We start from the raw sequence: 56,444 nt of genomic DNA, 5'->3' as shown, positions 1-56,444 counted from the left end.
ACGCCGGCGCCACCACCACCGAGACCGTCACCGTCACGGTGAAGCCGACCAGTCCGCTCGGCACCGCCGACCAGATCGCGCTGGAACAGAAGGCCCAGGAGATCGTCAACACCCCGCAGGTGCAGGCCGCCATCGAGGCACTCAAGCAGGCCTGGCTGGCGCATGCGCAGCAGCGGTTCGGCCTCGTCGGCGGCGTCGATGCCGAGAACCTCGCATTGCTGGACGCAGCCGCCCGGGAACATGCACTCAATGCCGCGATGACGGTCGTCAACAACGACCCCGACAACCCACTGGTGATGGCCGTCGATATGCGGGCACACAGCTGGTACGGCACCGACACCCCCGGCGGCCGGTTCATCTACGACAACCCCGACACCATCTACCGCACCATCCCGGTGCGCAGCGGTTCGACGTACGTCATCAGCGGCAAGTACCTCGGCGGTGTCCCTGTCGACGGCAACTTCGGCGTCTACGCCGACATCAGCGACGCTCTGCCGATCGGCAACCTGGCGGCGAAGGACCTCGTCGTCAACGCCGACGGCACGTTCACCATCACAGCGGACGGCAATCCCACCCAGCCGGGACAGACCAACCACATCTATCTACCGCCGGAGGCCCAGCAGATCTTCGTCCGGTACACGATGGCGGACTGGACCACCGAATCAGCACCGAGCCTCACGGTCACCCGCACGGGCGGTCCGGCGGGCGCCCCCGCGGAGAGCTTCGACGAGATGGTCGCCCACACCGTCAGCATCGTCCAGAATTTCCAGACGAGCGCGCACAATACGGCGCTCGACATCGTCACCCTCAACCTGCAGACCGGCCAGCTCAAGCCGCCCAACACCCTGACGCAGCCGTTCAACTTCCCCGGCACGCTGGTGTCACAGAAGCAGAGCCTCGGCTACTTCCAACTGGCCGACAACCAGGCTCTCGTCATCACGATCAACCCCGGCAACGCCGGATACTTCGTGGTGCCGGTGACCAACGACTGGGAACTGTCACCCGGTGACGGCACCGCGCAGACGAGCCTCAACAACGCGCAGTCCATCGCCAACCCGGACGGCACTTACACCCTCGTCATCTCCCCCGACGACCCCGGTGTGGCCAACTGGGTCTCCACCGGCGGCCTCAACCAGGGCACCCTCTACATCCGGTTCCAGGCACTCGACGCCACCTCGTCGGCCGTGCCGATGATCGTCTCGCAGCAGGTCGTCACCCTCGATCAGCTCGGCACCGTGCTGCCGGCCGGCACCAAGTACGTGACCGACGCCGAACGACAGGCCCAGCTCGCCGCCCGCCAGGACGGCTACAACGACCGCTTCGGCCCCTTCCCGCAGATCACCACAGGAGCACAGTCCGCATGACCGCCACCGCCGTCACCTTCACCCCCGGTTCCGCTGCCACCTGGCGCAGCCCCTGGGCCATGTATGCCGCACTGCGCGAACATGATCCGGTTCACCACGTGGTCCCCGCGCACGCCCCCGACAAGGACTACTGGGTGCTGTCGCGTTACGCCGACATCTCCGCGGCGGCCAAGGACCACGAGACCTTCTCGTCGGCCGAGGGTCTCACCTTCAACTACGACGACATGGAAGCCGTTGGCATCAAAGACAATCCGCCCATGGTGATGCAGGACCCGCCGGTCCACACCACCTTCCGGCGGCTGGTGGCCAAGGGATTCACCCCGCGGCAGGTCACCGCGATCGAACCCAAGGTGCGCGAATTCGTGGTGGACCGCATCGAGAAGTTGCGCGCCAAGGGCGGCGGCGACATCATCACCGAGTTTCTCAAACCCATGCCCACCATGGTGGTCGCGCATTATCTCGGTGTCCCGGAAAAGGATTGGGATCGGTTCGACGCTTGGACCGATGCCATCGTCGCCGCAAACTCCACCGGGCACCAGCCCGCGGCCGCCCCCGCCATCGCCGAATTGTTCACCTACTTCAACGAATTGATCGCCTACCGCCAGGAGCATCCCGAGGACGACACCGTCTCGCACCTGGTGGCAGCCGGCTTCGGCGCCGACGGCGACATGTCCGGAATCCTGTCCATCCTGGGCTTCGCGTTCACGATGATCACCGGTGGCAACGACACCACGACCGGAATGCTCGGTGGCGCAGTGCAACTGCTCACCGCCCGCCGCGATCAGCGACAGCTCCTGATCGACGACCCGGCACTCATCCCGGATGCCGTGGAGGAACTGCTGCGGCTCACCTCGCCGGTGCAGGGCCTGGCCCGGATGACGACCCGTGACGTCGAGATCGAGGGCACCACGATTCCGGCCGGCCGCAAGACCTTCCTGCTGTACGGCTCGGGCAACCGCGACCACCGGCAATGGGGACCCGATGCCGAGGAGCTGAACGTGCTGCGCCGCCCCGCTCAAATCCTCACGTTCAGCCACGGCAACCACCACTGTCTCGGCGCAGCGGCGGCCCGCATGCAGGCTCGCGTCGCGCTCGAGGAGCTCCTGACCCGGTGCCCGGATTTCGACGTGGACGCCGACGCGGTCGAGTACGCCGAAGGCAGCTATGTGCGCCGCCCCACGCACCTTCCGTTCACGGCGGGGTCATGAGCCGGGTGGAGGTCGACCCCGAGATCTGCATCGGCATGGGCATGTGCGAGGGCATCAGCGCAGCGTTCCGGGTCGGCGACGGCGGCACGGTCGACATCGGTGACACCGCCGATGTCGACCCGGTGGTGTTGCGCCGGGCCGTGGCGGCGTGTCCGACGGGTGCGTTGCGCATGGCCGACGACGTGTAACGCGGCACCACAACCGGCCCGCCGACGGCAACCAACCGGCATGACGCACGTCACCCGGGCATGGTTCGATCTAAGACGCCATGACTATCGCGAGCCCTTTCCCCGAGGTCCAGATCCCGACCACGGCTGTCTCCGAGTACATCTTCGGTGATCTGGCCGAGTCGGACGCCGATCGCATCGCCATCACCGAGGTCGCGACCGGTGCCGAGTACACCTACCGCGAACTGGCGGGCCGGATCGAGGCGTTCGCCGGCGCGCTGGCCGCCCGTGGCCTGGGCGTCGGCGACGTGGTCGGCCTGCTGGCGCCGAACAGTGCCGCGTTCGCCGTCGCCTTCCACGGCATCCTCCGGTCCGGTGCCACGGCCACGACCATCAACGCGCTGTTCACGGCGAAGGACGTCGCGAAGCAACTGACCGACTCCGGGGCCGCCATGCTGATCACCGTCACGGCGCTGGCGCCGCAGGCGCTGCAGGCCGCCGCCGAGGTCGGGCTGGCCGCCGATCGTGTCGTCGTGCTCGACGGCCCGGGCACGGCGGCCGACGGTCATCCCAATGCCGCCGAGCTGCTCGACGCCGCGCTGCCCGCACCCGAGGTCAGCTTCGACCCGGCGACGCATCTGGCGGCCCTGCCCTACAGCTCGGGCACCACGGGAAACCCCAAGGGCGTCATGCTCACCCACACGAATCTCGCGGCGAATGTGGCGCAGATTCGTCCGATCCAGGGCCTGGTTCCCGAGGACCGGGTACTCGCGGTGCTGCCGTTCTTCCACATCTACGGCATGACGGTGCTGCTCAACTCCGTCCTGCATGCCCGGGCCCGCCTGGTGATCATGCCCAGCTTCGATCTCGCGCTCTTCCTCAAGACCATCCAGGACCACAAGTGCACGTTCGCGTTCATCGCGCCGCCCGTCGCGGTGGCGCTGGCGAAGCACCCGATGGTCGACTCGTACCGGCTCGATTCCCTGAAAGGGCTCATGTCGGGCGCCGCGCCGCTCGATGACGACCTCGGCATGGCGGTCTCCGACCGGCTCGGCTGCCCCATCGTGCAGGGCTACGGCATGAGTGAGCTGAGCCCGGTGAGCCACTGCATGCCGTTCGACGGCGGCCGCGAACTCGTCGGCGCCGTGGCACCGTTGAGCTCGTGCGGCTGGACGGTGCCGAACGCCGTCAGCAAGATCGTCGACCCCGATACGGGCGCCGAGATCGGCCGGCCCGAGCACGGTCTCAGCGAGGTCGGCGAACTGTGCTTCCGCGGACCCAACGTCATGGCCGGTTACCTCAACAACGACGCCGCCACCCGCGAGACCATCGACGACGACGGCTTCCTGCACACCGGTGACCTGGCCCGCGTCGACGCCAGCGGCTGCATCTACATCGTCGACCGGCTCAAGGAGCTCATCAAGTACAAGGGCTACCAGGTGCCGCCGGCCGAACTCGAGGCCGTGCTGCTGACGCACCCCGGTATCGCCGATACGGCAGTGGTCGGGGTCCGTGATCCGGAGTCGGGCGAGGAAGTGCCCAAGGCATTCGTGGTGCTGCAACCGGAGTCGGCGTTGACGGGCGACGAGATCATGGATTTCGTCGCCGGCCAGGTCGCGCCGTACAAGAAGGTGCGGCAGGTCGCGTTCATCGATGCGATCCCGAAGTCCGCAGCCGGCAAGATTCTGCGCCGCGAACTGCGCGACATCCGCGAGGTCTAGTGCGGGATCGGCTGGCCGACGTCGCGTGCGGCCCGGGCCTGGCGATATCCGACCACGAGCCCGATGAGCGGCATCAACACCAGGCCGGCCAGTCCGAACAGATCGCCGCGCACCCCGATCGGCTCGGCGGCGGCCCACACCGGGACACCGGTGTGATCGGCCGACAGCAGATCCGCTTCGCCCTCCACAGGTGGCGCGGCCGGCGCCTGAACTTCGACGGCCGGTGGGGCCGTCGGGGCCGCCCACCACGAACTCCCGGCCGTCGTGCCGGTGTGCTGTTCGGCGACGACGACCGGCACCGCCGGGTTCGGGGGTGTGAACACCGGCACCGCAGCGGGGTTGTCGGAGCCGCTGCCCGACTGGGCGCCGGGCGCGGTGTTGTTGCCCTTGCCGTTCGCCTTCGAGGATTTGCCGGTGTTGGTCTGACCGGCCACCGACGAATTGGCGCCGGAATTGCCGCGTGAACCCGAGCCACCGTTGCCGGAGTTGCCGCCGCCGTTGGCGCGCGGCGAGCCGCTCTTGCCGGAACCAGTCTTGCCGGAGCTGCTGTTGCCACCGTTGCCGTTGGACCCGCCGGGATCGGCGGCGGCGACGGCCATCGAGGGGCCGGCCATCACCAGAAACGCCGACACCGAAAGACCGGCAACCGTCAGCAGCGCATCGTCACGGCGCATGTCTGCCCCCGATCAGTTCCGCTGAGTGGCAACCCCCTGCGCACTCCGGTTCCTCATCATGGCATGCCACCGGGCCGGGGTTGACGATTTCCGCAGTCGTCGCGGGTCAGGGTTCAGGCGGCGTCCGGGTCCTGTGCGATGCCGTCCGCGGCCTTGCGCAGCAGCGTCAACGCGGTGCGCGCCCACGTCTGCGTCGCGCCGGCGAGCCCGCAGGCGGGCGTCAGGCCGACGCGCTCGCGCAACACCGTCCGCGGGAATCCGAGCCGGTCGGTGACGCTCGCCGCGGCGGCGGCCACCGTTTCGACCGGCACCGGCCGCTCCGGGGCGACGCCCGGCAGGACGCCCAGCATGATGGTCCGGCCTGCCTCGACCCACTCCCCGATACCGTCGAGGTCTGCCGCGGTCAGCTTGGTCACGTCGATGGAGATGGCGCTGAATGCGGTGCGCGCCAGGGTTTTCCACGGCACGTCCGCAGCGCACACGTGAATGCTCGCCTGTCCCCCGACGGTCGCGATGCACTCATCGAGCAGACTCGCGGCCAACAGGGCGTCGACCGGCGCCACCGGCGACATCCGGGTCACGCCGGCCAGCCGCCCGGCCAGTGCGGCGGGCAGTGACGGCTCGTCGAACTGCACGACGACGTCGGCCTCGCAGCGCCGCGCGACCTCGGCGCGGTGATGTGCGACGCCCTCGGCGAGGGAGCCGGCCAGGTCCCGCAGTGCGCCGGCATCGGTGATGGCCCGGTGGCCTCCGGGCAGTTCGAGTTCGGCGGCCAGCGTCAGCGGACCGGGGACCTGCACCTTGATGGTCCGTCCGGTCCCGCGCAGTCCGGCTTTCTCCCACGCCTCTTCGAGCGCGTCGACGTCCTCGTCGAGAAGGCCTGTGGCGCGCCGCACGACGGCGCTGCGGCCGGGCGCGATGCGGTAACCGCGGGGCACGGTGTCGATGCCGATGTCGACGAGCAGCGCACCCGCCCGTCCGATGATGTCGGCGCCCACGCCACGTGCGGGCAGTTCCACCAGATGCGGCAGCGCGGGCAGTTCACCGACCACGACTGCCGCCGCTTCCCGTGCGACCGTCCCCGGCCACGAGCCGATACCGGTTGCCTGGGCGAAAACAGTCACGCAGCCAACACTATTCGATGGGGTCTGCGGCCGGATCTTCCACGTAGCTCCGCAGCCGGTCCAGGGCCCGGTCCCAGCGCTTCGACAACGCGGTCAGGTACTCACTGGCCTCGGCGAGCGGATCCGGCTGTATCCGCCAGATGCGCTCACGCCCGTGCCGGCTGCTGGTCACCAGCCCCACCGCCTCCAACAGCAGCAGATGTTTGGTGGCCGCCTGCCGGGTCACCGGAATCACCTGTGTCACTTGCAAAGTCGAGCACGGGCCGGCCTCGCAGAGGCGCACGACGATACGCAGCCGATTAGGGTCGCCGAGCGCGTCGAACAACGGCGCCCGGTCTTCGACAGCCGTACTCACACGAGTTCGTCCAGGTACTTGCGTACCAGTTTCGTCTGGGCTTCCCAGCCGCCACTGTTGGCTTCGAACGCCGCAGCCCGGCGCTCGGCCGGGATGTTGTCGAACCCGGACTCGACGATCTGCAACAACACACCGTCGGCAGTCTCGGTGAGTGTGAACTCGACCAGCGTGGTCGGCTCGTCGTCGTAGTCGGCGTCCGGTTCGACGGCGTACGGATGCCAGCGGAAAGCCAGACGACGCGGCGGTTCGACCGCGACGATCTGCCACACCGAGGATTTACCGGCGTGCGGCTCCTGCGCGGCAGCGACCTCGTCGTCGACCTCGGTCGGGGTGATCACCCCGGTTACGGACTCGCCCGCGACGAACGGTCCGTCGAACCGGATGCCGAACCAGCGACCGAACTCGTCGGAGTTGGCGATGGCGCGCCACACCCGGTCGAGCGGGGCGCGCAGAGTGACTTCTTTTTCGATGCGATCGGAATTCATAAGCAACCTCCTGGTTGCCTATCACGTTACGACCGCACTCCAGGAAACGCAACCATTTGGTTGCCTTGGGATGGCGTCAGCGCGTGATCGTGGCGCTGGCGATGACCTCGTCGCCGTCCGGGTCGCGGCGGTAGAGCACCATGGTCTGACCAGGGGCGACGCCGCGCAGCGGCGTGCGCAGCTGCACGTCGAGCGCGCCGTCGGCGAACTCGGCGACCGCGTCGGCCAGCCCGCCGTGCGCGCGCACCTGGACCAGGCATTCCACCGGCCCATCGAACGGCACACCCGAGGTGAACACCGGACGCTCGCCGGTCAATGCGTGGATCTCGAGATCCTCGACACCGCCGACATGCACCGTCCCGGTCTCGGCGTCGATGCCCGTGACGTAGCGCGGCAGGCCGTCCGGCCCCGGGCCGGCGATGCCCAAGCCCTTGCGCTGGCCGATGGTGAACCCGTGCACGCCGTCATGTTCGGCGAGCTTCGTGCCGCCCGCGTCGACGACCGCCCCCGGCCGGATGCCGATACGCGCACCGAGGAAGGCGCGGGTGTCACCGGACGGGATGAAGCAGATGTCGTGGCTGTCCGGCTTGTCCGCCACGGCCAGCCCGCGGTCGGCGGCCTCCTGCCGGATCTGCGGCTTGGGGGTGTCACCGATCGGGAACAGCGCGTGGCTGAGTTGTTCGGCCGTCAGCACCCCGAGGACGTAGGACTGGTCCTTGTCCGCGTCGACGGCACGGCGCAACCGGCCGTCCTCCAGTCGCGCGTAGTGGCCGGTCGCCACGGCGTCGAATCCCAGCGCCAGCGCGCGCGCCGACAGTGCCGAGAACTTGATCTTCTCGTTGCAGCGCACGCAGGGGTTCGGCGTCTCGCCGCGGGCGTACGACTCGACGAAGTCGTCGATGACGTCTTCCCTGAAGCGGTCCGCGAAATCCCAGACGTAGAACGGGATTTCGAGGATGTCGGCGACGCGGCGGGCGTCGCCGGCGTCCTCCTTCGAGCAGCAGCCGCGCGACCCGGTGCGCAGGGTGCCGGGCGCGGTGGACAGCGCCAGGTGCACGCCCACCACGTCATGGCCGGCGTCGACCATGCGCGCCGCGGCCACCGAGGAGTCCACTCCCCCGCTCATCGCTACCAGAACCCGCATGACTACCTTCCCAACCCGGCACTGGCCAGTGCGGCCTGACGCGCCCGCTCGACCGCGGCCGGCAGCACGGCCAGCGCGGCATCGATGTCGGCGTCAGAACTGGTGTGCCCCAACGAAAATCGGAGTGATCCACGGGCACTCGCCGGATCGGCGCCCATCGCGATCAAGACGTGTGACGGCTGTGCGACGCCGGCCGTGCAGGCCGAGCCCGTCGAGCATTCGATGCCCTTGGCGTCCAGCAGCATCAGCAGGGCATCGCCTTCGCAGCCACGAAAAGTGAAGTGCGCGTTGCCCGGAAGCCGGTTCTCACCGGTGCCGCCGTTGAGCACGACGTCGTCGATACCCGACAGCACACCGTCGACCAGCCGGTCGCGCAAGGCGCCGATCCGGGTGCGGTACCCGTCCAGGCCCTCCACCGCGACGCGTGCGGCGGCCGTCATGGCCACCACGCCCGCGACATCCGGTGTGCCCGAACGCACGTCACGCTCCTGGCCGCCGCCGTGCAGCAGCGGCACGCACGCGACATCACGGCGCAGCAGCAGGGCGCCGACGCCGGTGGGGCCACCGAACTTGTGTGCCGCCACGCTCATGGCGGACAGCCCGCTCGCGGCGAAATCGACGGCCACCGCACCGATCGCCTGGATGGCATCGCTGTGGATCGGCACGCCGAATTCGGCGGCGACAGCGGCCAATTCGGCGACCGGCTGGATGGTGCCGACCTCGTTGTTGGCCCACATCACGCTGACGAGCGCGACATCGTCGTGGGATTCGAGAATCTCGCGCAGGGCCTGGGCGGACGTGGCGCCGGTGGCGTCCACGGGCAGCCAGGTCACCTCCGCACCCTCGTGTTCGACGAGCCACTCGACGGCGTCGAGCACGGCATGGTGCTCGATGGGCGACGTCACGATCCGGCGGCGTCCCGGACAGCTGTCGCGGCGGGCCCAGAAGATGCCCTTGACCGCCAGGTTGTCACTCTCGGTACCGCCGGCCGTGAAGATCACCTCGGAGGGCCGGGCGCCCAGCTGTTGGGCCAGGGACTCGCGGGCCTCCTCCATCCGGCGCCGCGCGGCCCGCCCCGACGTGTGCAGCGACGACGCGTTGCCGCCGGCCGCCAGGACCGCCGTCATCGCCTCGATGGCAGCGGGCTGCATCGGGGTCGTGGCGGCGTGGTCCAGATATGCGGGGCTCATGGCCTGTCCAGGATACCGGCCGGGCCAAACCGGTCAGGCTGCCAGCGCGCGCCCGTGAACAGCGGCGACGGGCAGCGGACCCACCTGGTGCACCGCGGCCTGGCAGCGGCCGGCCAGATCACGCCGGTCGGTACCGGGCAATTGCAGCGACTGCACCTGCATGTGGCACACCGTCAGCTTGGCGGTGATGACGCGTTTGATCGACGTCAGCAGCGAATCGTCGCCGATGAACGCCGGGATGGTGGACTGCGCGCCGTTGCGGTGCCGGTAGGTCAGCTGCAGCGGCTGGACGGGACGTCCGGTGTCGATGGCGGCCTGGAACATCGCCGGCGCGAAGGTGCCGTGCCCCAGGCCGCACCACGTGGTGCCCTCCGGGAACGCCACGACGGTTTGACCTGCGGAGAGCCGGTCCCCGACGGTGCGGACGACGTCGGGCAGGCCGCGCAGGCTGTGCCGGTCGATCGGGATGACCTTGAGCAGCCGGGCCACGAACCCGAGTGCGGGCCACTCGATGAGATCGGCACGCGCCACGAAAGAGCCGGGCATCACGGCGCCGATCGCGAAGATGTCGACCCAGGACACGTGCCCGGCGACCACCAGCACGCCGCTCAGGTTGCGGATGGGGCCACCGGAAACCGTGATCCGCACGCCCAGGCACCGCAACATCAGGCGGCAGTACAGGCGCTGGATGCGGGACTTGCCGGGCAGTGGCACCGCGAGCAGCGGCAGCGCCGGCAGCAGCAGCATCGTCATGATCAGCCGGACGGTCGTGCGCAGCACGACGACGAACGGGCGGCTGATGTGCACGGAGTCGACCCGGATGCAGCTGGCGTCGCACGACGCCTTCGGCAGCCAGGCGTGCTCCGCCGCCGTCACCGGCGTGGTCACTGCGCGGCCTTGTCGGTCGCGGCAGCCGCCGAACGCAGCCGGGTCAGGTACCGGACGTCGGCTTCGCGCTTGTCCAGCAGGGCCGGGAAGTCGCCGACACCGAAGTCGGGGTCGTAGGCCGGGTCGCCGCACACCTTGGCGCCGAGACGCAGGTAGCCGCGCATCAGCGGCGGCACCGTCACGCGGGCCGGCGGCTCGATGTCGTCGAGCAGCTTGCCGTCGATGATCACCGGGCGGTACGGGCGCACCTTGTACTCCGAGGCGTGCCGCTTGTTGACGAAGTCGCGGACGCCGCGAATCTGACTGGCCGGGGCTTCGTCGGGGCTGCCTTGGATGGGTACCGACACGCAGCCGGTGACGTAGTCGTAGCCGCTGTGGTCCAGGTAGGCCAGGATGCCGCCCCACATGAGCAGCACGACGGCGCCGTTGCGGTGGTCTGCGCGCACCACGGCGCGCCCCATCTCCACCAGCGACGGGCGCAGGCTGTCGAGCGCGCTGACGTCGAATTCCGTTGCGGTGTACAGCCCGCCCGCGGCGATGGCGCCGGGCGGAGGCAGCATGCGGTAGCAGCCGACGTACTCGCCGGTGTTGTCGTCCCGGACCAACAGGTGGTCGCAGAACTCGTCGAATCGGTCGGCGTCCCGGCCACTTTCGAAACCGGGGCTGTCGTCGGTGAGGGTGTAGCCCGGCTCCGAGGTGAACACGTGGTGACGAAGCCGTTGCGCGGCCTCGATGTGTTCCCGGTCGGCCGACAGCAGCAGCGTGTAGCGCGGGGTGCCGGTCGATGAACTGGTGTCGTCAGGGGCGATGAGTACAGAACTAGTGCTCATGTTCTGCACGGTGACGGAGCCGTTCGGCGCGGCGGCATCAATCACGTAACGCGTCGATGACCGGTTGCGAAACATCACGGTCCATTGCATTCGGCGCATGATGCCGCGATGAGGAGCCGCTTCTGACAAGGGTTTCAGGCACTGTCCCGGTGTGCCAGCGCAACGCGCAGCTGCCGCCGGCCGCGGGAGACCCGCGACATCACCGTGCCCATGGGCACTCCCATGAGCCCGGCGGTCTCGGCGTAGGTGTAGCCCTGAACCTCCACATAGAACAGCGCGGTCCGCGCGCCTTCGGACAGCTCCCCGAACGCGGCCTCGACATCTCCGTCGGCCATGAGGTCGAGCAGCTCGACCTCTGCCGAACGGCGGGCAGTCGACTGTTCGTGGCCGGCCGCGGTGATCGCCTCCAGCGGCACCTCCGGTGGGCGCGACGCCCGATGGCGATGTCTGCTGACCCACCGATTGTGCAAGATGCGGAAAAGCCAAGCGTTGAGATTGGTGCCCTGCTGAAACGACCCGAACCCCTGATACGCGTGTAACAAGGTGTCCTGCAAGAGATCTTCGGCGTCGGCTTCGCAGCGTGTCAGCCGGCGGGCGCCGCGGCCGAGGGCGTCGAGCAACGGCACGGCATCCGCGACAAACCGGGCCGCAAGGTCAGCGTCCGGCACCGGCGCTGCCGTCACGATCGAAACTCCCCTCGCCTGTGACCGCGCAGGGTGCGCCGCCGAACTCAGACTCGCCGGAAAGCGCCTGTGGCGAACCATTGAAAGTTCGTGGTCGGTACCGGAATCCGTGGTGCGCCCTGCGATGGATGACTTCGCGCGCCGGCCCGCGTTCAACCCCGCACAGGGTCAAATCCATGACGCTGCCGAATGTGTGCCAGAAGGAGACAACGTGAGCTTGGACAACATTTCCCACCTCGGTCAGACGGGGCTCGACGAGTTGGTTCCGTCGCGTTACGCGGTGCCGGTCGGCGATATCGAGGTACTGGTCATCAGCGACGGCGTACTGCCGATCACGGCGTCGACGCTGGGCACCAATGTCCCGCCCGCCGAACTGACGGGGTGGCTGGACGACAACTTCCTGCCGCCCGAGATCGTCGACTGGCCGCTGAACATCGTGGTGGTCCGCAGCGGCGACCAGACGATCCTGGTCGACGCCGGACTCGGGCTGGAGTTCCCGGACTTCCCGCGCGCCGGACAGACGGTCCAGCGGCTGGAGGCAGCTGGTGTCGATCTCGCCTCGGTGACCGACGTCGTGCTGACCCACATGCACATGGACCACGTCGGCGGACTGATCACCGAGGGCGTGAAGGAACGGTTCCGGCCGGACCTGCGCGTGCATGCGGCCACCGCCGAGGCCGAGTTCTGGGCGGCACCCGACTTCTCCCGGACGGTCATGCCGCAGCCGATCCCCGACGTGCTGCGGCGCTCGGCCACGCAGTTCCTGACCGACTACAGCGGCCAATTGCGGACGTTCGAGACGGACTACGAGGTCGCGCCGGGCGTGCTCGTCTCGCGTACGGGTGGTCACACGCCCGGGCACAGCGTGGTCCGCCTCGAATCGCGCGGCGAGAAGCTGACCTTCGCCGGCGACGCCGTGTTCGCCCCCGGCTTCGATAATCCGGAGTGGCAGAACGGCTTCGAGCACGACCCCGAGGAGGCGGCCCGCGTCCGCATCCGCCTGCTGCGCGAGATCGCGGCCACCGGCGAGGCCCTCGTCGCCACGCACCTGCCGTTCCCGTCGGTGTGCCACGTGGCGGCCGTCGGCGACGCTTTCCGGTGCGTGCCCGCGACCTGGGACTACTGACCGCTGAGCACGAGAACGGCCCCCGGACCTGTTGTCCGGGGGCCGTTTTCGGTGAGGCGGGCGGTCAGGCAGCCGCGCCGCCGCCATCGGCATGCAGCGTCGACCCGGTGACGAAGCTCGACCGTGGCGACGCCAGGAACAGCACCGCCTGCGCGATCTCGGCCGGCTGTGCCGTCCGGCCCAGCGGCAGCATGCGCCCCAGTTCGTCGTTGGTGTCGCCCCATTCGGCAGCCACCCCCGGCGTCGCCGTCGGCCCGGGAGCCACGCTGTTGACACGCACACCGTGCGGCCCGAATTCTGTTGCCCACGTGCGGGTCAACGATTCCAGCGCAGCCTTGGACGCGCTGTAACTGGATGCCCCCGGCACGCCCTTGAACGCGACCATGGACGTGACATTGACGATGCTCCCCCGGCCCCGGCGCAGCATGCCAGGGACCAGAGCCGCCACCAGGAAATAAGCGCCGCGCACGTTGGTGTCGAAGGTGGACTCGAAGGTCGCCACGTCCTGCTCCACGGTCAGTGCACCCGGGAAGCTGGCGGCGTTGTTGACCACGATGTCGACATCACCGCATTGGCGGGCAAGGCTTTTCACTGATTCCAGGTCGGCCAGGTCCGCGGGGATGAACCGCACCCCGAGTTCGGCGGCCGCCGCGGCGCCACGGTCGGCGGAGCGTCCGGTGATGATCACCGTCGCACCTTCGGCCGCCAGCAGGCGCGCGGTCTCGAACCCGATGCCGGCCGTCCCGCCCGTCACGAGCGCGGTCAGCCCGGTCAGCTCTGTCACCGGGCCGCCAGCCAGTCCGCCAGGTGCAGGTCCGAGATGATGGCATCGCCGCTGGTGACCAAACCGGTGTCGCCGACCTTGGTGCCGAAGTAGGTGGCTGCCGGGTCGACGACGATCGGCAGGCTCTCACCGCGGTGGGCCAGCGCCAGTTTGGCCAGGCCCGCGAACGTCAGTTTGTCCGGCCCGCCGATGTTCACGATCCCGTTGGCGGGTGCGTCCTGGGCGACGCGGGCCACTTCGGCGGCGACGTCGGCGCCGGCGATCGGCTGGATGAGGCCCTCGGGCACCCGCACTTCGCCGTCGACGGTCAGCGATGCGGTGATCGCGTCGGCGAACTCATGGAACTGGGTGGCCCGCACGATCGTGTAGGGCAGCCCCGACTCGGTGATGATGCGCTCCTGGGCGACCTTGGCCCGCATGTAGCCGCTGTCGGGCAGACCGTCGCAGCCGACGATGGACAGTGCCACGTAGTGGCCGACGCCGGTCTCCTTCGCGGCGGCCACCAAGTTGGTCGCCGACCGGGTGAAGAAGTCCAGTACCGGGCCGTCGGAGAAGTCCGGCGAGTTGACGACGTCGACCAGCACGTCGGAGCCGGCGAGGGCCTCGGTCAGGCCCGCGCCGGTGAGGACATCGGCACCTGAGTCCCGAGAAGCCGCCACGGTCTGGTGACCGGCCTCGTTAAGCAGGGCCACGACCTTCGAACCGATCTGGCCGCTGGCACCCATCACAGTGATCTTCATCAGACACACCCTTTCGAATTGTTTCGGTTGTGCGGCTTCCACACTCGCAGTCGCCGCAGGCCCGCGAACCCCGGAAAGTCCGTAGTCCGCCGGCGGTCAGTCCAGGAACACCACGTTGTCGCCGATCGGATTGCGCGGCGTGTCAAGGTGGTTCGCCGGAAACGCCGGGTCGGCGTAGCCGATCGAGATGCCGCACAGGATCGTGAGTTCCTCGGGAATGCCGAGCTGCGCACGCAGCACCTCGGGATACAAGCTGATCGACACCTGGACACAGCTGCCGAGGCCCCGCTCGGTCAATGCCAGCATCAGCGTCTGCAGGAACATCCCGACACCCATCGCGTCGACCGAGCCGAAATCGCGGTGCATGCACACCACCCCGGCGACGGGCGCCCGGAAGAATTCCCAATTGCGCCGCTGCGCCGCCCAGCGGCCCGCCGCGTCGCCGCGTTCGATGCCCATCGCGCCGTACACCAGGGCACCGCTCTCGCGGCGCAGATGCGCGAACCGGGGCGGCAGACCGGCCGAGCCCACCTCAGGCGGCGTCGTATCGACGGCCGCGAGCAGCGCCTCGACCAATCGTGCGCGCCGTTCCCCGGTGACGAGGTAGACGTGCCACGGCTGGGTGTTGGAGTTCGACGGTGCCCGGATCGCCAGCTCCAACGCCTCGTCGAGCAGCTCCCGCGGAACCGGCTTGTCCGGCAGGAACATCCGTGCGGACCGGCGCGACCGGACGATGTCGCCGAACCCGGTCGTCATCGGACTCGCCGGTCCTTGCGGGTTTCGAGTTCGTCGTCATCGACGACGACGAGCATCGGCACGCCGGGCGTGCAGATCATCGTCACGAGAAAGCGCAGCCGGACGTCGGTGCGGTTGTTGGCGTCCGAGTAGTGGATGACGTCGCCACCCGGCTCCCAGAATGCCTCCCCCGCTTTGATCACCCGCGGCGCTTCACCCTCCAACTCGAAGAGCATCTCGCCTTCCAAGACATAACCGAACGACGGTCCACCGGGATGACGATGCGGCGGAGCGCCCGCGCTCCCCGCCGGCCACTCGATGATCGACGTCATCACGTGGGCGTCGGCCGGGATGAACGGCGGCGTCACGGTCTGGATGGTGGTGATCGCCTTCATCAGGTCGGCACTATCGAACATTGTTGCTCCTCAGTTGAATCCAGGCCTGACCGATCGGAATGCCGACAGGCAGGACGCTCGGTATTCAGCTTCGTCGCGATGCGGCCTGGTGGGACCCTTGGAACTCCGTAGTCGAAACCGGGTGGAGCCACCGGGCGATATTGGCGACGTAGTCCTTGAAGACCGCCAGCCGCGACGGGTCGTCCTTGATCTGTGTGCCGGGAAGATCGGACACGAACGACGGTGCCCCCGCGGCGAGGTCCCAGTTGTAATCGGCGAAGTGGTGGAAGGTGGACTCGGCGACCACGCGGCCCATCGGCCGCCCGGCCGGACATCGTTCACCGTCGACCACGACGGCGAGGTTGAAGTGCCGGCCGGTCGCGGTACTGCGGCCCCTCGCGATTGCCTGGGCGTACGGACCTTTCGCAGTCACCATGCCCTCATGCGGATGCGCGGGGAACCATTCGATGTGCCCGCTGGCGGTGTGGTTCGTTCTCAGCAGTTCGTGTGGCTCGCCGTCGACCAACACCGGCTGGTAGTCGCCGTTGGCACCGGAGTGGTAGTTGGGCCACGAGATGTGCGGATTGTCCTGGTCGTCGCACAGCTCGCGAGGGTCGACGGTCTCGTCGTGGAATTCGTTGACCACGCCCAGGATTCCGAGGCGGTTCAGGCAGCACCCCAGGTCCTGGTGATCGCGCGCGGTGAGCACCCCGCCGCCGCGCTCGCGGAACCGGCGGATGCCGTCGGCGTCGGCGGCCGTCAGACCGTCGCCGACGTCGACCGCCAGCAGCCACAGCTGGTCGAAATCGAGCTCGTCCAGACGGGCCAGTACCGGGTCGTCGGTGAGACATGACCGATTGCGTGCGGTCACGTGGTGACCGCACGCTCTCAGTTCGTCCGCGACCATCGAGAACCGGCTGACGTCCCAATCGTCGGCGCACTCGGTGATCGTCGTCTGCAACAGGATGCGGGACACAGAACTCTTTCATGTCAAGGGTTTTCGCGGAACGCGATCAGCATGGCCGATGGCGGACCGCGCCGGACCCTTGACAGTTCGTGGTCTGTGGCGCGAGTCAGCCGGCGGGGAACAGCGTGCGCAACTGCCGCCGCGACGTGATGCCGAGCTTGACGAAGACCTTGCGCAGGTGCCATTCGACGGTGTGCGTGCTGATGAACAGCTGGGCACCGATCTCCTGGTTGGTCAGACCGGCGGCGGCAAGTTCGGCGATCTGGGCCTCTTGCGTCGTCAGCTCGTCACCCGAACTGACCGGCTCTTTGCGGACCTTCTTCCCGGCGGCGATCAGCTCGCGTCGCGTGCGCTCCGCGAACGCCTCGGCTCCCATCCGGTTGAACATCTCGAATGCCGCGCCGAGGTGCTCCCGCGCCGCCACGCGCCGGTTCATGCGGCGCAGCCATTCCCCGTAACACAGATGGGCCCGGGCCAGCAGGAACACGACGCCGGTACGCCCGAGTCGTTCGATGGCCTCGGCGTACCGGACGTCGGCGTCTTCGTCGTCGGCCACCAGGGCGCGCGCGTACGCGAACGCCCCCAGCCCCCAGTCGGTGCCGCTGGTACCCGCACGTCCGGCCAGCTGCTGCGCAGCCCACTGCCCGGTTTCCTCGTCGCCGATGCGCGTCGCCGCTTCGACGAGCTCGATCAGACCCCAGCAGTAGAAGCCCAGATCGTCGAACTGGCAACAGTTCCTGGCCGCCGCGAACGCTTCGGCGTAGCGCCCGAGTCCGTTGTAGACGACAGCCGAAAGAAACCCCGTGACCCCGAGTACCCGGCCTTCGCCGCGGGCCGCCGCGTCGGCCGCGGCGGACTCGATGAGGCCCACGGCGTCGACCGCGACCCCGCGAAACGCCGCCAACGACAGCGAGTGGTACCGCAACGGGGCGTAGTCGGTCGCCGCCGAGATGACGGCGGCCTCGGCGATAAGTGCTGCCGCCGTGTCGAATTCGCCTGCGAGCAGATGAACGCCGGCCCCGAACGCGAGTGCGGGCGGAAGTACGGCCAAGGCGCCGGCGTCGCGCGCCTGGCGTATCGCGGCGGTGGCCAGCAGCCGGTGGATGCCGTCATCCCAAATCTCGCCGACGGCCGACTCCTGAATGATGGCCAGGCCCAACGGCATCCACCGCAGGAACTGACCGTCGGCGTCCTGTGCGTGCCGGCACATGAGCTCCAGCGCGGCGCGCATCTGTTCGGCACCACCGCCGGTGACGATCCGGCTCGCCACCCCGCTCAGCAGCAGGTCCACCGGCCGATGCAACGCGGCCGCATCTCCGAGCGCCGCGCCCGCGGCCTCGGCCACCTGCACCACCATGTCCGTCCCACCGAGCCGGCCCGCATACATCGCCGCGGCGAGCGCCTCGAGGTATGTCTCGTGGGCCAGCCCGGCGTCGAGCCTCTCGAGGTCGCGTGCCGCGGCGAGCAGCTTCTGCACGGCGTCGCTGAGCGGCGGCACGCCGGGCCCGCCGCCGCGACTGCGGGCGAACTGCATCTCCGCCCGCAACCGATCCACTTGCGCCCGTTGCAGATCCGTCAGTGGCCCGAGTTCGGCGATCGCCAGGAGCTCATACGCCGCAGCCGGTGCCGCCGCGTCGCGCTTGGCCTGTGCCGCCGCGAGCGCGCGTGCCGCACGCAAGGCCGGGTCCGCGGTGAGCACCGTCGCACGTTCCAGGAAGGCCGCGGCCGCGGCGACGCCGCCCTTGCTCTGCGCCCGTCCGGCGGATCGCTCCAGATCCGCGGCCACTGCGTCGTCGGGCCCCGCCGCCGCGTGCGCGAAATGCCACGCGCGGCGGTCCGGATCCTGCCGCGGGTCGGTGGCCTCGGCCAGCGCCCGATGTACCGATCGGCGCGCGTTCACATCGGCCGCACGGTAGACAGCCGACCGCATCAACGGATGGCCGAAACGCACACGCGCGCCGAACTCGATGAGTCCGGCCGCCTCGGCCGGCGCCAGCGCGCTGACGGACAGTCCCAAAATCGTTGCGGCCCGCTGGAACAGCGCCGCATCCCCAACCGAGTCGGCGGCGGCGAGAAACAACAGTTGCTGGGCCGCCGGTGGCAGCGCCTCGACGCGACGCCGGTAGCCGTCCTCGACCTGCCGCGTCACACTGCGCCCGGTGCCCATGTTCCAGAAGCCACCGGCGAGCTCGGCGGCAGAAACACTGCGGGGAACCTCGAGGAGCGCCAACGGGATTCCCCGCGTCTCGGCGACCACACGGTCGCGCACCCGTTCGTCGACCCGACCCAACAGCACCGAGTCGAGCAGGTCGCGGGCGTCGGCATCGGACAGCCCGGTGACCGTCAGCTCCGGCAGCGGCCCCAGCGCCTCTGCTCCGGCGTCACGGGCCGCGAACAACAGCACAACGGGCTCGGCGAGGAAGCGGCGCGCCACGAAGGCAAGGGTCTGCAGCGATACCTGATCGAGCCACTGCGCGTCGTCGACCACACACAACAGCGGCTGGTCCGCCGTCGCGGCGGCCAACAGGCTCAGCACCGCGAGGCCCACCAGGAAACGGTCCGGCGCCGCCCCGGCGCCGCGGCCGAAGGCCACGTCCAATGCCCCGCGCTGCGGCGTCGGCAATTCGTCGAGGTGCTGCATCAGCGGCGCGCACAGCTGCTGCAGGCCCGCGTACGCCAGCTCCATATCGGACTCGACGCCCGTCACCTGAATACAGCGGAATCCGTCGGCAGCGTCCACCGTATGCCGCAGCAGCGCAGTCTTCCCGACCCCCGCCTCGCCGCGCAGGACGAGGACCTGACTGCTGCCCGAGCGCGCGGCCGACAACAGGCCGCGCAGCGTCGTGATCTCTCTGTCGCGGCCACGCAAGACCGGCGCGCGATCCTGGCTCGCCATCGGCACCACCGTTTCTGGTTGCTGTCAGCAGTCCTGCCCAGACACAAAGGTGCCCCAAAACCGAAGTTTTGGGGCACCTTCGCTTCTGCTCACGCAGAGAAAAATCAGCCCTTGCGAGCCTTGATGGCGTCGGTCAGCTGCGGGGCGACCTGGAACAGGTCACCCACGATGCCGAGGTCGGCGATCTCGAAGATCGGGGCCTCTTCGTCCTTGTTGACCGCGACGATGGTCTTGGACGTCTGCATGCCGGCGCGGTGCTGGATGGCGCCCGAGATACCGAGGGCGATGTACAGCTGCGGGGCAACGGTCTTACCGGTCTGGCCGACCTGGAACTGACCGCCGTAGTAGCCCGAGTCGACCGCGGCACGCGAAGCACCGACAGCACCGCCGAGCGAGTCGGCCAGGGCCTCGACGACCGCGAAGTTGTCGGCGCTGCCGACACCACGGCCACCGGCGACCACGACGCTGGCCTCGGTGAGCTCCGGACGGTCACCGGCGACGGCCGGCTCGCGCGAGGTGATCTTGGTGGCGTTCTCGGCCTGGGCCGGAACCTCGACGTTGACGACCTCACCGGCGCCGTCGGCCGGGGCGGCCTCGACGGAACCCGGACGGACAGCGATCACCGGGAGCACGTCGTTGGCCTGCGCCTCGACGGTGTAAGCGCCACCGAAGATGCTGTGGACGGCGATGCCGCCGGCCTTGACGTCGACGACGTCGACCAGCAGGCCGGCACCCAGGCGGGCGGCCAGACGACCGGCGACCTCTTTGCCCTCGGTGCTGGCGACAGTCAGCACGGCGGCCGGGCCGGCGGACTCGACGAGAGCCTCCAGCACGTCGACGGTCGGGGTGACCAGGTAGTTCGCCGCGTCAGCCGACTCTGCGACGTAGATCTTGGCCGCACCGGCGGCCTTGAGGGCGTCGGTCAGCGGCGCGGCGGTGCCGGGGGCACCCACCACAACTGCCGACGGCTCACCGAGCACACGGGCAGCGGTGATCAGTTCGGTGCTCACCTTCTTGAGGGCACCATCGGCGTGCTCGACGAGCACAAGTACTTCAGCCATGCGTATTTGCCTCTGTGTCTTTCTGGAAGTTTCGGTGTGGTGGGGGCTAGATCAGCTTCTGACCAACGAGGTACTCGGCGATCTTGTTGCCGCCCTCGCCCTCGTCGGCGATCTTCTCGCCCGCGGCCTTGGCCGGCTTCGGCGTCGACGACAGCACCTTGCTGCTGGCGTTGGCGACACCGACCTCGTCGGCCTCGACACCGATCTCAGCCAGCGTCAGCACGGTGACCGGCTTCTTCTTGGCGGCCATGATGCCCTTGAACGACGGGAAGCGGGCTTCACCGATGCGCTCGTTGACGCTCACGACGGCGGGCAGGGTGGCCTCGAGGCCGAAGACGCCCTCGTCGGTCTCACGCTCGCCGGTGACCTTGCCGTTCTCGACGGAGATGCTGCGCAGCGAGGTCAGCTGCGGCAGGCCCAGCAGCTCGGCGATGACGGCCGGAACCGCGCCACCGACACCGTCGGTGGACTCGTTGCCACCGATGACCAGCTCGGCGCCCTCGATGGTGCCCAGCGCGCGGGCCAGGGTCCAACCGGTCTGGACGATGTCCGAACCCTTGAGCTGGTCGTCCTTCACGTGCACCGCGTTGTCGGCGCCCATGGACAGAGCCTTGCGGATGGCCTCGGTGGCCCGCTCCGGTCCGACGGTCAGCACGGTGACGGTGCCGGCGCCGCCGGCGGCCTCTTCCTTCTCCTTGATCTGCAGCGCAGCCTCGACGGCGCGCTCGTTGATCTCGTCGAGCACCGCGTCCGCGGACTCGCGGTCGAGGGTGAAGTCGCCGTCGTTGAGCTTGCGCTCCGACTCATAGTCAGGGACCTGTTTGATCAGGACCACGATGTTCGTCATGGGTGTGGTTCGTCCTCCTCGATGAGGCCGGCGGTCGGCCTGGCATTCACGATTAACGCAACGACCAACATGTTACTACTCGGTAACTTATGTGGCATGGCGCAGGAACACCATAGCTGGTCGAACGCGGCCCGAGGATGCCGCCTTTTGTTTTCTTGACCACACTCGAGGCGGTTGGGCAACATGGCAGAACCAGCAGGTGGGACGGCCCAACCGATCGGGCATGGGATCAGCGGTACCACTCTGGGCTAGCCTGCCTATCTAATGAGCACTTTTCCCGAAACCCAGCCGGACAGCCACGCGGCAAAGTCAGTGCCAGTGATGCCACTGACCGGTGAGCGCACCGTCCCGGACCTGGCCGAGGAGAACTACTGGTTCCGGCGCCACGAGGTGGTGTACCGGCGACTGGTCGAGCGCTGCCGCGACCGCGACGTCCTGGAGGCCGGTGCCGGCGAGGGCTACGGCGCCGACCTCATCGCCGACGTCGCGCGCCGGGTGATCGGGCTCGACTACGACGAGTCCTCGGTGGCGCACATCCGCGCCCGCTACCCGAGAGTCGAGATGCTGCACGGCAACCTGGCCGCGCTGCCACTCCCCGATGCCTCCGTCGACGTCGTGGTCAACTTCCAGGTGATCGAACACCTTTGGGACCAAGGACAATTCGTCGCCGAGTGCCTGCGCGTGCTGCGCCCGGGCGGCGTCCTCCTGATGTCGACGCCGAACCGGATCACCTTCACCCCCGGCAGCGACACCCCGCTGAACCCGTTCCACACCCGGGAACTCAACGCCGCCGAGATGACCGAGCTGCTGACCGAACAGGGCTTCGTCATGGAGGCCATGCTGGGCGTCTATCACGGCGCCGGACTGCGTGAGCTCGACGCTCGGCACGGCGGCTCCATCATCCAGGCCCAGATCGACCGCGCCGTGGCCGATGCACCCTGGCCCGCGGACCTGCTGGCCGACGTGGCCGCGGTGACCATCGACGACTTCGATCTGCTCGCAGCTGATGCCGCAAACAGCCCGAACATCGACGACAGCCTCGACCTGGTGGCAATCGCGGTGCGGCCGTGAGTGATTCATCGAGCACACCAGTACCGGGGATGTTCACCCTGGTGCTGCATACGCACCTGCCGTGGCTGGCCCATCATGGCCGCTGGCCGGTCGGTGAGGAGTGGCTGTACCAGTCGTGGGCGACGGCCTATCTGCCCCTGACGCGCGTGCTGCGCGAGCTGGCGGAGGAAGGCCGCGGTCACCTGCTGACGCTGGGCATGACGCCCGTCGTCACCGCTCAGCTCGACGATCCGTACTGCCTGGCGGGTATGCAGCAGTGGCTGTCCAACTGGCAGCTGCGCGCGCTGGAGGCGACGACCGTCCGTGACGGCGGCGGCGCCCCGGAGACCTTCAACTCGCCGGAAGCGTTGCGCGCCTTCGGTGTTCACGAGCACCAGCAGGCCGGTGCGGCACTGGCCGAGTTCGCCGATCACTGGCAGCACGGCGGCAGCCCGGTGCTGCGGCAGCTCATCGGCGCGGGCACCATCGAACTGCTCGGCGGCCCGCTGTCGCATCCGTTCCAGCCGCTGCTCAACCCCCGGCTGCGCGAGTTCGCGCTGCGCGAGGGCCTGGCCGACGCCGGCGCCCGCTTCGCGCACACCCCCGGCGGCATCTGGGCGCCCGAATGCGCCTACGCCCCCGGCATGGAGGCCGGCTACGCCGCCGCCGGCGTCACCCACTTCATGGTCGACGGCCCGTCGCTGCACGGCGACACCGCGCTCGGCCGTCCCGTGGGCGAGTCGGACGTCGTCGCCTTCGGTCGCGACCTGCAGGTCAGTTACCGCGTGTGGTCGCCCAAGTCCGGCTACCCGGGGCACCCGGCCTACCGCGACTTCCACACCTACGACCACCTGACCGGCCTCAAGCCGGCCCGCGTCACCGGACGCACCATCCCGTCGGAGTCCAAGGCGCCGTACGAACCGGAACGGGCCACCGCCGCCATCGACGCGCACGTCGCGGATTTCGTGAACACCGTGCGGCGCCGACTGCTCTCGGAGTCCGAGCGCACCGGCCGCCCGGCCCACGTCGTCGCCGCTTTCGACACCGAGCTGTTCGGGCACTGGTGGCACGAGGGACCGGAGTGGCTGGGCCGGGTATTGCGCGCGCTGCCGGCCGCCGGTGTCCGGGTCGGCACCCTGTCGGACGCGATCGCGGGCGGCTTCGTCGGCTCCCCCGTCGAACTGCCGCCCAGTTCCTGGGGTTCGGGCAAGGACTGGCAGGTCTGGTCCGGCGAGCAGGTCGCCGACTTCGTGACGCTCAACGCCGAGGTCGTGGATACCGCGCTGACCACGGTGGACAAGGTGCTCGCACAGGATTCGGCGTACCCGGCACGTGACCGCGTGGCCGACCAGATCCTGCGGGAAGCCCTGCTGACCGTCTCGAGCGACTGGCCGTTCATGGTGAGCAAAGACACCGCGGCGGAATATGCTCGCTATCGCGCGCACCTGCACGCGCACGCCACCCGGGAGATCGCCGGTGCCCTCGCGTCTGGACGACGCGATCAGGCCCAGAAACTCGCGGAAGGTTGGAACCGCGCCGACGGACTGTTCGGCGCCCTGGACGCGCGGAGGTTGCCGCGATGAGCACTTGCGCGAAGAGCCGAGTGCACCGATGAGCGCTTGCGCGAAGAGCAGAAGGCAACGATGAAAATCCTCATGGTCTCGTGGGAGTACCCACCCGTGGTGATCGGCGGCCTCGGACGCCACGTCCACCATCTGGCCGTCGAGCTCGCGGCCGTCGGCCACGAGGTCGTGGTGCTGTGTCGTCGCCCCGCGGGCACCGACCCCAGCACGCACCCCACCACCAACGAGGTGCACGAGGGTGTGTGGGTGATCTCGGCGGCCCTCGATCCGAACGAGTTCACCTTCGGCACCGACATGATGGCCTGGACCCTGGCCATGGGCCACGCCATGATCCGCGCCGGACTGAGCCTGCGCGACTGGACCCCGGACGTCGTACACGCGCACGACTGGCTGGTCGCCCACCCCGCCGTCACGCTGGCCGAGTTCTTCGACGTGCCACTCGTCTCCACCATCCACGCCACCGAGGCCGGCCGGCACTCCGGCTGGCTCTCCGGCCCGGTGAGCCGCCAGGTGCACTCGCTGGAATCGTGGCTCGTGCACGAGTCCGACTCGCTGATCACCTGCTCGGTGTCCATGGGCGAGGAGATCACCGAGCTGTTCGGACCCGAGCTGCCCGACGTGAGCGTCATCTGCAACGGCATCGACACCGCCGGCTGGCCGTTCGCCATGCGCCGCAAGCACGACGGCCCGGCCGAGCTGCTGTTCGTCGGCCGGCTGGAGTACGAGAAGGGCGTTCATGACGTCATCGCCGCGCTGCCGCGCATCCGGCGGACCCACCCCGGCACCACGCTGACCGTCGCCGGTGACGGCACGCAGTACGAGTGGCTGGTCGAGGAAGCCCGCAAGGCCAAGGTCACGAAGGCCGTGAATTTCGTTGGCCGCGTGGATCATTCAGGGCTACTGGAGCTGCTGCACCGGGCCGACGCCGCAGTCCTGCCGAGCCACTACGAGCCGTTCGGCATCGTGGCGCTGGAAGCCGCCGCGGCCGGGACGCCGTTGGTGACATCGAACGTCGGCGGGCTCGGCGAAGCGGTGATCAACGGCAAGACCGGCGTCTCCTGCCCGCCGCGCAACGTCGGCGCACTGGCGTCCGCGGTCCGCAAGGTGCTCGACGACCCCGCGGGTGCGCAGCAGCGCGCCCTCGCCGCACGTGACCGGTTGAACCACGACTTCTCGTGGCAGACCGTGGCCGCCGAGACCGCGGATGTCTACCTGGCCGCCAAGCGCGGCGAGCGACTGCCGCACGCGCGTCGTCCCATCGTGGAGCGCCCGCTGCCCGACCGCGGCTGAGAGCTCCTCACCGCAAATCCATAGAACTGTCCCTTTTCCCTGGAAGAGGGACAGTTTTGTGCTGACTTGCGGACTTTCGACCCTTGACGCATATACCCCCCGGGGGTACAAACGGCAGGGTGTTCACTCGCCGTAGTTTCCTGATCGCCTCCGCCGTCACGGGCGCATCCGCGCTCGCCGGCGTCGCCGCGTGTAGCAAGATGCCCGCCGCGGCCGGCGGTATCGACCAGAAGGCCATCGCCGCTGCCGAGGCCGCCCGCCCGCACACCGGGCGCACCGTCTCGGTGGCGCTGCGCCCGCAGCCGGCCACCGTCGACCTCGGCGGTGTCACGGTGCAGACCCTCGCGTACGGCGATCAGGCACCGGGCCCGCTGATCCGCGCGTCGGTGGGCGACGAGCTGTCGGTCCGCGTGTCCAACGGGCTCGACCATGACACGTCGGTGCACTGGCACGGCATCGCCCTGCGCAACGACATGGACGGCGCGGCACCCGCGACGCCGAACATCAAGCCCGGCAACGACTTCACGTACACGTTCTCGGCCCCGCATGCCGGCACCTACTGGGCACATCCGCACACCGGCCTCGACGCGGACCACGGGCTGTACCTGCCGGTCGTCATCGACGATCCCGCGGAGCGCGGCCGCTACGACGCGGAATGGATTGTGGTCCTTGATGACTGGACCTCGGGTGCCGGTAAGTCGCCCCAGCAGATCTACGACGGCCTGCGCGCGATGGCCGGCATGGGACACATGGGCGGCCACGACATGAGCGGCATGGGTGACATGCCCGGTATGGCGGGAATGGCGACGAGCCCGCTACTCGGCGGCGACGCCGGCGACGTCAAGTACCCCTACTTCCTCGCCAACGGCCGGATTCCCGCCGCACCAACGGTTTTCAACGCCAAGCCGGGTCAGCGCATCCGGCTGCGCATCATCAACGCCGGCGCCGACACCGCGTTCCGGGTCGCACTGGCGGGCCACCGCATGACCGTCACGCACACCGACGGCTTCCCCGTCGACCCGGTGGACGTGGACGCACTGCTGCTGGGTATGGGCGAGCGCTACGACGTCGTCGTCACCGCGGGCGACGGCGTCTTCCCGTTGGTGGCGGTGGCCGAGGGCAAGGACAGCTCCGCGCGCGCCATCCTCTCCACCGGCGCCGGCACCGCGCCGGACGCCGCGTTCCGCCCCGCGGAGCTGAACCGGAAGATCGGCACCGTCGCCGACTTCACGGCCACCGGCGCCGTCGACCTCGGCCCCATCACGCCGGACGTCACGCTGGCCGCGGAACTCACCGGGTCGATGATGAAGTACGACTGGGGCATCAACGGGCGGGGCTTCGACAACCGCACGGCGCTAACCGTCCGGCAGGGACAGCGCGCCACCATGACCTTCACCAACTCGACGACGATGTGGCATCCGATGCACCTGCACGGGCACACGTTCCAGGTGCTGCAGGCCGACGGCCGGCGCGGGCCGCGCAAGGACACGCTGATCGTGCTGCCCAGGCAGAAGCTCACCGTCACACTCGTCGCCGACAACCCCGGTGAGTGGATGCTGCACTGCCACAACGCCTATCACCAGGAGGCGGGCATGATGACGACGCTCGACTACATGAGCTGAGCTACCGGGAGCTCTTCTTGCGCTCGATGTCGGCCAGGGCCCGGGCGAGTTCCTCGCGTTCGGCGGCCGAGGTCTCCCAGTCCAGCTTGCGGTTCTTGACCACCTTAGCCGGGGCGCCGACCGCGATGGAGAAGTCCGGAATCTCGCCCTTGACCACCGCGTGGGCGCCGAGCACACAGCCGCGGCCGATGCTGGTGTTGCGCAGGATGGTCACCTTGGCGGCGATCCAGGTGTCCGGCCCGATCCGCACCGGGCCCTTGATGATGCCCTGGTCCTTGATCGGCAGCTCCATGCTGTCCATCTTGTGGTCGAAGTCGCAGACGTAGCACCAGTCCGCCATGAGCGCCGACTCGCCGATCTCGATGTCCAGGTAGGTGTTGATGACGTTGTCGCGTCCCAGCACCACCTTGTCACCGAACCGCAGCGAGCCCTCGTGGCAGCGGATGGTGTTCTTGTCGCCGATGTGGACCCAGCGGCCGATCTCCATCTGCGCCAGCTCGGGCGTGCACTGGATCTCCACACCCTTGCCCAGGAACACCATGCCACGCGTGATGATGTGCGGGTTGGCCAGCTTGAACTTGAGCAGCCGGAAGTACCGCACCAGGTACCACGGGGTGTAGGCCTTGTTGTCGAGCACCCACTTCAGCGACTCACGGGTGAGGAACCGCGCCTGCCGCGGATCGCGCAGCCGCGAACCCCGCCATCGTTTGTGAATCGGTGCGCCCCACATCGTCGTCATGGCCGGAAAGCCTACGCGAGGCGAAATCGGACATTCGCGTGTCTCGGGCTAGTCTCGGGACTCGATGCCTGCACACCGAATCCGCCGCCTCGCCACCGTTGCTGTTGCCGCGGTCACGCTGACTGTTGCCGGGTGCGGCAACACCGACTCCTGGGTCAAGGCACACCCCTCGGACGGCTGGCCCGCGCAGTACGGCGACGCCGCCAACAGCAGCTACACCGCGCTGGCCGGGGCAAGCAGCCTGAAGCAGGACTGGGCCCGCTCGGCCAAGGGAAACATCGGCGCACAGGTGATCCTCGGCTCCGGCAGCTATCTGGCCATCAACGCGCAGTCGGCCAATGGTTGCTCCCTGATGGTGTGGGAAAGCGACCAGCACGGCCGCCAGCGCTGGTGCACCCGGCTGTGGCAGGGCGGCGGCATGTCCAGTCCCCTGTTCGACGGCTTCGACAACATGTACGTCGGCCAGCCCGGCGCGATCATGTCGTTCCCGCCGACGCAGTGGATCCGCTGGCGCCAGCCCGTGATCGGGATGCCGACGACACCGCGCATCCTGTCGCCCGGTCAGCTCCTCGTGGTGACGCATCTGGGCCAGGTACTGGTGTTCGACGCGCACCGCGGGCAGACCATCGGCGCGCCGCTGGACCTCGTCAGCGGCGTCGACCCCGCCGACTCGGCGCGCGGCCTGGCCGACTGCCAGCCCGCCAGAGCGGCCTGCCCCATCTCGGCGGCGCCCGCCTACTCCCCTGACACCGACATGGTCGTCCTGGGCCTGTGGCAGCCGGGCACCGATGCCCCGGCCCTCGTCGGGCTGCGCTACCACGAGGGTCAGACGCCGCTGCTGACCCGCGAATGGAGCAGCACCGCGGTCGGAGGCGGCCCCATCGCCAGCCCGGTGCTGTCGGCCGACGGCAAGACCGTCTACGTCAACGGCCGCGACCAGCACCTCTGGGCGGTGAATTCCGCCGACGGCAAGGCCAAGTGGTCGGTCAACCTCGGCTTCCAGCCGCAGACGCCGCCGTCGGTGACGCCGGACGGTCTGGTGGTCGCCGGCGGCGGGCCGCAGACCAAGCTCACCGCGGTCAAGGACAAGGGCGACAAGGGTGAGGTGGCGTGGACGCGCAGCGACGTCGAGCCGCTGACGACGGCCACGCGCGCCGGCACCGACGTCGGGTACGTGGTGGTCCGGGACGGCCAGGCCGGCCAGGCGTTGGTCGTCTTCTCCCCCGCCGACGGCCACACCGTGAACAGCTATCCGCTGCCGGGCGCCACGGGCTGGCCGGTCGGGGTGTCCGTCGGGCACGACAAGCGCGTCATCACCGCGACGAGCGACGGCCAGGTCTACGCGTTCGCCCCAGCCTGATCAGGGATTTGTGCACGATTTTCCGCGGCCGGCGCGGAAAATCGTGCACAAATCCCTAGGCGAGCATGGACTCGATAGGCGCTCGCGGCACCGTCACCTGCACCGCGCCGGCGGATTCCGGTAGCACCTGTCCCTGGCTGAAGAAGAAGATCAGCGAGTCGTTGGTGATCGCGAAGTTCTGGTAGGTCTCCGGATCCAGCCCGGCGGCCGGCGGCATCAGCACCGGCTGCGCTGACTGGCGGATCAGTTCGCCCTGAACCAGCGGCAGGATCACCGGAAAAGGTTGTGCGCCAGGTACGAACAGATTGTCGATGGTGATCGGCCTGCGCTGGACCAGGTCCCACGTGAACGTCTTGTAGAAGGTCTGCGGATGCGCACCGCCGACATCCTGGAACGTCTTGAACACGACCGACTGGGTGTTCCGGGGCGGGATCGCCGCGGTGTACTGCGTCGCGGTGGTGTCCAGCTCGTACGAGGTCTCGTGCGGTCCGGGCATCTTCGCGACGTTGACGTACCCGTCGCGGGTCTGCGTGATGTAGTCGACCACGGCCTGCTGATCCGGGTAGTCGATGGGATAGCTGATGTTGAGCGCGTAGCCGCGGGTGGTGTCGCGAATCTGACACATCCGTGAGCCGTCGACGACGCCGCCCAGCTCCGGGCATTTCGCCGGGGTCGCGGCCGCAAGAGGCATGCCGAGCCAACCGACCGCCCCTGTTGCAGCGATCACTGCGGCGAGTGCGGGAAGGCGCATCTGGTGAATCCTCCAGGGATCAAGAAATGGCGGCACGTCGCCGCCGGTTCCAGCGTACCTGTCGGCCCTACCCGTCCCGGCCATGAACTGCGACCTGGCGATTCAGCGCGACGGCCGGCAAATGAAGGCCGTCGGCCGGGCGGCGGCGCCCGCACCGATGCGCGTGATCACCACCGAGAGTTGCGCACCCGAGCGCTGCAGCTTCAGCTTGGCGCGCAACGCATCCGGGTCGACGTCGACGCCGCGCACCAGAATCTCGACGGCCGACGCCCCGTGCGCGGACAGCGCCTGCCGGAGCCGCTTCTCGTTGTAGGCGATCTGCTCGATGACCTCGAAACCCCTTGTGCCGCTCGGCAACTCGTCGCCAGACAGGTACGCGATCGCCGGGTCGAGCTGCCACAGGCCGTGCCGCGCCGCATAGTGGCGCACCAGACCGGCCCGCACCACCGCGCCGTCGGGGTCGACGATCCAGCGCCCCGCGGGCCCCGCGGGACAGTCGCCGGGGTCGGCATCGGTGAATTCCTCGGCCACCTGGCCGTTCTTGTCGAGCACCGTGGCCCGGCGCGTGACGCCGGATGGCGCCAGCCCCGGTGACCACAGACAGGCCTCCCGGACGCTGCCGGCCAACGACGTGATCTGCACCTCGCCGCTGAATCCCAGCTCGGCCAGTTGGCCGAAATCGACGCCGGGAGCGCATTTCACCACCAGGTCGCGGCCCCGGTAGACCTCGTGCAGCTCGTCGAGCGGCGGGGCGTAATCGCGGGGGTCGAACTTGCGGCGCCCCGAACTGCGCCGCGCCGGGTCGACGACCACCACCGCGTCCCGCGTGATCGGGCGGAGCGCGTCCGCCCGGCACAGCAACGCACGGTCGCCCACGTTGTGGCGCGCCATGGCCAGCCGGACCGCGTCCAGGTCGCTGCCGACGAGATGCGACGCCGAATCAGCCGAATTACTCAGCGCGGCAAGTTCTGTCCCGACGGAACACGTCGCATCGTGCACGAGGCGGCCGGACAACCGCCGCGCCCGATGAACGGCGACGGCCCCGGCCGTGGCCTGCTGCAGCGCCTCGTCGGTGAACAGCCAGCCGGTGACGTCGCCCAGCTCGGCCAGTTTGGCGACGGCCCGGCGCCGCAGCAGCACGGTCTCGACCAGAACCGCCGCACGGTCACCGAAACGCGAACGCGCCCAGGCGATGTCGGATACCCGGTGGGCATCGGTCAGGGGCCGGGCGGCCACCTCGGCGAGCGCCTCCTGACCGGGTCCGGTCAGGTAGGCGACATCGTCGAGTGTGAAGGCATAGCCGCTCACGTCAGAGCGTCAGGGGCGCGGGGTCCGTCAGGACGGCTTGACCCCGGTGATCATGACGTTGTAGAACCAGCCCTTCGGCACGATGTGGCGCCACACGTTCGCGTCGAACCAGCTGAGCGTGGTCCAGCCGCCGAAGGCGAACTTGGCCCAGCCCCAGCCGAGCTTGCCCGGGGGCACCGTCGACTCGAAGGTCCGCACCGGCCAGCCCAGCATGGCGGCGGTGAATTCCTCACTGGCGGTGGCGACTTCGACCGCACCGGCGTTGGTCGCCATGCGCTCCAGGTCGGCGGGCTCGAAGGTGTGCAGGTCGACGATCCACTCGAGCGCGGCGGCGCGCGAGTTCTCGTCGAGCTCCTCCTGCGGCCGGCGCCAGGACGCCAGGCCCGGCAGCTTCATGGCCGCGACGGTGGTCTTCCAGGTCAGGTCGGCCAGGCGACGGGCGTAGAAATTGCCGACGGTGGTGGGCTCACCGGCGAAGATGAACCGGCCGCCCGGCTTGAGCACGCGGACGACCTCGCGCAGCGACAGCTCCACATCGGGGATGTGGTGCAGCACCGCGTGTCCGACGACGAGGTCGAAGGTGTTGTCCTCGTAGGGAATTCCCTCCGCGTCGGCGACACGGCCGTCGATGTCCAGACCGAGGGCCTTGCCGTTGCGGGTGGCCACCTTGACCATGCCCGGGGACAGGTCGGTGACCGAGCCGCGGCGCGCGACGCCGGCCTGGATCAGGTTCAGCAGGAAGAAGCCGGTGCCGCAACCGAGCTCGAGGGCGCGGTCATACGGCAGCTGGCGCTGGACCTCGTCGGGGACGATGGCGTCGAAGCGACCGCGGGCGTAGTCGATGCACCGCTGGTCGTACGAGATCGACCACTTGTCGTCGTAGCTCTCGGCTTCCCAGTCGTGGTACAGGATCTGCGCCAGCTTGGTGTCGTGGCGGGCCGCCTCGACCTGCTCGGCCGTCGCATGCGGGTTGGGTGCCTGGTCAACTACCTCGGATACCTTGGCGGCAGCGTCGGCTGCGGCGACCTCGGACGTCTGGTCGGTACTCGTCATGCAGGTCAGCCTAACTGCCCCGTCACCGGGAGTTCACATCCACGGTTCTGTTCACCCGCTGAGCACGGGTTCAGCGAACCGCGAACGCTGCCTTTGCTGTGGCCAGCGCCTCGGGCGACGAGTCGAGGAACCTGCGCGCCCACTTGTGCGCCTCGTCGTAGACGTGGTCGGGCGCCACGAGTTGGTCGACCAGACCTAGGGCCACGGCCTCCTCGGCACCCGCGAACCGGCCACTGAACACCAGGTCCTTGGCCCGGCTGTCGCCGACGGCCGCCGCCAGCCGCGCCGCGGCGCCCTCGGCCGGTGCCCGGCCCGACAGGATCTCGGTCGACCCGACCTTCACGTTGTCGCCGCTGATGCGCCAGTCGGCCGCGAGCGCCAGCGTCAGGCCACTGCCCAGCGCGTAGCCGGTGACGGCCGCGACGGTGGGCCGCGGAATGGCGGCGACGGCGTCGACCGCGGCACGGCACACCGCGCCCGCGACGCGGGCCTCGGCCGCATCGAGGGTGCTGGTCTCGTGGTCGTCGTCACCGGTGCAGAAGACCTCGTGGCCGCCGTACACGATGACGGCGGTGACGTCGGACCGCTGGCCCAACTCCTCGGCGGCCGCGGCGACCTCCCGGCACATCTGGCGGGTCAGCGCATTGCGCGGCGGCCGGGCCAGCAGCAGGGTCCCGATGCCGTCGGTGACGTGGATTTCGACGAATTCCGCGGCGAACTCACGCTTCGTCATCACTGCGCCCTACCGGCACGTGCCGCCTTGTACCGCTCGGCATCGAAGAATTCGATGTCCCACGTGCCCTCGCCCATGGTGAGCACCGGTTCGATCGGCTCGATCTTCCGTTCGTCCTTGAGCAGCTCGCCGACCGTGCGGCCGTCCAGTGAGCTCAGTTGCGTCCACGTGGGCGGCAGCAGGAAGGAATGTCCGGCCGCGAACTCCTCCAGCGCGGCGGTGGGCGTACGCCACGCGACGTGGTCGCTCTCGGTGTTGTTGCCGTCGGCGCGCTGGCCGGCCGGCAGGGCACCGACGAAGAAGAACGTGTCGTAGCGGCGGGTGCGTTCCTCTTTGGGGGTGATCCAGTTGGCCCACGGCCACAGCAGGTCGGCGCGCAGCACCAGCTTCTCGCGGGCCAGGAACTCCCCGAACGACAGTTCACGGCTTTCCAGCGCGGCCCGGGATTCGTGGTAGACGGTCGCGTCGGAGACGATGCCGTCCGGATCGTCGGCCGGCCCGGCGAACAGCACCCCGGATTCCTCGAAGGTCTCGCGGGCGGCGGCGCACACCAGCGCGCCGGCCAGCACCGGGTCGACGCCGAACTTCTCGGCCCACCAGGTGCGGTCGGGTCCGGTCCAGGCAATGTCGGCATCGCGATCGCGCTCGTCGACCCCACCGCCGGGAAACACCGTCATGCCGCCGGCGAAGGCCATCGACATGGTGCGGCGCATGAGGAAGACCTCGATGCCGGGCGCGCCGTCGCGCACCAGCATCACGGTCGCGGCCGGCCTGGGATGCAGGGGGTCGAGTTCGGTCATATACGCCTCCTGTGCGCCGCGCGACTGCGGGTACGACGGGCGAAGTACCGCCCGTCGATGTACTCCAGGGCGATCGACTGACCGAAGGCCTGGGAGAGATTCTCGGACGTGAGCACGTCGGGCAGCAGCCCGGAAGCGATCGCCCGCCCCTCGGAGAGCAGCAGGCAGTGCGTGAAGCCCTCCGGGATTTCCTCGACGTGGTGGGTGACCAGCACGGAGGCGGGTGCGTCGGCGTCGGCGGCCAGATCAGCCAGCCGGGCCACGAGTTCTTCCCGCCCGCCGAGGTCCAGTCCGGCCGCCGGCTCGTCGAGCAGCAGCAGCTCCGGGTCGGTCATGAGCGACCGCGCGATCAGCACCCGCTTGCGCTCACCCTCGGACAGGGTGCCGTAGCGACGGTCGGCGAGGTGTTCGGCGCCGATGCTCTCCAACGTGTCCAGCGCCCGGTTGTAGTCGACGTCGTCGTACTGTTCGCGCCACCGGCCGAGCACGGCATAACCGGCGGAGACCACCAGGTCGCGCACCACTTCGTCGTCGGGTATCCGCTGCGCCAGTGCCGAACTGCTGAGCCCGATCCGCGACCGCAGCTCGGACATGTCGGTGCGGCCCAGCCGCTCGCCGAGCACGAACGCCGTGCCCGTCGACGGATGCTCGACGGCGGCGGCCATGCGCAGCAGCGACGTCTTGCCCGCGCCGTTGGGACCGAGAACGACCCACCGCTCATCGAGTTCCACCGACCAATCGATCGGGCCGACGAGGGTGGCACCGCCCCGGCGCAGCGTGACGCCCGAGAATTCGATCAACAGGTCGTCGTCGACGGAGTCGATCAATTGGTCGGAGTCGGGCGGGCCATCTGGCTTTACGAGGTTGTCGTTGAGGGCGCCGGGCACTCGCTCATCGTAGCCACGGCCGGTTCGGCGGCCCGGTCCCCCACCACGTGCGCCCATCCGCTGGCCGCCAGCCAGCGGCTCGGGGTGCACCGCAGCACCAGTTGCACCAGCGGCCCAATCCCCAAGGCGTACACGACGGTTCCGACGCCGACGGTGCCGCCGAGGAGCCAGCCGGTGGCCAGCACCGTCACCTCGATGCCGGTGCGGACCAGCCGCACCGACCATCCGGTCCGGGCCACCAGCCCGGTCATCAGTCCGTCGCGTGGTCCCGGCCCCATCCCGGCACCGATGTACATCACGGTGCTCACGGCGTTGAGCACCACGGCGCCGACCATCATCGCGGTGCGCACCGGCAGCGTCGCCGGCTGCGGCAGCACCATCAGGGCGGCGTCGACCACGACGGAGATGACGATGACGTTCGCGACGGTGCCGACGCCCGGCCGGTTCCGCAGCGGGATCCAGCCGAGCAGCACCACGACGCCGACGAGCGCCGTGGCGCCGCCGATGGTCAGCCCGGTGTGCTTGGCCAGGCCCTGATGGAAGACGTCCCACGGGTCCAGGCCCAGGCCGGCCCGCACGAACAGTGCCATCGACAGGCCGTAACCGCTCAGCCCCGCCAGCAGCAGCACCGAGCGGATTGTCAGGCCGGTCCCACTGACGCGTTTGGCCGCTGCCGTCACCGGTGGTCCTGGAAGCGAGCGCGGATGGCGTCCAGTTCGTGACGCACCCGGGCGGCATCCAGATCACGGATATCGGCGCGGTTGTCACGCCGCGACCGGGCACGCTTCTCAGCCAGTTTTGATAGCCAGTTCGTTCGCATGACACCAGTTTTCCGGCCAACTGGCTTGCTATTCAATAGCCAGTTGGCCGATACTGGCTTCAATGTCGATCGAGATGTCAGCCAGATCACTGGACGAAGTCCTTCTGGCACGCGAATTGGGCAACTGGCGCACGTCCAGCCTGAGCGGCCCCGCTTATCTGGGCCTGGCCGATGCCATCCGCCTGCTCATCGTCGACGGCCGGCTCCCCGTCGGCGCCCGGTATCCCAGCGAGCGCGCACTGGCCGACGCGCTGCGGGTCTCCCGCACCACCGTCACCGCGGCCTATGCCCAGCTGCGCGAGGACGGCTACCTCAACGCCCGCCGCGGCGCCCGCAGCACCACGGCCCTGCCGCCCACGGCGCTCACGGCCAGTCCGGCGCCCATTGTCAGGACCGGCACGCTGAGCCTGGCCGATGCCGCGCCCTCGGCGCCGGCGGCCGCCACCCTCGAGGCCTTCGCGCGCGCCGCCCAGCGCGTGGCGCCGCACCTGCACGACCTCGGCATCGAACTCACCGGCGTCGCCGAGCTTCGCCAGGCCATCGCCGAAAGATATTGCGCCAGAGGGCTTCCCACTGATCCGGACGAGATCATGGTGACCACCGGGGCGCTGCACGCGATCAATCTCGTGCTGGCCACCTACGCCCGCCCAGGCGACCGGGTACTGATCGAGCAGCCGACGTACCACGGCGCCATCTCGCTCATCGCGGCATCCGGCGCCCGGCCGGTGCCCGTGAGCATGGCCGAAGACGGCTGGGAACTGGATGCCGTACAGGCCGCCATGCGGCAACTGGCCCCCACGCTGGCCTACCTGATCGTCGACAACCACAACCCGACCGGGCTGAGCCTGCCGGCCGCCGGGCGCGAGCGCCTCGCCCGCATCATCTCCGAGACCCGGACCCGCACCATCATCGACGAAACCATCTGCGACATCTGGCTGGACGAGCCGCTGCCGCCGCCGCTGGCCTCCTACCTGGAGAGCCGCCGCGACCTGGTGATCACCGTCGGCTCGATGTCGAAGTCGTTCTGGGGTGGCCTGCGGGTCGGCTGGATTCGCGCCGAACGGTCCACGCTGGCCGCCATCGCCGCGGTGCGGCCGACCATCGACCTCGGCACCGCCATCGTCGAACAACTGGCGTCGGCCGACCTGCTCCGGCAGGCCGACACCGTGCTGCCCGCCCGGCGCGACATGCTGCGCGCCCGGCGCGAGTTGGTGAGTTCGCTTCTGCAGGAACAACTTCCGGACTGGACGGCCAGCCCGTGCCACGGCGGCATGTCGATGTGGATGCGGCTGCCCGCACCCATGAGTTCAGCGCTGTCCGCGGCGGCGTCCCGGATGGGACTCGTCATCCCGGCGGGGCCGCGGTTCGGGGTCGACGGCACGCTGGAGCGCTTCATCCGGGTGCCCTTCACCCAGCCCGATGAGCGCCTGCACCAGTCGGTGGCGGTGCTCGCTCAGGCGTGGCGCGGCGTCACCGGCGCGGGTACTCCGGACGCGCACGCCCTCGTCGTCTGAGGCGGGCCGGAAACTTACTGCTGGCTCTGGATCAGGCCGATGCAGGTGCCGATGTGCTCGGGCGTGCAGGGAATGCCGTTGACCGTCTGCAGGCCGCCGACCGACTGGGTGATCTGCGCGCCCGTCCCACTGTTGGACGTCTGCGGCGGCACCGCCTGCGGGCCGCTGCCATTGGCCGTGCCCTTGACGCACACGCCTTCGAAGTGGCTCGGCACGGTCCCCCAGGGGCACGCGTAGGCCGGCGCGGCCGCCGTCACCGAGACGACCGACAAGGGGCCGGCGACCAACGCGACAGCACTCACACCAACCAGAACCGCACGCTTCATGTCACCATCTCCCACACGCTTACGCAGCAAATCAATATCAATAGTCACCACTGTAACGCGACAGCGGCTGCGGTGTGCCGTCGCCGGCGAATCGCTACGGGATATCCACCCGCCGCACCACACCGTCGACCGCGTCGGCAGCCTCGATCTCGCCACGCGTGATGCCGAGGATGAACAGCACGGTGTCCAGGTACGGGTGGCTCAGCGACGCGTCGGCGACCTCCCGCAGCGCGGGCTTGGCGTTGAACGCGACGCCGAGGCCGGCCGCCGACAGCATGTCGATGTCGTTGGCGCCGTCGCCGACCGCGACGGTCTGCTCCATGGGCACACCGGCCTGGTTGGCGAAGTCGCGCAGCGCCTTGGCCTTGCCCGGACGGTCGACGATCGGGCCGGTCACCCGGCCGGTCAGCTTGCCGTCGACGATCTCGAGGTGGTTGGCCGCCACGAAGTCGAGCATCAGTTCCTCGGCCAGCGGCTCGATCACCTGACGGAACCCGCCCGACACCACACCGCAGTGGTAACCCAGCCGGCGCAGCGTACGCAGCGTGGTCCGGGCGCCCGGGGTCAGCTCGATCTGGTCGGCGACCTCGTCGACCACCTCGGCCGGCAGGCCGGCGAGCGTGGCCACCCGCTCCCGCAGCGACTCCTCGAAGTCCAGTTCGCCGCGCATGGCGGCTTCGGTGATGGCCGCGACCTTGGCCTCGGCGCCGGCGCGCGCCGCCAGCATCTCGATGACCTCGCCCTGGATCAGTGTCGAGTCGACGTCGAACACGATGAGCCGCTTGGCCCGCCGGGCCAGGCTGTAGTCCTCGAGGGCGATGTCGACGCCCTCGTCGACCGCGACGCGGGCCAGCGCGGTCTGCAGCTGCGCGTAGGCCCCGCCCACCGGGGGCACCGACACCCGCAGTTCCAGACCCGTCACCGGGTAGTCGGAGACACCGCGGATGAAGTCGATGTTGACCCCGAGCGCCGCCACCTCGCGGGCGACGACGGTGAAGGCCTCGGCGGTGATGGGCCGGCCCAGCACGACGATGGTGTGGGTCGACGGCTCCGTGAGGACGGGCTGGTCGTCACTGCTGTCGATCGCGACATCGAGCCCCAGCTCGCTGATGGCCTGCTGCACATCGGCGCGCAGCACGTCGCCGGCCACGTCGGCAGGCACCGCGACCAGCACGCCGAGCGTCAGGCGGCCACGGATGACCACCTGCTCGACGTTCAACAGCTCGACGTTGTGCCGCGACAGCACGCCGAACAGCGTCGACGTCACGCCCGGCTGGTCGAGTCCGGTGACGGTGATCAGCACCGACCCGTGTGAGTTGCTTTCCTGCGTCATCCGTTAGGTCCCCTAACGCAGAACCGCCCGCGCCTTAGGCGCGGGCGGGTCGGCTGATTTCTAGTGGTGCGATCGACCGATGTGCGCTTCGGCACGCATCCGCTCGACCATGTGCGGGTAGTGCAGCTCGAACGCCGGGCGCTCCGAACGGATCCGGGGCAGCTCGGTGAAGTTGTGCCGCGGCGGCGGGCAGCTGGTGGCCCACTCCAGGGAGTTGCCGTAGCCCCACGGGTCGTCGACCACGACGGGCTCGCCGTAACGCCAGCTCTTGAACACGTTCCACACGAAGGGCAGCGTGGACAGGCCCAGTATGAAGGCACCGATGGTCGAGATCACGTTCAGCGTGGTGAAGCCGTCGGTGGGCAGGTAGTCCGCGTAACGACGCGGCATGCCCTCGTCACCGACCCAGTGCTGCACCAGGAACGTGGTGTGGAAGCCGATGAAGGTCAGCCAGAAGTGCAGCTTGCCCAGACGCTCGTCGAGCAGCCGGCCCGTCATCTTCGGGAACCAGAAGTAGATGCCCGCGTAGGTGGCGAACACGATGGTGCCGAAGAGCACGTAGTGGAAGTGCGCGATCACGAAGTAGCTGTCCGTCACGTGGAAGTCCAGCGGCGGGCTGGCCAGCAGCACGCCCGACAGACCACCGAGGAGGAAGGTGATCAGGAAGCCGACCGAGAACAGCATCGGCGTCTCGAAGGTCAACTGTCCCTTCCACATGGTGCCGATCCAGTTGAAGAACTTGATACCGGTCGGGACCGCGATCAGGAACGTCATGAAGGAGAAGAACGGCAGCAGCACGGCGCCGGTGGCGTACATGTGGTGTGCCCACACGGCGACCGACAGGGCGGCGATACCGAGCGTCGCGTAGATCAGGGTGGTGTAACCGAAGATCGGCTTGCGGCTGAACACCGGGAAGATCTCGGAGACGATGCCGAAGAACGGCAGCGCGATGATGTACACCTCGGGGTGGCCGAAGAACCAGAACAGGTGCTGCCACAGCAGGACGCCGCCGTTGGCGGGGTCGTAGATGTGCGCGCCGAGGTGGCGGTCAGCGGCCAGGCCGAACAGCGCGGCGGTCAGCAGCGGGAAGGCCAGCAGCACGAGGATCGAGGTCACCAGGATGTTCCAGGTGAAGATCGGCATGCGGAACATGGTCATGCCCGGGCAGCGCATGCAGACCACGGTGGTGACCATGTTGACCGCACCCAGGATGGTGCCCAGACCACCGACGGCCAGGCCGACGATCCACAGGTCGCCACCGGCACCGGGCGAGTGGATCGCGTCGGTCAGCGGCGAGTAGGCGGTCCAGCCGAAGTCAGCGGCACCACCGGGGGTGATGAAGCCGGCGATGGCGATCATGGCGCCGAACAGGAACAGCCAGAACGAGAAGGCGTTCAGACGCGGGAACGCCACGTCGGGGGCGCCGATCTGCAGCGGCAGCACCAGGTTGGCGAAGCCGAACACGATCGGGGTGGCGTAGAACAGCAGCATCACCGTGCCGTGCATGGTGAACAGCTGGTTGAACTGCTCGTTGCTCAGGAACTGCAGTCCCGGCATGGCCAGCTCGGTGCGCATGAACAGCGCCATCAGGCCACCGATGAAGAAGAACACGAAGCAGACGACGCAGTACATGATGCCGATCAGCTTGTGATCGGTCGTGGTCACCAGCTTGTAGATCAGGTTGCCCTTGGGGCCCATACGCTCCGGGAACGGGCGACGAGCCTCGAGTTCTCCGATTGGGGGCGCTTCGGCTACCAACAGATCCTCCAAATGTTCCGGGCGAATAGTTCGAGCACACGGGGCATCCCATGTTGTCTGCCGGTGATCTTATCCCCCATCGCACAGCCTTGCGGCGAGGGTCCTACAAACTGTCGTAATTGGCTGGACCAGCCACCGGCACCGGCGTGGCGCGGCCACCCACGACCGCGCCTCATCTGGGCCCGGCCGCGCGGGTGTTACCGTCGGCCACGTGCAGTTTCCGACTCCCCGTACCCGGCTGTCCAGCGCCAGCGCGGCGGTTCTGACCGCCCTGTGCGCGACGGCTGCGACCGTCCTGACGGGCTGTTCGGGACACACCAGCGAACCTCAGGCAGCGAACTCGGCTCCCATCACCAGCACCACCCGGATCGCCACCGCGGGCGTGCTGGGCAACCAGCGCCGGCCCGACGATTCGTGCGCGCCCACCCCGGCAGCGCTCGACGAGGGTCCCCCGACCCGCCAGGTGCACCACGCCGCCGGCGCCACCGACGTCAACGCCGACCCGCAGCGCATCGTCGTGCTCTCGGGCACGGCACTCGATGCGCTGTGCGCGCTGGGCCTGCAGGGCCGTGTGGTCGCCGCGGCGACCCCGACGGATTCGTCGGGCCAGACGTCATACCTGGGCACCGTCATCCACAACGTGCCGGCGGCCGGCACCCGCGGCGCACCCGACCTGGCCGCGGTCAAGGCCGCCAACCCCGACCTGATCATCGGCTCGCAGGTGTCGGCCACATCGGACACCTACGGCGCGTTGTCGGCGATCGCGCCGACGGTGCTCACCGGGCCGTCAGGCGCGGCCTGGCAGGACGATCTGCGGATGGTCGGGGCGGCGACCGGTCGCGGCGCCGCCGCGGGCGCGCTGGTCGACGGGTTCAACGCCGACGCCACCAAGGTCGGCGGCCAGAACGACGCCTCGCATTTCCAGGTGTCGGTGGTGCAGCTGACCGAGGGCACCCTGCGAATCTTCGGCGCCAACAACTTCCCGGGTAGCGTGCTGGCCCGGATCGGCGCGGATCGCCCTGCGCCGCAACGATTCACCGACAAGCCCTACCGCGAGATCGACATCTCGAAGCTGGGACCCGGCACCGATTTCTCGGCGGCCGACGGTGACATCGTCTACCTGACGTTCGAGTCACCGGCGGCCAAGGACAAGGCGACCGCGTTGCTCGACGGCCCGGCCTGGAAGAAGCTCGCCGCCACCCGCGACAACCGGGTGTTCGTGGTGAACAACGAGGTGTGGCAGACCGGTCAGGGCATCGTGGCGGCCCGCGGCATGCTCGACGACCTGCACTGGCTCAACGCGCCCATCAACTAGTCAGCCCGCACCCTGCAACGCCTGCTGGCCGAACTGTCCCAATTCCAGCGAGCCGTCGGGCAGCACCAGTTCGCCCGACTCGATGCGCCGGCGTAGATAGGCGAACGTCTGCGCGGTCTGGGCGAACAGGTGCTCACCCGCACGCAGCGCCGGCCGGGGCTTGGCATCGGGCGAAGCGAACTGCGGCAGCGGTTTCACCTCGGTGTGGTAGTCGACGTTGAAGAACAACGGAAACGAGTACCGCTCCTCGGCGACCTTGCGGACGCGGTGGCTGGTCGCCACGAACGCACCGTTGGTCCACAGCTCCAGCAGGTCCCCGACGTTGACGACGAACGTCCCGTCGACGGGCGGTACGTCGATCCACTCGCCCACGCCGTTGAGCACCTCGAGGCCGGGGGCCGTCGGCTTGAGCAGGGTGAAGCATTCGTAGTCGGTGTGCGCGCCGATCCCGATGCTGTCGTGGGCGTCCGGGTTGTACGGATAGTGGATGAGCCGCAGCTGGCTCGGCGTCTTGGTGGCATGCCGGGAGAAGACCTCGGGGTCCTCACCGAGGGCGACGGCGAACGCCCACAGCAGCCGCTGCCCCACGGCCAGCACCGCCTGGTAGTAGGCGGTCACCGCGTCGGCGAAGCCGGGTAGGTCCGGCCACGCGTTGGGGCCCAGCATGGGATTGCCGGCCAGGTAATCCGGATCATCGGAGGGCAGATCCAGCGCGGTGTCGAAGGCTTCCTTCAGATCCGGGACGGTGCCCTCCAGGCCCTCCTCGCCGACCGGCACATACCCCCGGTGACAGCGGGACAGCCCGATGTAGTTGCGCATCTTTTCTTCCACAGGCAGCGCGAAGTACTCCTTCACCGCCGCCAGCATCGCGCTGAACAACGACTCATCGATGCCGGTGCCGCTGATGTAGAAGAAGCCGACGTCGGCCGCCGCCCGGCCCAGCTCGGCGGCCACGCGGTGCTGCTCGGCACGCTCGGGTGACGACAATCCGCTGATGTCGATGATCGGCACCGACGTGAATGACGTTACGCCACTCATGAATTCACATTCCCTTCCGAGTTGTCCACCGTCCAGTGCACGCCGTTGGCCTGGATTTCGTCGCCGACAGAAGTCATGCCGGCAAAATCGATACCGAGGGCTCGCTGCTCGTCGCCGCCCACGGTGCCGAGCACCACCTGAGTGCCGTCGGCCCAGCCGAACATCGCGCCGACCCGGACCAGTAGCGCCGACGCTCCGGCGGGCCCGGACAAGTGCAGCGCGCCCGTCGGCCCCGCTTCGCCGGAGTCGCGGACCCAGTGCTCGATGTAGTGCTCATGCACGCCGGTCTCGACGAGAACGTCACCCTCCCAGTGCATTACGCCGGCGTCGGGATGCGGGCCCGGCGTGGTGATGTCGAAGTCTCGATGCCACTCGAAGACGTCGCCGTCCTGGTGCAGGGTGCCCGCGAAGCCGCGGGAGTCCACGTAGGCCGTCAGGCTCTGCAGCCACAGCACCCCCGGTGCGGTGTCGCGCGTGCCGTCGACCTCGATCAGCAGCGTGCGGCGCCAGAGGCCGGCGCAGTCGGTCAGCAGTGGTGTCACGACGATTCCTCCCAGTTGTGCTGCAGCATCCGCAGTCCGTCGACGGTGGGCACTCCTATTGCCCGCACCCGCGCGATCCCGCCGTCCGGGTAGGCCTGTACGCGCAGTGCCGCCACGTCGGGCACGTCGACCGCGAACACCTGGCGCGCATCGGCGAGCAGTCGCGTCCGCGGCAGCACCGGAACGTCGAAAGCGACCATCCCCCAACCGTGTTCCCGATCTGGATGGCTCCGGCTGCCCAGCACCGACACCTCCAGGCTGGCGTTGAACACGAAGTACGAGGTGTCGACCTCGATGCGGCGCAGGTCGGCGGGCGCGGCGAACGAGACGATCACCGCGTCATGGGTGTCCGGTCCGACGTCACGGCGTCGGCGTGCCTCCCACCCGTCGCCCATGTTGTGCGGCCGGTTCGGCATGATCAGCGACGTGGCACTGGAATAGAAGCTGTCACTGCACCATTCGACCCGGCCACCGTTTTCGAGGCCGGACACCTCGACGGTGACATCGCTCCAGGACGCGGGGTCCGGCACCACCTCGCCGTACGCCCGCAGCCGGGCGACGCCGCCGTCGGACTGCAACCGCAGCCGCAGGTGCGTCCACCGCCTGCGGTCCGCGACGGCCAGCAGATTGTGCGAATCAGCCTTGAGCACAGTGGGTTCCACTATCGGCGTCCAGGCCACGGCGGGGTCTGCCGGATCGTCGGTGCGCGCCAGCACGCAGGCGTCCACCGCGCAGCCGCTCGGGTGATTGCCCGCGAAGAACCGGGTGTCCACGTCGATGGTGCGCAGCCGGCCGGGTGTCCCCAGCCGGATGATCGCCCAGTCACCGGCCCGGCCGGCGTGGCGGCGGGTCTCCCAGCCGTCCACCACTTCGCCGCGCAGGTCGAAAGTTCCGGGCACGAAAGCGGGTCCGGCCGGGTCGACGAGCCGCTCCTTGAATCCGAAGGATTCGTCACTGGCAGCCACCACGCTGCCGCCGACGAGGCGCGAGGCGAGATCGACGTCGGTCATCGGCCCAGTGCCTCCGACAGCGGCCAGTGGCTGCGCGGGTTGTCCGGTCCGGGCGCGAACACCCCGGCCTTGCTGGTGGACAGGCCCAACCCGACGACCGCCTGGGCAAGGGCCACCGCGGCGGCGACCCCGTCGACCGCGGGCACCCCGAGCTTGGCGGAGATCGCCGCCGTCACGCCCGCCATCCCGGCGCACCCCAAGCAGATCACGTCGGCGCCGTCCTCGTTGATGGCGCGTGCGGCCTCGTCGACAATCGCCTGCACGGAGCCGGCGGGGTCGGCGTCCACGGCTGCCGTGCCGAGGCCGCAGGCCCGTACCGAGGCGCAGTGTGCGTTCAGGCCGGCCAGCAGCAGCCGGTCCTCGATGGGCGGGATCGACCGGGCGAGCGTGGTGATCACCGAGAACCGCCGGCCGATCAGATGCGCGACATGCGCGGCGCATTCGGCGATGTCGAACACCGGCACCGTCAGCATCTCGGCGAGCGCGTCGCGGCCGTGCTCGCCGAATCCGGCGAGGACGACAGCGTCGAAGTCGAAGTCGCCCGACCGGGTCAGTCGGGCAACCAGGTCCATCACCCCGACCGCGGAAAGGTAGCTCTCGGCGGCGGAGTCGATTGCCGCCGAGCCGAAATACGTTGACATGCACACGATCTCAGTGTCGGGATGCGCAGCGGCACGCGCGGCAGCGGCGATCTCGGCGGTCATGGCCGCCGAGGTGTTCGGGTTGAGCACCAGGATTCTCATGCCGGCTCCCCCACCAACGCCGGCACGCCGGCAACCCAGGTCTGCAGGACCGAACCCCGCAACGTGACACCGTCATATGGGCTCACCGGGTGACGGTGCCGCAGCGTCGCCGCCCGCACGGTGTCGAGGGCACCCGGGTCGAAGGCGCACAGGTCGGCCCGCAGGCCCACGGCGATCCGGCCCCGGTCGGTGTAACCGGCCAGCGCGGCGGGCCGTTGCGACATCCACCGGCTCAGGTCGGTGAGCCCGAAACCGCGTGCGGCGGCCTGCGTCCAGACTGCGCGCGGGCTCAGTTGCAGTGAGCTGATCCCACCGAATGCCCGGCCGAAATCCCCGTCCCCCTTGAGCCGCGGCGCGCAGGGCGAGTGGTCGGACACCACCAGGTCCAGCGTGCCGTCGTGCAGCGCGGACCACAGCAGTTCACGGTTGGCGCCATCCCGGATGGGCGGGCAGCAGGCGAATTCGGTGCCACCGTCGTGCACTGCCTCGGCGGCGAATGTCAGGTAATGCGGGCAGGTTTCGGCCGTCACCGGTATCCCGGCGCGCTTGGCCTCGACGAGACGGGCCAACACTGTGGCGCTGGAGACGTGCACGATGTGCGCGCGGGCCCCGGTCGCCGCCGCCGCGTCGATCACCAGGGCCACGGCATCGTCTTCGGCGGCGTCGGGTCGCGACGCCAGGAACGACCGGTATTCCCGGCCCGCCGGCACCGGCCCGGCGTCGATCACCCGGTTGCTCTCGGCGTGCACCAGCAGCACCGACCCCAGTTCGGCGATGCGCCGCATGGCATCCCGGAACTGTCCCGGGCTCAGGTGCGGGAAATGCGGGTTGCCCGAGTCGGCGAGGAAGCACTTGAAGCCGCGCACCCCGGCCTGTGCCAGGTCGGCCAGATCGTCGAGGTTGTCGGGCACCACGCCACCCCAGTACCCGACGTCGACGTGGCAATTACCCGCTGCCGTGGCCTCTTTGGTGTTCAGGGCCGCGACGCTGGTGGTCACCGGGTCGCAGTCCAGTGGCATGTCGACCACGGTGGTGATCCCGGCCGCGGCCGCCGCGGCGGTGGCGGTCTCGAAGCCCTCCCAATCGGTACCCGGTTCGTTGATGTGAACATGCGTGTCGACGAAACCAGGGAGCAGCACCACCGATTCGGGCAACCGGATGTCCTCTACCGCAGCGCAATCGGCGTCGACATCACCCACGAAGACGATGCGACCACCGTCGATCCCCACCGCGGCGGGAGCCTGGTGCCCGTCGACGAGCACCCGGTCGGCGCGTAGCACGCACTCCATCACAGCCCGCCGAACCTGTGATGGAAATGGTCCGTGAGCTCGGGCCACACGTGTGGATCATGGCCGGGAATCAGCTGAAACCCCCTGTCGGCGGCCAACTTCTTGAGTCGGCGGATCGGCTCGATCGTGTCCTGCGGGTCGACGTCGATGAACCCGCCGATGGCGAGCTCGTGTTCGATGTTCTCCGTGAGGTCGGCGGCATCGAAGGCGAACACGAAGCCGTCACCGCCGACCGACCAGTCGAGTTCGACGACGAAGCTCTGATGCCCCGGCGTGTGCCCATAGGTCGGCACCGCGGTGATGCCCGGGGCGATCTCGGCTTCCCCGTCAGCCAGGTGCCACTCGATGTTCGGGTCGTCGAAATCGATCCGATTGATCGCGTTGCGTTCAGGCTCAGGGTGATTCGACAGCCCGTACTCGAGTTCACGACGCTGGGCGTGCACCGGGACCTTGCCGGCGAACAGCTTGAGCCCGCCGGCATGGTCGTGATGCAGGTGGCTGACGGCGACGGTGTGGATCTCGTCGAAATCCACCCCGACCTCCGCCAGCCGCTGCTCGATCGGCTCGCCCGGTCCGGGCAGCACCGGGCGGTACTCGACGGTCGGAAAGAACCGCCGGTACAGCGCCGGGTCCCGTACGAGCGCGGTGTTGAATCCCGTGTCGAGCAGTACCCAACCGCCGTCGGTCTGCAGCAACACCCCGGGCACCGGCTCCCGCATGCGCTCCTCCGGCGGTGCCCCGTACACCGACACCGACTTCGGCAGCTCCTCCCAGCCCAGGGTCAGCAGGATGATCCGCCGCACCCCGGGCTTGCCGACCAGAGTGGACATCAGCCGACCGAAAGGGCGTTCAGGCGCAGTGAATTCGGGTTGGTGACCACGTGTGCCTGTTCGACGCCCTTGAGCCAGGGCTGGGCCACCATGAAGTCGTTGACGTCGGCGATGTTCAGCCAGCAGCCGGTCTTGACCGCTTCCACACCGGCCGTGGAGAAGTCGGCCTCCGAGTCTGTCGGCAGACCCGCGGCCAGCGCCGCGGTGACGGGCGGCGCCGAGCACCCGAAGAAGTTCAGGCCACCGTCGGCATCCCACGAGATATGGCCCCAGGTGTACGGCGACGGCGCATCGGGCCAACCGAGATAGGTCATGATCTCCGGCGCGGACTGCCCGTCGGTGCCGACCCAGCCGTAGATCTCCGACGTCGGGTACGCCTGCACCTTGGCGGTCAGACCAGCCGCGGCCAGCTGCGTCTGAATCAGGTTGCCGATCAACTGGTTATCGGGGTTGCTCGAGTCGTAGCCGATGGTCACGGTCTTCTGATCGGCAGGCAGCTTGCCGGCGATCGCGGACAGTGCAGACGTATCGTGCGAGACCGACTGCTTGCCGTATTCGGCGGCCATCATGTTCGGCGGGTAGATCTGTTCGGCCTTCTTGCCGCGCCCGAAGTACGTCTGCTTCACCAGTTCGTCGACGTCGATCGCCTGCATCACCGCGGTCCGGTTCTTGGCGTCGGTCATCATGCCCTTGCGCGGGTTGATGTACGCGTAGTTCGACATCATCGTCGGCAGCGAGTAGTTGGCGAACGCCTTGTTGTTCAGGTAGGACTGGACCGCCGAGGAGGGCAGGTCGTGCAGGATCGCGGCCACCTGGCCGTTGTTGAACTGCAGTTGCTGCGCCGACACGTCGGTGATGACCGGAAGCTCGACCTTCTCGAAATACGGCTTGGTGCCCCAGTAGTCGGGGAAGGCGGCCATCGCGTAGTGCGAGCCCACCTGCGCGTCGGTCAGCGTGAACGGACCGGTCCCGAGATCGTGAGTGGTCAGGTAACCCTGCGCGTTGTCCGTGCCGGCATTCTTCTTCAGTCCTTCGGGGCTGAGCATACGGGGTCCATAGGGACAGGCCAGGTAATCGAGGAACGCCGAGTTGGGCGCCTTCAGCGTGATGGTGACGTCGTAATCCCCTTGTGTGGTGACCGATTCGACGTCCTTGACCATGTAGGCCGGGCCCTGGTTGACGGCCACCCGGCGATCGAACGACGCTTTGACCGCCGCCGACGTGAACGGCGTGCCATCGTGGAACTTGACGCCCTCACGGAGCTTGAACGTGAACACCTTGTTGTCCGGCGACGCCGTCCAGCTCGTGGCCAGCAGCGGTTCCAGGACGGCCTTGTCGACACCGGCCTTGTATTGCAGCAGGCCTTCGTAGGTGTTGGTGGTCAGCAACAGACCCTGTCCCGCGTAGTAGATGTCCGGGTCCGGCGGCTGCCCCGGGTCCTGCAGGAAGGACAGGTGCAGAACCTTGTCGGTGGGCGCGGCGTTGGGCGTGCCGCTCCCCGAGTTCGAGCCACCGCAACCGCTCAGCGTCAACATGACGGCGGCGGCACCGGCAGCGGCGATCCGCCAGCTTCCGCGCGCGCGACCGGGGACCTTGTGGCTCTTCATCATCGGGCAACTCCTTCGAGTGCGGGGCTGGACAACTCGGGCGGACACATATCGGAAAAGGCGGCGACGATCTCGTCGGTGGTGCGCATGGCACCGGCCTGCAGGTACTCCATGGCATCGAGGGCCGCGTCGTGGCGATAGGTCGACGAGCCGCCCACGCAGTCGGTCACGACGCGGACGTAGAAGTCACGCTGGTGCGCATCGGCGAAGGTGTAGTGCACGCAGACGTCGGTGAGCCCGCCGATGAGAATGAGCGTCGAGGCCCGCAGACCCGACAGCACGATCTCGAAATTTGTTCCGATGAAACCGGAATAGCGGCGCTTGACGATGTGGAACTCGTGGTTGGGCCCATCGAGGTCGGGCAGCAGCGCGGGATGCAGCGGGGTGCCCGGGCGGCCGTCCACACAGTGCTCGCCCTCGGCGCCGTCGAGCTCGCGGCCGAAGTCGATGCCGTTGGGGCGGTGCACCTCCTGGAAGAACACGATCGGGATCCGCGCGGCGCGGGCGGCGGCGATCAGGCGCTGGGCCCGGGCGATCCGGCCGTCGTAACCGGCCATGTGCTCGATGCCGACCACCTCGGCCGGCATGTCGCCGGACTCCTGCATGTCGACGACGACCAGGACGGGATTACCTACGATGAGCGGCTGTTTCGGCACTTAACCTCCTGTGACGGCGATACGCGGATCAGCGGCGGCCTGCAGCAGGTCCACCACCGTGTTGATGACGACGTAGAGCGCTCCCAGCATCAGCGTGACGCCGGCGATCGCCGGGAAATCCGCCACGGGAATGCTCTGCGCGACGTACTGCCCGATGCCGGGCCAGCCGAAGACCTGCTCGACCACCAACACGCCCGAAAACATCAGGCCCACTTGGAGTCCGGTCATCGACAGGGCGGCGCCGACCGAGTTGCGCAGCACATGCCTGGCCAGGATTCGGGTCTCGGACAGTCCCTTGGCGCGGGCCGTCCGCGCGTAGTCGCTGTCGATGTCGGCCAGCAGGCTGCTGCGCAGCACCCGGCCGATCGCGACAGCCGGGCCGATCGCGATGACGAACGCCGGCAGGATCAGGTGGTGCGCGGCGTCGGCCACGACATCGAGCCGCCCGTGGAGCAGACCGTCCACGGTGAGCATGCCCGTCGGCCCGGTCGGCGGACTCGGCACGGCACTGCGGCCGTTGGCCGGTACCCAACCCAGGTCTTGATAGAAGACGATGAGGCCGAGGATGCCGAGCAGGAACATCGGCGCCGAGGAACCCGCGAACAACACGGCCCGAAGCACATTCGCGCCGCGCCAGTTCAAGGTTGTGCTGAACGCCAGCAGCACCGCGAGGACGACGGCGATCAGCAGGCCGGCGAGCGCCAGCTCCAGCGTGGCGGGCACGAACGACCCGAGGTCGGCCATCACCGCATGCCGAGTCCGGTACGACGTGCCCAGGTCGCCGGTCGCGGCACCGGCCAGGTAGTGCCAGAACTGAACCAGCACAGGGTCATTCAGTCCCAGCGCCGCGCGCCGGGCCGCCACCGCGTCAGCTGAGGCCTGAGCGCCGAGCTGGGCCTTCACCGGATCCAGCGGCGAGATGTTCTGCAGGACGAACATCACTGCCGTCAAGGCCACCAGGATGGCGACCATCGACCCCAACCGCGAGGCCACGAACGTCTTCATGTTTCACCCACCTCTCTTCATGCGCGCGCTCATCACCACCACCGGATCGGCGGCCTACGTCGTCTTCATCAGGTTGCGCAGGCAGTCGCCGGAGATGTTGGCGACCAGCGCCAGCACCAGCACACCCAGTCCCGGCATGACCGGAATCCACCACTGCTGCAGGAAGTAACTCAGGTTGCGCGCCGAGTCGGCGCCGAGCTCGGGTGCCGGCGCGGCCTGACCGAGCCCGAGAAAGGACAAGCCGGCCAATGTGAGAATCAGCGTGCCGATGTCCAGGCTCGCGGCGACCAAGGCGTTGGGCACCGCACCCGGCAGCAGGTGCCGTCCGGCGAGCCGAAATCGGCTGACACCGGCCAGCTTTGCGGCCTCGACGTGGGGACGCGCCGCAAGCCGCGCCACCTCCCCCCCGCACCAGCCGCGCGTAGAACGGCCACCACACGATGGACACCGCGATCAGCGTGTGCAGGAAGCTCGGTCCCAGCGCGGCGACCACGGCGATCGCCAGCACCGGCGCGGGCAGCGACAGGAAACCGTCGGTGATGCGCATCAGCGTCGAGTCGACCCAGCCACCGGCCGCCCCCCCCCGCGACCAGGCCGACGAGCCCGCCGATCAACAGGCCCAGCGCCACGACCGCCAGCGCGGCCAGCCAACTCGACCGCGCGCCGTAGAGCACGCGGGACAGGATGTCGCGTCCCACGCTGTCGGTGCCGAGCAGGAACCCGTGCTCACCCGGCGCCTGCAACGGCATCCCGACCGGGATCAGCGGGTCGTGGGGAGCCAGCAGCGGCACCGCGACGAGAGCCAGCGTCAACAGGATCACGAGGGCGAAACCCGCGCTGTTGATGATCGTCGACCGGGACTGTGGCAGCGCCAGCCGCAGCCGGCCACGACCGCGGATGAGACTCGGGGCGGGGATCGCGATGGCCATCAGCGCACCTTCTCTTCGATACAGGCGACCTGATGTGCGCCACCGAATTTGCCGACGAGTCGGACGTCGAGCTCGTCACCGCTGCAGGCGTCGACGGCGATCGGGCATCTCGGATGGAACGCACATCCGGTCGGCGGTGACAACGGGCTCGCCGGTTCGCCTGGCAATACCCGCGATTCGCGACCCAGGTCGGGAATCGCGTCGACCAGCGCACGGGTGTACGGATGTGCAGGGTTTCCGATGACCTCTTCGGCCGGTCCGATCTCCACGATGCGGCCCAGGTACATCACGGCGATGCGATCGGCGACGACCCGAGCCACCGACAGGTCGTGCGTCACGAACACCACCGACATGTCCAGGCTTCGGCGCAGGTCCCCGATCAGGTTGAGCACCGAGGCCGCCAGGGACACGTCGAGGGCACTCGTGGGTTCGTCGCACAACAGCACGGCGGGCGGGACGACGGTGGCGCGAGCCAGCGAAACCCGTTGGCGCTGACCGCCGGACAGCTGACCGGCGCGTGACTTCGCCACCTCCGCGGGTAGCCCCACCCGGCCGAGAACCTCGATGACCGCATCGCGACGCGCGGCCCGCGACAGTTTCCTGCCGCGCAGGCGCTCGGCGATCAACTCACCGACCGACAGCCAGGGCGTGAGGGAGGCGCCGGCGTCTTGGAACACCATCTGTGGGCGCTGTTCCCCGGCCACCTCGACGGCGCCCGTGGTCGCCTTCTCCAGGCCCGCGATCACCCGCAACAGCGTGGATTTTCCCGAACCGCTCTCCCCCACCAGCGCCACCGACTCGCCGTGCCCCACGCGCAGCGTCACACCGCGCAATGCCTGGAGTTTGCCGCGCGGCGCGACGGTGAAGGTCTTGGTCACGTCCGTCACGGTGACTGCGGCCGGCTCGTCCGCAGCGGCAGTACTGACCGGCTGTGCGGCAACGGGTTCCGGCACTGAGTCGAGAGCCGCCGGATCGTGCGCCAGCTCCTCCGGGGTGAGCAGACAGGCGCTGACCCGCCCGGGGCCCACGGAAGTCGGTTCGGGAGAGGACTTCTCACAATTTTCGGTGGCTTGATCACAGCGCCGGCTGAAAGCGCATCCCGGTAGCGGTGACACCGGGCTCGGCACCGAACCGGGCATCGCCGCCAGCCGACGGCCGCGTGCGGTGTCCAGCGTCAGCCGTGACCGCAGCAGCCCGCGGGTATAGGGGTGAGCAGGTGCGCCCAGAACGTCGGCGGCCGGGCCGACCTCGGCGATGCGGCCGGCGTAGAGCACCGCGATGCGGTCGGAGATCTGGGCTGCCACCCCGAGGTCGTGGGTGATGAAGACGATGCTGCAACCGATTTCGTCGCGGAGTCGTTGCAGCAGTCGGAGGACCTGGGCCTGCACCGTGACGTCCAGTGCGGTCGTCGGTTCGTCGGCGATGATGAGTTCCGGCGAGCCGGCGATCGCGATGGCGATCATCACGCGCTGGCGCAGGCCGCCGGAGAGCTCGTGCGGGTAGGCGCGCATCCGTCGCGCCGGGTCGGGTATGCCGACCGCGGTCAGCAGGCGCAGGGCTTCGTCGTCGCTGCCCGCCGCCTCGGCGACCTGCTTGCCGATCCGCATGGTCGGGTTGAGCGAGGTCATCGGATCCTGGAACACCGCGCCCAGGTCGAGCCGGCGCACCGTGCGCAGCGCCTTTGCGTCACCATGCACCATGTCCGAGCCGGCCACCGAGATGCCGCCCTCGATCCGGGCCGACGCCGGCAGCAGACCGAGCATCCCGAAGCCCAATACGCTTTTCCCTGAGCCCGATTCGCCTACCAGACCGAGGATTTCGCCACGCCGAACGGTCAGCGAGACGCCGCGCAGCGCGTGTACGTCGCGACCGTTGCGCGGGAACGTGACATGCAGGCCCGCCACGGTCGCCACCGCATCCGGGTTCGACGACACGGTGGCGACGGGCGTGGCGTCCGCCACCGATACAGCAGTGCCCATGTGCGCTCTCCTGCGTTCTGATCGCCATGCCTTGGTACGTCTCTGACCGCTGGCCTGTCAGTTGACAGTTTTCTCCCCCGACCATCTCGCATGGTGTCGCCGAAGTAAGCACGATGTAAGCAACCAGGGCCCGTAGGTAACCGGCCGATATCGCAGGTTTCTGTCGCGTGACAGATACCGACCGCCGGTATCGATGGCTGCTGGCTTGGACCACGATGAATGAATGTCGACCACCCACACAGGAAGGCCTCGACTGCGGCCCCAGCGACGCCCGGGCGTCACGGGACGAGACGAAATCCTCGATGCCGCAAGCGAATTGTTCACCACCCTGGGCTACGCAGGTACGTCGACGCGAACCATCGCCGATTCGGTGGGCATCAGGCAGGCGTCGCTGTACCACTACTTCAAGACCAAGGACGACATCCTGTGTGCCGTGCTGAGCCAGACCGTCGCCCCGACACTGGCCTTCATCCCGAGCCTGCTGAGCGCCACGCCGGCCTTGTCCGCAACCGAGCATCTCCACGCCCTGGCGACGTTCGACGGAGATCAATTACTCGGTGGCACATGGAACCTGGGCGCGCTCTACCTGCTTCCCGAACTGCGCGCCGATCGCCTGGAGCCGTTCTGGTCCGACCGCGAACGCCTGCGACAGCACTATCTGACCCTGAGCCGGGAAGTGCTGGAACGTACCGGCGTCCATCAGGCAGCCGCCGACCTGCCGTTCCGACTCGTCGAATCGCTGGTCAACATGTGGTCGGTGCCGCACGGCCCCGAACGATGTGATCTGCCCATGCAGGTCGCCGATGCCGGCGTGCGCGTGCTGGGCATCCCCGACGCCGAAACACCCGCACTGCGCGAGCGCACCAGGCAGGTCATCGAGCTGCACACCGGCCCCGGATAACCTCTTAGCGTGTTTCACGTACTGAACATCACCTACACGCAACCCTTGGACGTCGTGGACCAGGCACGGCCCGCGCATCTGGAATGGCTCGGCAAGCTGGTCGAGGAACGTCGCATCCTTCTCGCCGGCCGACTGGAGTCGCAGGGCGGCGCCGTCCTGATCGCCTCGGACATGACGGCCGAGGAAGCCGACGCCCTCACCGCGAGCGACCCGTACGTGCACGCCGGTGTCGCCACCTACGAGCGTGTGAGCTTCAACGCCGGATTCCGCGCCGCCGGGCTCTGACCGGAAATTCACAGCTTCATCCGGGATTAGTTCGACGCCGGCCGCCGTTGAGTGTGGTCAGGGCCTGACGCAATGCCCCACATTTCGTTACCTTCGCTAATCTTTGTAGTAGGTAACCGCCGCTAGGCAAGCCGAGAATGAAGAGGACTGACACGCATGACCACGACCGTTTCCGCCTACGCCGCGACTTCAGCGACCAGCCCGCTGACCAAGACCACCATCGAGCGCCGTGACATCGGCCCGCACGATGTGGCATTCGACATCAAGTTCGCGGGCATCTGTCACTCGGACATCCACACCGTCAAGTCCGAATGGGGCCCGGCCAACTACCCCGTCGTACCCGGCCACGAGATCGCCGGTGTCGTCACCGCCGTCGGCTCCGAGGTGACCAAGTACAAGGTCGGCGACCACGTCGGCGTCGGCTGCTTCGTCGACTCGTGCCGCGAGTGCGAGAACTGCCTGGCCGGCCTGCAGCAGTACTGCACCGGCAAGGGCGGCAACATCGGCACCTACAACGCCGTGGGCCGTGACGGCACCCCCACCTATGGCGGCTACAGCACCGCCATCGTCGTCGACGAGAACTACGTGCTGCGCATCCCGGACAGCATCCCGCTGGACAAGGCCGCTCCCCTGCTGTGCGCCGGTATCACCCTGTACTCGCCGCTGCGGCACTGGAACGCCGGGCCGGGCAAGAAGGTGGCGATCGTCGGTCTCGGCGGCCTGGGCCACGTCGGTGTGAAGCTCGCCGTCGCGATGGGTGCCGAGGTCACAGTGCTGAGCCAGTCGCTCAAGAAGATGGAAGACGGTCTGCGCCTGGGCGCACACCACTACTACGCCACCAACGACCCGGACACCTTCAAGAAGCTGGCCGGCACCTTCGACCTCATCATCAACACGGTGTCGGCGAACCTCAACATGGGCCTGTACCTGAACCTGCTCAAGAGCGACGGCACGCTCGTCGAGCTCGGCGCCCCCGAGAAGCCGCTCGAGGTGCCGGTGTTCCCGTTGATCGGTATGCGCCGCACCCTCGCCGGCTCGTTGATCGGCGGCATCCCGGAGACCCAGGAGATGCTGGACTTCTGCGCCGAGCACGACGTCACCCCCGAGATCGAGGTCATCGACGCGTCGTACGTCAACGAGGCCTACGAGCGCGTCATCGCCAGTGACGTGCGGTACCGCTTCGTGATCGACACCGCGACCATCTAGCCGCGGGTTTCTCGTCAACGCCGAGGATTGCAGTCAAATACTGACTGCAATCCTCGGCGTAACGCGTTATCGGCCTTCTGCGCTGGGGCGGGCGTCAGGCAACAGGTCCATAGCGGCCAACGGCCAGCCGGCCGCGGCGAGTTTGGCAGCCACCCGCGCGACGTTCTCCGGGCCGGCGTCATGGTGGGTGACGTCGGCGATGAACTCGGCGATGTCGTCGCGCTCGATGGGATTGTCGACGTCGGCGGGCGCTGAGGCCTCGGCGATATTGCGCACCACTTCGGCCACCTGCTCCTCGGTCAGCGGCGTCGCCCGCAGCAATGCCAGCAGCGGCACCCGGTCGGGGCCCGGGACCCCCTCCGGGTACCCGGCACGCAGCCAGTTCAGTACCGAAAGCAGCAGCGACTTCGTCGACACCCGGTAAGTCTCGCCGCTGCCCGGTCAACCCACCACTGGACGCGCCGACATCCGGGGTTTTCGCGTCTGCTCTCGGGGTACCGGCCACAATCTCCCTTGTGCCCGACGATCCGGTAGATATCCTGCAGCGCTGGGAGCTGGCAGGCGGTGTCTGGCGGATCATCGGCCGCCGCGCACACGAACTGACCATCGGGCTGTTCCAGTGCGACGGCGGTGAGCGCGTCGACGTGATCCGCTCCGGCGATGCGGCACTGCTCGCCTTCGTCGGCGACCGGGAGTCCAACGCGGACTGACCTGCCCCTGTGAGCAATTGTCAATACCTGTGGATCGGGGTGTTTCAGGCGACCTCCGTTTCGGTGTGTTGATCGCCGTCTGACGGTG

The 56,444-nt window shown here is 68.8% G+C and carries 56 protein-coding genes and 1 pseudogene (1 of these 57 running past the window's edge); 16 read left to right on the top strand and 41 right to left on the bottom strand.

Annotation, left to right across the window (positions count from 1 at the left end):
- The 4 genes from ACJH6H_RS15110 to ACJH6H_RS15095 all read left to right on the top strand — a co-directional run.
- Positions 1–1,364 carry the 3' portion of an Ig-like domain-containing protein gene (locus tag ACJH6H_RS15110; protein WP_318986170.1) on the top strand. The gene continues 1,126 nt to the left of window position 1, outside the view, so only the last 1,364 of its 2,490 coding nucleotides appear in the window; the start codon falls outside the window, past its left edge; the stop codon is at positions 1,362–1,364.
- Positions 1,361–2,572, top strand: a complete 1,212-nt coding sequence (locus ACJH6H_RS15105; RefSeq protein ID WP_212813877.1) for a cytochrome P450 — start codon at positions 1,361–1,363, stop codon at positions 2,570–2,572. The genes ACJH6H_RS15110 and ACJH6H_RS15105 overlap by 4 nt, the downstream gene beginning before the upstream one ends.
- Positions 2,569–2,760 (top strand): ferredoxin, encoded by a 192-nt coding sequence (locus ACJH6H_RS15100; RefSeq protein ID WP_212813875.1) that lies wholly within the window; start codon positions 2,569–2,571, stop codon positions 2,758–2,760. The genes ACJH6H_RS15105 and ACJH6H_RS15100 overlap by 4 nt, the downstream gene beginning before the upstream one ends.
- Before the next feature lie 80 nt (positions 2,761–2,840).
- Positions 2,841–4,460 (top strand): AMP-binding protein, encoded by a 1,620-nt coding sequence (locus ACJH6H_RS15095; RefSeq protein ID WP_212813873.1) that lies wholly within the window; start codon positions 2,841–2,843, stop codon positions 4,458–4,460.
- Here ACJH6H_RS15095 and ACJH6H_RS15090 read toward each other — a convergent pair.
- The 9 genes from ACJH6H_RS15090 to ACJH6H_RS15050 all read right to left on the bottom strand — a co-directional run bounded on the left by ACJH6H_RS15090 (position 4,457) and on the right by ACJH6H_RS15050 (position 11,833).
- A complete protein-coding gene (locus tag ACJH6H_RS15090; protein ID WP_406775189.1) occupies positions 4,457–5,134 on the bottom strand; it encodes a hypothetical protein in 678 nt (225 codons plus the stop codon). The genes ACJH6H_RS15095 and ACJH6H_RS15090 overlap by 4 nt on opposite strands.
- A gap of 113 nt (positions 5,135–5,247) precedes the next feature.
- Positions 5,248–6,258, bottom strand: a complete 1,011-nt coding sequence (locus ACJH6H_RS15085) for a methionine synthase (RefSeq protein ID WP_406775188.1) — start codon at positions 6,256–6,258, stop codon at positions 5,248–5,250.
- A 10-nt stretch (positions 6,259–6,268) separates the two neighbouring features.
- The gene (locus ACJH6H_RS15080) at positions 6,269–6,613 is read right to left on the bottom strand and encodes a helix-turn-helix transcriptional regulator (RefSeq protein WP_020103162.1); all 345 of its coding nucleotides are present in this window, start codon (positions 6,611–6,613) and stop codon (positions 6,269–6,271) included.
- Positions 6,610–7,098 carry an SRPBCC family protein gene (locus tag ACJH6H_RS15075; RefSeq protein ID WP_346416755.1) on the bottom strand — a complete coding sequence of 163 codons (489 nt, stop codon included), beginning with the start codon at positions 7,096–7,098 and terminating at the stop codon, positions 6,610–6,612. Before ACJH6H_RS15075 ends, ACJH6H_RS15080 begins: the two co-directional genes overlap by 4 nt.
- 76 nt (positions 7,099–7,174) lie before the next feature.
- On the bottom strand, positions 7,175–8,242 hold the full coding sequence (mnmA, locus tag ACJH6H_RS15070) for a tRNA 2-thiouridine(34) synthase MnmA (protein WP_406775187.1): 1,068 nt from the start codon (positions 8,240–8,242) through the stop codon (positions 7,175–7,177).
- A gap of 2 nt (positions 8,243–8,244) precedes the next feature.
- Positions 8,245–9,432, bottom strand: coding sequence for a cysteine desulfurase family protein (locus tag ACJH6H_RS15065; protein ID WP_406775186.1), 1,188 nt, complete (start codon positions 9,430–9,432; stop codon positions 8,245–8,247).
- 33 nt (positions 9,433–9,465) lie between these two features.
- Positions 9,466–10,320: a 1-acyl-sn-glycerol-3-phosphate acyltransferase gene (locus ACJH6H_RS15060; RefSeq protein ID WP_244872859.1), complete on the bottom strand. Its 855-nt coding sequence runs from the start codon at positions 10,318–10,320 to the stop codon at positions 9,466–9,468.
- On the bottom strand, positions 10,317–11,150 hold the full coding sequence (locus tag ACJH6H_RS15055; protein ID WP_212813860.1) for a GNAT family N-acetyltransferase: 834 nt from the start codon (positions 11,148–11,150) through the stop codon (positions 10,317–10,319). Before ACJH6H_RS15055 ends, ACJH6H_RS15060 begins: the two co-directional genes overlap by 4 nt.
- 134 nt (positions 11,151–11,284) lie before the next feature.
- Positions 11,285–11,833, bottom strand: coding sequence for a sigma-70 family RNA polymerase sigma factor (locus tag ACJH6H_RS15050; RefSeq protein WP_244872858.1), 549 nt, complete (start codon positions 11,831–11,833; stop codon positions 11,285–11,287).
- Positions 11,834–12,044: 211 nt separating this feature from the next.
- Here ACJH6H_RS15050 and ACJH6H_RS15045 point away from each other — a divergent pair, with 211 nt between their 5' ends.
- Positions 12,045–12,959, top strand: a complete 915-nt coding sequence (locus ACJH6H_RS15045) for an MBL fold metallo-hydrolase (RefSeq protein ID WP_244872857.1) — start codon at positions 12,045–12,047, stop codon at positions 12,957–12,959.
- A gap of 64 nt (positions 12,960–13,023) precedes the next feature.
- On the opposite strand, the gene ACJH6H_RS15040 is transcribed toward ACJH6H_RS15045, so the two are convergent.
- The 8 genes from ACJH6H_RS15040 to ACJH6H_RS15005 all read right to left on the bottom strand — a co-directional run bounded on the left by ACJH6H_RS15040 (position 13,024) and on the right by ACJH6H_RS15005 (position 21,384).
- Entirely contained in the window at positions 13,024–13,743 is a 720-nt protein-coding gene (locus ACJH6H_RS15040) for an SDR family NAD(P)-dependent oxidoreductase (RefSeq protein ID WP_212813855.1), read from the bottom strand.
- Positions 13,740–14,483 (bottom strand): SDR family oxidoreductase, encoded by a 744-nt coding sequence (locus ACJH6H_RS15035; protein WP_212813853.1) that lies wholly within the window; start codon positions 14,481–14,483, stop codon positions 13,740–13,742. Before ACJH6H_RS15035 ends, ACJH6H_RS15040 begins: the two co-directional genes overlap by 4 nt.
- Positions 14,484–14,579: 96 nt before the next feature.
- Complete coding sequence (locus ACJH6H_RS15030; protein ID WP_212813851.1) at positions 14,580–15,239, bottom strand: nitroreductase; 660 nt, start codon at positions 15,237–15,239, stop codon at positions 14,580–14,582.
- Positions 15,236–15,634, bottom strand: a complete 399-nt coding sequence (locus ACJH6H_RS15025) for a cupin domain-containing protein (RefSeq protein ID WP_212813849.1) — start codon at positions 15,632–15,634, stop codon at positions 15,236–15,238. The genes ACJH6H_RS15030 and ACJH6H_RS15025 overlap by 4 nt, the downstream gene beginning before the upstream one ends.
- Before the next feature lie 64 nt (positions 15,635–15,698).
- The gene (locus ACJH6H_RS15020; protein ID WP_212813847.1) at positions 15,699–16,589 is read right to left on the bottom strand and encodes a hypothetical protein; all 891 of its coding nucleotides are present in this window, start codon (positions 16,587–16,589) and stop codon (positions 15,699–15,701) included.
- Positions 16,590–16,686: 97 nt separating this feature from the next.
- Positions 16,687–19,476, bottom strand: coding sequence for a LuxR family transcriptional regulator (locus ACJH6H_RS15015; protein WP_212813844.1), 2,790 nt, complete (start codon positions 19,474–19,476; stop codon positions 16,687–16,689).
- A gap of 104 nt (positions 19,477–19,580) precedes the next feature.
- Positions 19,581–20,537: an electron transfer flavoprotein subunit alpha/FixB family protein gene (locus ACJH6H_RS15010; RefSeq protein ID WP_135356585.1), complete on the bottom strand. Its 957-nt coding sequence runs from the start codon at positions 20,535–20,537 to the stop codon at positions 19,581–19,583.
- A 46-nt stretch (positions 20,538–20,583) separates the two neighbouring features.
- The gene (locus tag ACJH6H_RS15005; RefSeq protein WP_212813842.1) at positions 20,584–21,384 is read right to left on the bottom strand and encodes an electron transfer flavoprotein subunit beta/FixA family protein; all 801 of its coding nucleotides are present in this window, start codon (positions 21,382–21,384) and stop codon (positions 20,584–20,586) included.
- Positions 21,385–21,648: 264 nt separating this feature from the next.
- On the opposite strand from ACJH6H_RS15005, the gene ACJH6H_RS15000 reads away from it, so the two are divergent.
- The 4 genes from ACJH6H_RS15000 to ACJH6H_RS14985 all read left to right on the top strand — a co-directional run bounded on the left by ACJH6H_RS15000 (position 21,649) and on the right by ACJH6H_RS14985 (position 26,929).
- A complete protein-coding gene (locus tag ACJH6H_RS15000) occupies positions 21,649–22,455 on the top strand; it encodes a bifunctional 2-polyprenyl-6-hydroxyphenol methylase/3-demethylubiquinol 3-O-methyltransferase UbiG (protein ID WP_244872856.1) in 807 nt (268 codons plus the stop codon).
- A gap of 29 nt (positions 22,456–22,484) precedes the next feature.
- Complete coding sequence (locus ACJH6H_RS14995) at positions 22,485–24,017, top strand: 1,4-alpha-glucan branching protein domain-containing protein (protein ID WP_406775220.1); 1,533 nt, start codon at positions 22,485–22,487, stop codon at positions 24,015–24,017.
- Positions 24,018–24,077: 60 nt separating this feature from the next.
- Positions 24,078–25,307, top strand: a complete 1,230-nt coding sequence (locus ACJH6H_RS14990) for a glycosyltransferase family 4 protein (RefSeq protein ID WP_212813840.1) — start codon at positions 24,078–24,080, stop codon at positions 25,305–25,307.
- A gap of 119 nt (positions 25,308–25,426) precedes the next feature.
- The gene (locus ACJH6H_RS14985; protein WP_406775185.1) at positions 25,427–26,929 is read left to right on the top strand and encodes a multicopper oxidase family protein; all 1,503 of its coding nucleotides are present in this window, start codon (positions 25,427–25,429) and stop codon (positions 26,927–26,929) included.
- Between the two features lies 1 nt (position 26,930).
- Here the strand turns inward: ACJH6H_RS14985 and ACJH6H_RS14980 are convergent, their stop codons facing one another.
- Positions 26,931–27,668: an acyltransferase gene (locus tag ACJH6H_RS14980; protein WP_020103137.1), complete on the bottom strand. Its 738-nt coding sequence runs from the start codon at positions 27,666–27,668 to the stop codon at positions 26,931–26,933.
- 64 nt (positions 27,669–27,732) lie between these two features.
- Between ACJH6H_RS14980 and ACJH6H_RS14975 the strand changes: the two genes are divergently transcribed.
- Positions 27,733–29,028 (top strand): PQQ-binding-like beta-propeller repeat protein, encoded by a 1,296-nt coding sequence (locus ACJH6H_RS14975; RefSeq protein WP_406775184.1) that lies wholly within the window; start codon positions 27,733–27,735, stop codon positions 29,026–29,028.
- Between the two features lie 55 nt (positions 29,029–29,083).
- On the opposite strand, the gene ACJH6H_RS14970 is transcribed toward ACJH6H_RS14975, so the two are convergent.
- The 8 genes from ACJH6H_RS14970 to ACJH6H_RS14935 form a co-directional block, all read right to left on the bottom strand.
- Positions 29,084–29,779 (bottom strand): esterase, encoded by a 696-nt coding sequence (locus ACJH6H_RS14970; RefSeq protein ID WP_212813834.1) that lies wholly within the window; start codon positions 29,777–29,779, stop codon positions 29,084–29,086.
- A 102-nt stretch (positions 29,780–29,881) separates the two neighbouring features.
- Positions 29,882–31,087: a THUMP-like domain-containing protein gene (locus ACJH6H_RS14965; RefSeq protein ID WP_406775183.1), complete on the bottom strand. Its 1,206-nt coding sequence runs from the start codon at positions 31,085–31,087 to the stop codon at positions 29,882–29,884.
- A 27-nt stretch (positions 31,088–31,114) separates the two neighbouring features.
- Positions 31,115–32,140: a class I SAM-dependent methyltransferase gene (locus ACJH6H_RS14960; RefSeq protein WP_318986154.1), complete on the bottom strand. Its 1,026-nt coding sequence runs from the start codon at positions 32,138–32,140 to the stop codon at positions 31,115–31,117.
- Between the two features lie 70 nt (positions 32,141–32,210).
- Positions 32,211–32,873, bottom strand: coding sequence for an enoyl-CoA hydratase (locus ACJH6H_RS14955; protein WP_318986153.1), 663 nt, complete (start codon positions 32,871–32,873; stop codon positions 32,211–32,213).
- Positions 32,873–33,673: an NUDIX hydrolase gene (locus ACJH6H_RS14950; RefSeq protein WP_212813826.1), complete on the bottom strand. Its 801-nt coding sequence runs from the start codon at positions 33,671–33,673 to the stop codon at positions 32,873–32,875. Before ACJH6H_RS14950 ends, ACJH6H_RS14955 begins: the two co-directional genes overlap by 1 nt.
- Complete coding sequence (locus ACJH6H_RS14945) at positions 33,670–34,560, bottom strand: ABC transporter ATP-binding protein (RefSeq protein ID WP_244872855.1); 891 nt, start codon at positions 34,558–34,560, stop codon at positions 33,670–33,672. The genes ACJH6H_RS14950 and ACJH6H_RS14945 overlap by 4 nt, the downstream gene beginning before the upstream one ends.
- Positions 34,530–35,150, bottom strand: coding sequence for a YczE/YyaS/YitT family protein (locus ACJH6H_RS14940; protein WP_406775219.1), 621 nt, complete (start codon positions 35,148–35,150; stop codon positions 34,530–34,532). Before ACJH6H_RS14940 ends, ACJH6H_RS14945 begins: the two co-directional genes overlap by 31 nt.
- Positions 35,151–35,236: 86 nt before the next feature.
- A complete protein-coding gene (locus ACJH6H_RS14935) occupies positions 35,237–35,380 on the bottom strand; it encodes a hypothetical protein (RefSeq protein WP_406775182.1) in 144 nt (47 codons plus the stop codon).
- 62 nt (positions 35,381–35,442) lie between these two features.
- Between ACJH6H_RS14935 and ACJH6H_RS14930 the strand changes: the two genes are divergently transcribed.
- The gene (locus ACJH6H_RS14930; protein WP_406775181.1) at positions 35,443–36,894 is read left to right on the top strand and encodes a PLP-dependent aminotransferase family protein; all 1,452 of its coding nucleotides are present in this window, start codon (positions 35,443–35,445) and stop codon (positions 36,892–36,894) included.
- Positions 36,895–36,908: 14 nt separating this feature from the next.
- On the opposite strand, the gene ACJH6H_RS14925 is transcribed toward ACJH6H_RS14930, so the two are convergent.
- From ACJH6H_RS14925 to ctaD, 3 genes are all read right to left on the bottom strand, one after another.
- Positions 36,909–37,220 (bottom strand): hypothetical protein, encoded by a 312-nt coding sequence (locus tag ACJH6H_RS14925; protein ID WP_020103125.1) that lies wholly within the window; start codon positions 37,218–37,220, stop codon positions 36,909–36,911.
- 94 nt (positions 37,221–37,314) lie between these two features.
- On the bottom strand, positions 37,315–38,553 hold the full coding sequence (serB, locus tag ACJH6H_RS14920) for a phosphoserine phosphatase SerB (protein ID WP_212813819.1): 1,239 nt from the start codon (positions 38,551–38,553) through the stop codon (positions 37,315–37,317).
- Positions 38,554–38,613: 60 nt separating this feature from the next.
- Positions 38,614–40,311, bottom strand: a complete 1,698-nt coding sequence (ctaD, locus tag ACJH6H_RS14915) for a cytochrome c oxidase subunit I (protein ID WP_061004131.1) — start codon at positions 40,309–40,311, stop codon at positions 38,614–38,616.
- 211 nt (positions 40,312–40,522) lie between these two features.
- On the opposite strand from ctaD, the gene ACJH6H_RS14910 reads away from it, so the two are divergent.
- On the top strand, positions 40,523–41,626 hold the full coding sequence (locus ACJH6H_RS14910; protein ID WP_406775180.1) for an iron-siderophore ABC transporter substrate-binding protein: 1,104 nt from the start codon (positions 40,523–40,525) through the stop codon (positions 41,624–41,626).
- Here ACJH6H_RS14910 and ACJH6H_RS14905 read toward each other — a convergent pair whose 3' ends face one another.
- From ACJH6H_RS14905 to ACJH6H_RS14855, 11 genes and pseudogenes are all read right to left on the bottom strand, one after another.
- Positions 41,627–42,664 carry an isopenicillin N synthase family dioxygenase gene (locus tag ACJH6H_RS14905; RefSeq protein ID WP_406775179.1) on the bottom strand — a complete coding sequence of 346 codons (1,038 nt, stop codon included), beginning with the start codon at positions 42,662–42,664 and terminating at the stop codon, positions 41,627–41,629. It abuts the gene before it with no gap.
- Entirely contained in the window at positions 42,661–43,206 is a 546-nt protein-coding gene (locus ACJH6H_RS14900; protein ID WP_406775178.1) for a hypothetical protein, read from the bottom strand. Before ACJH6H_RS14900 ends, ACJH6H_RS14905 begins: the two co-directional genes overlap by 4 nt.
- Entirely contained in the window at positions 43,203–44,216 is a 1,014-nt protein-coding gene (gene alc / locus ACJH6H_RS14895; protein WP_406775177.1) for an allantoicase, read from the bottom strand. Before alc ends, ACJH6H_RS14900 begins: the two co-directional genes overlap by 4 nt.
- A complete protein-coding gene (locus ACJH6H_RS14890; protein ID WP_406775176.1) occupies positions 44,213–44,959 on the bottom strand; it encodes an aspartate/glutamate racemase family protein in 747 nt (248 codons plus the stop codon). Before ACJH6H_RS14890 ends, alc begins: the two co-directional genes overlap by 4 nt.
- On the bottom strand, positions 44,956–46,248 hold the full coding sequence (allB, locus tag ACJH6H_RS14885) for an allantoinase AllB (protein WP_406775175.1): 1,293 nt from the start codon (positions 46,246–46,248) through the stop codon (positions 44,956–44,958). The genes ACJH6H_RS14890 and allB overlap by 4 nt, the downstream gene beginning before the upstream one ends.
- A complete protein-coding gene (locus tag ACJH6H_RS14880; RefSeq protein WP_406775174.1) occupies positions 46,248–47,078 on the bottom strand; it encodes an N-acyl homoserine lactonase family protein in 831 nt (276 codons plus the stop codon). Before ACJH6H_RS14880 ends, allB begins: the two co-directional genes overlap by 1 nt.
- Positions 47,078–48,685, bottom strand: a complete 1,608-nt coding sequence (locus tag ACJH6H_RS14875; RefSeq protein WP_406775173.1) for an ABC transporter substrate-binding protein — start codon at positions 48,683–48,685, stop codon at positions 47,078–47,080. Before ACJH6H_RS14875 ends, ACJH6H_RS14880 begins: the two co-directional genes overlap by 1 nt.
- A complete protein-coding gene (locus ACJH6H_RS14870) occupies positions 48,685–49,341 on the bottom strand; it encodes a cysteine hydrolase family protein (protein ID WP_406775172.1) in 657 nt (218 codons plus the stop codon). Before ACJH6H_RS14870 ends, ACJH6H_RS14875 begins: the two co-directional genes overlap by 1 nt.
- The gene (locus ACJH6H_RS14865) at positions 49,342–50,346 is read right to left on the bottom strand and encodes an ABC transporter permease (RefSeq protein WP_212813802.1); all 1,005 of its coding nucleotides are present in this window, start codon (positions 50,344–50,346) and stop codon (positions 49,342–49,344) included.
- 54 nt (positions 50,347–50,400) lie between these two features.
- Positions 50,401–51,275 (bottom strand): annotated as a pseudogene (locus ACJH6H_RS14860) (ABC transporter permease).
- Entirely contained in the window at positions 51,275–53,254 is a 1,980-nt protein-coding gene (locus ACJH6H_RS14855; RefSeq protein ID WP_406775171.1) for a dipeptide ABC transporter ATP-binding protein, read from the bottom strand. Before ACJH6H_RS14855 ends, ACJH6H_RS14860 begins: the two are co-directional and overlap by 1 nt.
- A gap of 223 nt (positions 53,255–53,477) precedes the next feature.
- On the opposite strand from ACJH6H_RS14855, the gene ACJH6H_RS14850 reads away from it, so the two are divergent.
- From ACJH6H_RS14850 to ACJH6H_RS14840, 3 genes are all read left to right on the top strand, one after another.
- A complete protein-coding gene (locus tag ACJH6H_RS14850; RefSeq protein WP_212813796.1) occupies positions 53,478–54,155 on the top strand; it encodes a TetR/AcrR family transcriptional regulator in 678 nt (225 codons plus the stop codon).
- A 9-nt stretch (positions 54,156–54,164) separates the two neighbouring features.
- On the top strand, positions 54,165–54,440 hold the full coding sequence (locus ACJH6H_RS14845) for a YciI family protein (protein ID WP_064859063.1): 276 nt from the start codon (positions 54,165–54,167) through the stop codon (positions 54,438–54,440).
- Positions 54,441–54,596: 156 nt separating this feature from the next.
- Complete coding sequence (locus ACJH6H_RS14840; RefSeq protein ID WP_212813794.1) at positions 54,597–55,646, top strand: NAD(P)-dependent alcohol dehydrogenase; 1,050 nt, start codon at positions 54,597–54,599, stop codon at positions 55,644–55,646.
- A gap of 66 nt (positions 55,647–55,712) precedes the next feature.
- Here the strand turns inward: ACJH6H_RS14840 and ACJH6H_RS14835 are convergent, their stop codons facing one another.
- The gene (locus ACJH6H_RS14835) at positions 55,713–56,063 is read right to left on the bottom strand and encodes a DUF3349 domain-containing protein (RefSeq protein WP_406775170.1); all 351 of its coding nucleotides are present in this window, start codon (positions 56,061–56,063) and stop codon (positions 55,713–55,715) included.
- A 98-nt stretch (positions 56,064–56,161) separates the two neighbouring features.
- Between ACJH6H_RS14835 and ACJH6H_RS14830 the strand changes: the two genes are divergently transcribed.
- Entirely contained in the window at positions 56,162–56,356 is a 195-nt protein-coding gene (locus ACJH6H_RS14830; protein ID WP_110767288.1) for a hypothetical protein, read from the top strand.
- Positions 56,357–56,444 lie beyond the last annotated feature (88 nt).

Origin of the sequence: Mycobacterium sp. SMC-21, assembly GCF_045310825.1 — a bacterium.
Taxonomy (GTDB): domain Bacteria; phylum Actinomycetota; class Actinomycetes; order Mycobacteriales; family Mycobacteriaceae; genus Mycobacterium.
Note: the sequence above shows the minus strand (reverse complement) of the source record. Positions and strands in the feature narration are given on the sequence as shown.

What these genes read in the sequence shown, in the direction of transcription:
- ACJH6H_RS14995 (WP_406775220.1), top strand. Translation starts at nt 22,485, where the DNA reads ATGTTCACCCTGGTGCTGCATACGCACCTGCCGTGGCTGGCCCATCAT.
- ACJH6H_RS14950 (WP_212813826.1), bottom strand. Translation starts at nt 33,673, where the DNA reads ATGACCGAACTCGACCCCCTGCATCCCAGGCCGGCCGCGACCGTGATG.
- ACJH6H_RS14850 (WP_212813796.1), top strand. Translation starts at nt 53,478, where the DNA reads ATGTCGACCACCCACACAGGAAGGCCTCGACTGCGGCCCCAGCGACGC.
- ACJH6H_RS14975 (WP_406775184.1), top strand. Translation starts at nt 27,733, where the DNA reads ATGCCTGCACACCGAATCCGCCGCCTCGCCACCGTTGCTGTTGCCGCG.
- ACJH6H_RS15010 (WP_135356585.1), bottom strand. Translation starts at nt 20,537, where the DNA reads ATGGCTGAAGTACTTGTGCTCGTCGAGCACGCCGATGGTGCCCTCAAG.
- ACJH6H_RS14875 (WP_406775173.1), bottom strand. Translation starts at nt 48,685, where the DNA reads ATGAAGAGCCACAAGGTCCCCGGTCGCGCGCGCGGAAGCTGGCGGATC.
- ACJH6H_RS14890 (WP_406775176.1), bottom strand. Translation starts at nt 44,959, where the DNA reads ATGAGAATCCTGGTGCTCAACCCGAACACCTCGGCGGCCATGACCGCC.
- ACJH6H_RS15030 (WP_212813851.1), bottom strand. Translation starts at nt 15,239, where the DNA reads ATGACGACCGGGTTCGGCGACATCGTCCGGTCGCGCCGGTCCGCACGG.
- ACJH6H_RS15015 (WP_212813844.1), bottom strand. Translation starts at nt 19,476, where the DNA reads ATGGCGAGCCAGGATCGCGCGCCGGTCTTGCGTGGCCGCGACAGAGAG.
- ACJH6H_RS14955 (WP_318986153.1), bottom strand. Translation starts at nt 32,873, where the DNA reads ATGACGAAGCGTGAGTTCGCCGCGGAATTCGTCGAAATCCACGTCACC.
- ACJH6H_RS15055 (WP_212813860.1), bottom strand. Translation starts at nt 11,150, where the DNA reads ATGAGCACTAGTTCTGTACTCATCGCCCCTGACGACACCAGTTCATCG.
- ACJH6H_RS15065 (WP_406775186.1), bottom strand. Translation starts at nt 9,432, where the DNA reads ATGAGCCCCGCATATCTGGACCACGCCGCCACGACCCCGATGCAGCCC.
- alc (WP_406775177.1), bottom strand. Translation starts at nt 44,216, where the DNA reads ATGACCGACGTCGATCTCGCCTCGCGCCTCGTCGGCGGCAGCGTGGTG.
- ACJH6H_RS15005 (WP_212813842.1), bottom strand. Translation starts at nt 21,384, where the DNA reads ATGACGAACATCGTGGTCCTGATCAAACAGGTCCCTGACTATGAGTCG.
- ACJH6H_RS14980 (WP_020103137.1), bottom strand. Translation starts at nt 27,668, where the DNA reads ATGACGACGATGTGGGGCGCACCGATTCACAAACGATGGCGGGGTTCG.
- ACJH6H_RS15025 (WP_212813849.1), bottom strand. Translation starts at nt 15,634, where the DNA reads ATGTTCGATAGTGCCGACCTGATGAAGGCGATCACCACCATCCAGACC.
- ACJH6H_RS15090 (WP_406775189.1), bottom strand. Translation starts at nt 5,134, where the DNA reads ATGCGCCGTGACGATGCGCTGCTGACGGTTGCCGGTCTTTCGGTGTCG.
- mnmA (WP_406775187.1), bottom strand. Translation starts at nt 8,242, where the DNA reads ATGCGGGTTCTGGTAGCGATGAGCGGGGGAGTGGACTCCTCGGTGGCC.
- ACJH6H_RS14880 (WP_406775174.1), bottom strand. Translation starts at nt 47,078, where the DNA reads ATGTCCACTCTGGTCGGCAAGCCCGGGGTGCGGCGGATCATCCTGCTG.
- ACJH6H_RS15100 (WP_212813875.1), top strand. Translation starts at nt 2,569, where the DNA reads ATGAGCCGGGTGGAGGTCGACCCCGAGATCTGCATCGGCATGGGCATG.
- ACJH6H_RS14865 (WP_212813802.1), bottom strand. Translation starts at nt 50,346, where the DNA reads ATGAAGACGTTCGTGGCCTCGCGGTTGGGGTCGATGGTCGCCATCCTG.
- ACJH6H_RS14990 (WP_212813840.1), top strand. Translation starts at nt 24,078, where the DNA reads ATGAAAATCCTCATGGTCTCGTGGGAGTACCCACCCGTGGTGATCGGC.
- ACJH6H_RS15000 (WP_244872856.1), top strand. Translation starts at nt 21,649, where the DNA reads ATGAGCACTTTTCCCGAAACCCAGCCGGACAGCCACGCGGCAAAGTCA.
- ACJH6H_RS14925 (WP_020103125.1), bottom strand. Translation starts at nt 37,220, where the DNA reads ATGAAGCGTGCGGTTCTGGTTGGTGTGAGTGCTGTCGCGTTGGTCGCC.
- ACJH6H_RS14840 (WP_212813794.1), top strand. Translation starts at nt 54,597, where the DNA reads ATGACCACGACCGTTTCCGCCTACGCCGCGACTTCAGCGACCAGCCCG.
- ACJH6H_RS15105 (WP_212813877.1), top strand. Translation starts at nt 1,361, where the DNA reads ATGACCGCCACCGCCGTCACCTTCACCCCCGGTTCCGCTGCCACCTGG.
- ACJH6H_RS15095 (WP_212813873.1), top strand. Translation starts at nt 2,841, where the DNA reads ATGACTATCGCGAGCCCTTTCCCCGAGGTCCAGATCCCGACCACGGCT.
- ACJH6H_RS15035 (WP_212813853.1), bottom strand. Translation starts at nt 14,483, where the DNA reads ATGAAGATCACTGTGATGGGTGCCAGCGGCCAGATCGGTTCGAAGGTC.
- ACJH6H_RS14855 (WP_406775171.1), bottom strand. Translation starts at nt 53,254, where the DNA reads ATGGGCACTGCTGTATCGGTGGCGGACGCCACGCCCGTCGCCACCGTG.
- ACJH6H_RS14940 (WP_406775219.1), bottom strand. Translation starts at nt 35,150, where the DNA reads ATGGCACTGTTCGTGCGGGCCGGCCTGGGCCTGGACCCGTGGGACGTC.
- serB (WP_212813819.1), bottom strand. Translation starts at nt 38,553, where the DNA reads ATGACGCAGGAAAGCAACTCACACGGGTCGGTGCTGATCACCGTCACC.
- ACJH6H_RS14970 (WP_212813834.1), bottom strand. Translation starts at nt 29,779, where the DNA reads ATGCGCCTTCCCGCACTCGCCGCAGTGATCGCTGCAACAGGGGCGGTC.
- allB (WP_406775175.1), bottom strand. Translation starts at nt 46,248, where the DNA reads ATGGAGTGCGTGCTACGCGCCGACCGGGTGCTCGTCGACGGGCACCAG.
- ACJH6H_RS14930 (WP_406775181.1), top strand. Translation starts at nt 35,443, where the DNA reads ATGTCGATCGAGATGTCAGCCAGATCACTGGACGAAGTCCTTCTGGCA.
- ACJH6H_RS15075 (WP_346416755.1), bottom strand. Translation starts at nt 7,098, where the DNA reads ATGAATTCCGATCGCATCGAAAAAGAAGTCACTCTGCGCGCCCCGCTC.
- ACJH6H_RS14960 (WP_318986154.1), bottom strand. Translation starts at nt 32,140, where the DNA reads ATGACGAGTACCGACCAGACGTCCGAGGTCGCCGCAGCCGACGCTGCC.
- ACJH6H_RS14935 (WP_406775182.1), bottom strand. Translation starts at nt 35,380, where the DNA reads ATGCGAACGAACTGGCTATCAAAACTGGCTGAGAAGCGTGCCCGGTCG.
- ACJH6H_RS14905 (WP_406775179.1), bottom strand. Translation starts at nt 42,664, where the DNA reads ATGAGTGGCGTAACGTCATTCACGTCGGTGCCGATCATCGACATCAGC.